The sequence below is a fragment of the Mycobacterium sp. NGS49 genome, assembly GCF_059812565.1.
Genome location: NZ_JCALCX010000024.1, coordinates 56805 through 98660 on the forward strand (window position 1 = coordinate 56805; position 41856 = coordinate 98660).

At 65.9% G+C, this 41856-nt stretch carries 36 protein-coding genes (1 of these 36 cut by a window edge); 21 read left to right on the top strand and 15 right to left on the bottom strand.

The window, feature by feature from the left end; genetic code table 11:
* The 4 genes in view from AC5Y7D_RS22630 to AC5Y7D_RS22645 are tightly spaced (at most 34 nt apart) and all read left to right on the top strand, a layout consistent with a single transcriptional unit that may run on beyond the window.
* A protein-coding gene (locus AC5Y7D_RS22630; protein WP_499927888.1) for an MFS transporter crosses the window boundary here: on the top strand, positions 1-754 show its 3' portion. The gene continues 644 nt to the left of window position 1, outside the view; 754 of the gene's 1398 nt are visible here — the last part of the coding sequence; its start codon lies off the left edge, out of view; its stop codon occupies positions 752-754.
* Positions 755-788: 34 nt separating this feature from the next.
* A complete protein-coding gene (locus tag AC5Y7D_RS22635) occupies positions 789-1934 on the top strand; it encodes a uroporphyrinogen-III synthase (protein ID WP_499927890.1) in 1146 nt (381 codons plus the stop codon).
* On the top strand, positions 1931-2665 hold the full coding sequence (locus AC5Y7D_RS22640; protein ID WP_499927892.1) for a sirohydrochlorin chelatase: 735 nt from the start codon (positions 1931-1933) through the stop codon (positions 2663-2665). The genes AC5Y7D_RS22635 and AC5Y7D_RS22640 overlap by 4 nt, the downstream gene beginning before the upstream one ends.
* Before the next feature lie 31 nt (positions 2666-2696).
* Entirely contained in the window at positions 2697-3146 is a 450-nt protein-coding gene (locus tag AC5Y7D_RS22645; RefSeq protein ID WP_055580704.1) for a TetR/AcrR family transcriptional regulator, read from the top strand.
* Here AC5Y7D_RS22645 and nirD read toward each other — a convergent pair.
* Both nirD and nirB read right to left on the bottom strand, forming a co-directional pair.
* Positions 3143-3511 (bottom strand): nitrite reductase small subunit NirD, encoded by a 369-nt coding sequence (nirD, locus tag AC5Y7D_RS22650; RefSeq protein ID WP_499927894.1) that lies wholly within the window; start codon positions 3509-3511, stop codon positions 3143-3145. The genes AC5Y7D_RS22645 and nirD overlap by 4 nt on opposite strands.
* 14 nt (positions 3512-3525) lie before the next feature.
* Positions 3526-6087: a nitrite reductase large subunit NirB gene (gene nirB, locus AC5Y7D_RS22655; RefSeq protein WP_499927896.1), complete on the bottom strand. Its 2562-nt coding sequence runs from the start codon at positions 6085-6087 to the stop codon at positions 3526-3528.
* A gap of 215 nt (positions 6088-6302) precedes the next feature.
* Between nirB and AC5Y7D_RS22660 the strand changes: the two genes are divergently transcribed.
* Positions 6303-6752 carry an Hsp20/alpha crystallin family protein gene (locus AC5Y7D_RS22660; RefSeq protein WP_499927898.1) on the top strand — a complete coding sequence of 150 codons (450 nt, stop codon included), beginning with the start codon at positions 6303-6305 and terminating at the stop codon, positions 6750-6752.
* Positions 6753-6814: 62 nt separating this feature from the next.
* On the opposite strand, the gene AC5Y7D_RS22665 is transcribed toward AC5Y7D_RS22660, so the two are convergent.
* Entirely contained in the window at positions 6815-7570 is a 756-nt protein-coding gene (locus AC5Y7D_RS22665) for an isocitrate lyase/PEP mutase family protein (RefSeq protein ID WP_499927900.1), read from the bottom strand.
* A 114-nt stretch (positions 7571-7684) separates the two neighbouring features.
* Here AC5Y7D_RS22665 and AC5Y7D_RS22670 point away from each other — a divergent pair, with 114 nt between their 5' ends.
* The 5 genes from AC5Y7D_RS22670 to AC5Y7D_RS22690 all read left to right on the top strand — a co-directional run bounded on the left by AC5Y7D_RS22670 (position 7685) and on the right by AC5Y7D_RS22690 (position 11811).
* A complete protein-coding gene (locus AC5Y7D_RS22670; protein WP_499927902.1) occupies positions 7685-7981 on the top strand; it encodes an Rv0250c family protein in 297 nt (98 codons plus the stop codon).
* Between the two features lie 93 nt (positions 7982-8074).
* The gene (gene sdhC / locus AC5Y7D_RS22675; protein ID WP_499927903.1) at positions 8075-8902 is read left to right on the top strand and encodes a succinate dehydrogenase subunit SdhC; all 828 of its coding nucleotides are present in this window, start codon (positions 8075-8077) and stop codon (positions 8900-8902) included.
* A 53-nt stretch (positions 8903-8955) separates the two neighbouring features.
* The gene (locus AC5Y7D_RS22680) at positions 8956-10881 is read left to right on the top strand and encodes a fumarate reductase/succinate dehydrogenase flavoprotein subunit (RefSeq protein WP_499927905.1); all 1926 of its coding nucleotides are present in this window, start codon (positions 8956-8958) and stop codon (positions 10879-10881) included.
* A complete protein-coding gene (locus AC5Y7D_RS22685; protein ID WP_499927907.1) occupies positions 10881-11627 on the top strand; it encodes a succinate dehydrogenase/fumarate reductase iron-sulfur subunit in 747 nt (248 codons plus the stop codon). The genes AC5Y7D_RS22680 and AC5Y7D_RS22685 overlap by 1 nt, the downstream gene beginning before the upstream one ends.
* Positions 11628-11655: 28 nt before the next feature.
* The gene (locus AC5Y7D_RS22690; RefSeq protein WP_499927909.1) at positions 11656-11811 is read left to right on the top strand and encodes a hypothetical protein; all 156 of its coding nucleotides are present in this window, start codon (positions 11656-11658) and stop codon (positions 11809-11811) included.
* A gap of 6 nt (positions 11812-11817) precedes the next feature.
* On the opposite strand, the gene AC5Y7D_RS22695 is transcribed toward AC5Y7D_RS22690, so the two are convergent.
* Both AC5Y7D_RS22695 and AC5Y7D_RS22700 read right to left on the bottom strand, forming a co-directional pair.
* Positions 11818-12306, bottom strand: a complete 489-nt coding sequence (locus AC5Y7D_RS22695) for a flavin reductase family protein (RefSeq protein ID WP_499927911.1) — start codon at positions 12304-12306, stop codon at positions 11818-11820.
* Positions 12307-12311: 5 nt separating this feature from the next.
* Complete coding sequence (locus tag AC5Y7D_RS22700) at positions 12312-13349, bottom strand: isopenicillin N synthase family dioxygenase (protein WP_499927913.1); 1038 nt, start codon at positions 13347-13349, stop codon at positions 12312-12314.
* Between the two features lie 204 nt (positions 13350-13553).
* Between AC5Y7D_RS22700 and AC5Y7D_RS22705 the strand changes: the two genes are divergently transcribed.
* Complete coding sequence (locus AC5Y7D_RS22705) at positions 13554-15389, top strand: acyl-CoA dehydrogenase (RefSeq protein ID WP_499927914.1); 1836 nt, start codon at positions 13554-13556, stop codon at positions 15387-15389.
* A gap of 430 nt (positions 15390-15819) precedes the next feature.
* Here AC5Y7D_RS22705 and AC5Y7D_RS22710 read toward each other — a convergent pair whose 3' ends face one another.
* Entirely contained in the window at positions 15820-17136 is a 1317-nt protein-coding gene (locus AC5Y7D_RS22710) for an acetyl-CoA C-acetyltransferase (protein ID WP_499927916.1), read from the bottom strand.
* Between the two features lie 127 nt (positions 17137-17263).
* Here AC5Y7D_RS22710 and AC5Y7D_RS22715 point away from each other — a divergent pair, with 127 nt between their 5' ends.
* Both AC5Y7D_RS22715 and AC5Y7D_RS22720 read left to right on the top strand, forming a co-directional pair.
* A complete protein-coding gene (locus AC5Y7D_RS22715; RefSeq protein ID WP_499927918.1) occupies positions 17264-18640 on the top strand; it encodes a 3-oxoacyl-ACP reductase in 1377 nt (458 codons plus the stop codon).
* A gap of 2 nt (positions 18641-18642) precedes the next feature.
* Positions 18643-19497 (top strand): MaoC/PaaZ C-terminal domain-containing protein, encoded by an 855-nt coding sequence (locus tag AC5Y7D_RS22720; protein ID WP_499927920.1) that lies wholly within the window; start codon positions 18643-18645, stop codon positions 19495-19497.
* 5 nt (positions 19498-19502) lie between these two features.
* Here AC5Y7D_RS22720 and AC5Y7D_RS22725 read toward each other — a convergent pair whose 3' ends face one another.
* The 3 genes from AC5Y7D_RS22725 to AC5Y7D_RS22735 all read right to left on the bottom strand — a co-directional run bounded on the left by AC5Y7D_RS22725 (position 19503) and on the right by AC5Y7D_RS22735 (position 22601).
* The gene (locus tag AC5Y7D_RS22725) at positions 19503-20789 is read right to left on the bottom strand and encodes a chloride channel protein (protein ID WP_499927921.1); all 1287 of its coding nucleotides are present in this window, start codon (positions 20787-20789) and stop codon (positions 19503-19505) included.
* On the bottom strand, positions 20761-21387 hold the full coding sequence (locus AC5Y7D_RS22730) for a TetR/AcrR family transcriptional regulator (RefSeq protein ID WP_499927923.1): 627 nt from the start codon (positions 21385-21387) through the stop codon (positions 20761-20763). The genes AC5Y7D_RS22725 and AC5Y7D_RS22730 overlap by 29 nt, the downstream gene beginning before the upstream one ends.
* Positions 21388-21452: 65 nt before the next feature.
* Entirely contained in the window at positions 21453-22601 is a 1149-nt protein-coding gene (locus AC5Y7D_RS22735; RefSeq protein WP_499927925.1) for a glycoside hydrolase family 3 N-terminal domain-containing protein, read from the bottom strand.
* Between the two features lie 96 nt (positions 22602-22697).
* On the opposite strand from AC5Y7D_RS22735, the gene AC5Y7D_RS22740 reads away from it, so the two are divergent.
* The 3 genes from AC5Y7D_RS22740 (at position 22698) to AC5Y7D_RS22750 (ending at position 27445) form a co-directional block, all read left to right on the top strand.
* A complete protein-coding gene (locus tag AC5Y7D_RS22740; protein ID WP_499927927.1) occupies positions 22698-22919 on the top strand; it encodes a DUF2613 family protein in 222 nt (73 codons plus the stop codon).
* A gap of 142 nt (positions 22920-23061) precedes the next feature.
* Complete coding sequence (locus AC5Y7D_RS22745; RefSeq protein ID WP_067239410.1) at positions 23062-23235, top strand: DUF2613 domain-containing protein; 174 nt, start codon at positions 23062-23064, stop codon at positions 23233-23235.
* A gap of 16 nt (positions 23236-23251) precedes the next feature.
* Positions 23252-27445, top strand: coding sequence for an alpha-(1->3)-arabinofuranosyltransferase (locus tag AC5Y7D_RS22750; RefSeq protein WP_499927929.1), 4194 nt, complete (start codon positions 23252-23254; stop codon positions 27443-27445).
* Here the strand turns inward: AC5Y7D_RS22750 and AC5Y7D_RS22755 are convergent.
* Positions 27413-27886, bottom strand: coding sequence for a carbonic anhydrase (locus AC5Y7D_RS22755; RefSeq protein WP_499927930.1), 474 nt, complete (start codon positions 27884-27886; stop codon positions 27413-27415). The two genes, AC5Y7D_RS22750 and AC5Y7D_RS22755, sit on opposite strands and share 33 nt — an antisense overlap.
* Positions 27887-28112: 226 nt before the next feature.
* Between AC5Y7D_RS22755 and AC5Y7D_RS22760 the strand changes: the two genes are divergently transcribed.
* Positions 28113-29555, top strand: a complete 1443-nt coding sequence (locus tag AC5Y7D_RS22760; protein ID WP_499927932.1) for a lipase maturation factor family protein — start codon at positions 28113-28115, stop codon at positions 29553-29555.
* On the opposite strand, the gene AC5Y7D_RS22765 is transcribed toward AC5Y7D_RS22760, so the two are convergent.
* From AC5Y7D_RS22765 to AC5Y7D_RS22775, 3 genes are all read right to left on the bottom strand, one after another.
* Positions 29552-30793 (bottom strand): PE-PPE domain-containing protein, encoded by a 1242-nt coding sequence (locus AC5Y7D_RS22765; protein ID WP_499927933.1) that lies wholly within the window; start codon positions 30791-30793, stop codon positions 29552-29554. The genes AC5Y7D_RS22760 and AC5Y7D_RS22765 overlap by 4 nt on opposite strands.
* Before the next feature lie 228 nt (positions 30794-31021).
* Complete coding sequence (locus AC5Y7D_RS22770; protein ID WP_499927934.1) at positions 31022-32371, bottom strand: HNH endonuclease signature motif containing protein; 1350 nt, start codon at positions 32369-32371, stop codon at positions 31022-31024.
* Between the two features lie 172 nt (positions 32372-32543).
* On the bottom strand, positions 32544-34190 hold the full coding sequence (locus AC5Y7D_RS22775; protein WP_499927935.1) for an acetolactate synthase large subunit: 1647 nt from the start codon (positions 34188-34190) through the stop codon (positions 32544-32546).
* Between the two features lie 77 nt (positions 34191-34267).
* Here AC5Y7D_RS22775 and AC5Y7D_RS22780 point away from each other — a divergent pair, with 77 nt between their 5' ends.
* The gene (locus AC5Y7D_RS22780) at positions 34268-35686 is read left to right on the top strand and encodes an NADP-dependent succinic semialdehyde dehydrogenase (protein WP_499927936.1); all 1419 of its coding nucleotides are present in this window, start codon (positions 34268-34270) and stop codon (positions 35684-35686) included.
* Between the two features lie 20 nt (positions 35687-35706).
* Here AC5Y7D_RS22780 and AC5Y7D_RS22785 read toward each other — a convergent pair whose 3' ends face one another.
* On the bottom strand, positions 35707-36405 hold the full coding sequence (locus AC5Y7D_RS22785; RefSeq protein ID WP_499927938.1) for a TetR/AcrR family transcriptional regulator: 699 nt from the start codon (positions 36403-36405) through the stop codon (positions 35707-35709).
* Between the two features lie 81 nt (positions 36406-36486).
* Positions 36487-37251, bottom strand: coding sequence for a PE family protein (locus AC5Y7D_RS22790; RefSeq protein WP_499927940.1), 765 nt, complete (start codon positions 37249-37251; stop codon positions 36487-36489).
* A 202-nt stretch (positions 37252-37453) separates the two neighbouring features.
* Here AC5Y7D_RS22790 and AC5Y7D_RS22795 point away from each other — a divergent pair, with 202 nt between their 5' ends.
* The 3 genes from AC5Y7D_RS22795 to AC5Y7D_RS22805 all read left to right on the top strand — a co-directional run.
* The gene (locus AC5Y7D_RS22795; protein ID WP_499927942.1) at positions 37454-38695 is read left to right on the top strand and encodes an aromatic ring-hydroxylating oxygenase subunit alpha; all 1242 of its coding nucleotides are present in this window, start codon (positions 37454-37456) and stop codon (positions 38693-38695) included.
* Between the two features lie 563 nt (positions 38696-39258).
* A complete protein-coding gene (locus tag AC5Y7D_RS22800; RefSeq protein ID WP_499927953.1) occupies positions 39259-39834 on the top strand; it encodes a chorismate--pyruvate lyase family protein in 576 nt (191 codons plus the stop codon).
* 127 nt (positions 39835-39961) lie between these two features.
* Positions 39962-41856 (top strand): AMP-binding protein (locus tag AC5Y7D_RS22805; RefSeq protein WP_499927944.1); only part of this gene is annotated, 1895 nt, incomplete at its 3' end.

The window sequence follows — 41856 nt, forward strand, 5'->3', positions numbered from 1 at the left end:
GCACGGCATCGCGCCGAACACCCTGCGCTCGGTCTTGTCGGTCCGGCACACGTGGGTGATCTCACTGCTTTACATCTGCACCTTCGGCTCCTGGATCGGGTTCGCCTTCGCGTTCGGCCAAGTGCTACAGGTGAACTTCCAGGAGCACGGTGAAACGGTCAGGCACGCCGCGCTGCATGCCGCACAGATCGCGTTCGTCGGACCACTGTTGGGCTCGCTGGCCCGGATATACGGCGGGCGCCTGTCCGACCGCGTCGGCGGAAGCCGGGTCACCCTCGGCGTGCTCGGCGGCATGGTTCTGGCCGCCGGACTGCTCGTCGCCATCAGTACCCACGACGACATCGCACCGGACACCGGCCACCTCACACTGATCGGCTACGTGTTCTGCTTCATGGTTCTGTTCATCCTCGCCGGCATGGGCAATGGGTCGGTGTTCAAGCTGATCCCGTCCGTCTTCGAGGCACGCAGCCGCTCGATGGTCGGCAGCGAAGCCGAGCGGCGCCACTGGGCGCTCGCCATGTCAGGTTCGCTGATCGGATTCTGCGCGGCGGCAGGTGCATTGGGTGGGGTCGGGATCAACCTGGCCCTGCGCGAGTCCTATCTGCACAGCGGCACCGAAACCTCGGCATACTGGATCTTCCTCGCTTCGTATGTCGTTGCCGCGTGGCTCACCTGGGTGATGTACGTGCGGCGCCCCGGCACGCCTGTGATAAAGAACGCAGGCGAGGGCAATGCTGCAGCAATTGTTAGGTAACGCTTCGGAAATGTGCCTGGCATACAACAGACATATGGCCCAGTCAACGTCTGCGCCACTCACTGGCTACCGAATCGCAGTCACCTCCTCCCGTCGCGCCGAGGAGCTGTGTGCACTGCTGAATCGTCATGGGGCGGAGGTCTTTGCCGCTCCCGCGATCAGCATGATCGCACTGCCCGATGACGACGAACTGCACAGCAACACCGAAGCACTGATCGCCACTCCTCCGGATATTCTGGTGGCCCACACAGGTATCGGCTTCCGCGGCTGGGTGGCCGCGGCCGAAGGGTGGGGCCTGGCGACTGAACTGATCGAATCCTTGTCGTCGGCACGGGTTATTTCGCGCGGTCCGAAGGCCACCGGGGCCTTGCGTGCCGCCGGTCTGCGCGAGGAGTGGTCCCCGGAATCCGAATCTTCGCACGAGGTCTTGGAATACCTGCTCGAGGCCGGCGTCGCCGGTAAGCGCATCGCCGTTCAGCTGCACGGTGCGGCCGACGGCTGGGATCCCTTCCCGGAGTTCCTCGGCGGTCTGCGCGCTGCGGGGGCCCAGGTTATTCCACTGCGGGTATACCGTTGGAAGCCAGTGCCATTGGATGGCGAGTTCGACCAGCTGGTCACCGGCATCGCCCGACGGCAGTTCGACGCCGTGACCTTCACTTCCGCCCCCGCTGCGGTGGCGGTACTGGAGCGCAGCCGCGACCTGGGCATCGAGGACCCGGTGCTGGCGGCCTTCCGCAGCAGCGTGCACGCGATGTGCGTGGGCCCGGTGACATCGCGACCACTGATCCGCCAAGGTGTCCCCACCTCGTCTCCGGAGCGAATGCGGTTGGGGGCGTTGGCTCGCCATATCGCCGAGGAGTTGCCGTTGTTGGGTTCGTGCAGCGTGTACGCCGCGGGGCACCTCGTCGACATCAGGGGAACCTGCGTTCTGGTCGACGGGTCGGTCAAGACGGTGTCGGGCTCCGGCATGGCGATCCTGCGAGCACTCGCGCACCGACCCGGTGATGTGGTCGGACGCGCGGAGTTGCTGCGCCTGCTGCCCGGCAATGGTGGTGACACCCATGCGGTGGACACCGCCGTGCTTCGTCTGCGAACGGCACTGGGCGACAAGAACATCGTGGCAACCGTGGTCAAGCGTGGTTACCGCCTGGCTCTGGACGGCGAGCACGACGCCGCATGAGTCTGGTCCTGACCGCCCATGGCACCCGCCGGCCGGCCGGCGTCGAGATGATCGGCGACCTCGCTTGCCGGGCGGGTGAACTGCTCGGCCGCACCGTTCTGGTGGCGTTCGTCGACGTGCTGGGACCCACGCCCGGCGAGGTGCTGTCGAACCTGTCCGGGCGGGAACCCGCGATCGTGGTGCCGGCGTTCCTCTCGCGCGGTTATCACGTCCGGGCCGATCTGCCCGCACACGTCGAGGCCAGCGGCCATCCAAACGTCATCGTCACCCCGGCCCTGGGACCGGGGCCCGAAATCGCCCGAATCATCTACCAGAACCTGCTGGAAACCGGCTGGCATCCCGGCGATTCGGTGATACTGGCCGCGGCCGGCACCTCAGATCGCCGGGCCCGCAACGATTTGAACCACGCCCGGAAGCTGCTGTCGGCGCTGACCGGTTCCGCGGTGCAACTCGGTTTCGCCGCCACCGGCAGCCCGACCGTTCGCGACGCCGTGGCCGACGCCCGTCGCCGGGGTGCGCGCCGCGTCGTGGTGGCCTCCTACCTGCTGGCGGACGGCCTGTTCCAGGAGCGCCTGGAACGCTGCGGTGCCGACCTCGTGACGCGGCCGCTGGGCACCCATCCCGGTCTGGCGCGGCTGGTGGCCGAGCGGTTCCGCGATGCCGCCGTCACCTGCGGTGCAACGATCAAAGGGGTTTGCCGACAACGGCACGCCGACACCGGCGTGGCTTGATCTTTGGTGACATCCGGGTAATCCTGGCTTCATGGCCCGTAACGAAGAGCCCTCGCGCGGACTCCTCGACGATGTGGCGAAGATGCTCCGTTTGCCTTTCCGGACACCGGAGTTCATCGACCGTATCTTCACCGGTAGCGTGAACCAGGTAGGACGGCGCACGCTCTACATGCTGATCACCACGTGGGATGCCGCCGGCGGCGGACCTTTTGCCGCGAGTGCGATCGCTTCCACCGGTCTGTCCAAAACCGCAGAAATCGTTCAGTCCATGCTGATCGGGCCGGTGTTCAATCCGCTGCTCAAGATGCTGGGCGCCGACAAGATCGCCGTCCGGGCGTCGTTGTGCGCCTCCCAACTCGTCGGGCTGGGCATCATGCGCTACGGTGTGCGCTCCGAACCGCTGCATTCGATGACAGTCGAGCAGCTGGTGGACGCCATCGGTCCGACGATGCAGCGCTATCTCGTCGGCAAAATTGACTAGGCCGCCATCCGGGCGGCGAACCGCCCGACCTCGATGCGGCCATCGGCGGTAACCCGCGCCGGGTAGGTGGGAACGCAGACCTGCGGGTCGTCCAGGCAGGAGCCGTCATCGAGCGCGAAAGCTTGCTTGTGGATCGGCGATTGGACAACGCGGCGGCCGGCGCGGTCGCCGACGATCCCGCGGGACAGCACCGCGGCACCCGAGAACGGGTCGATGTTGCCGATCGCACAAACCGATCCGTCGTCGAGCCGGAACAGCGCCGCCTGGGAGCCGTCGTCGAGCAGCACGCCCACGCCCCGGCCCGGAATCAGCTGGTCGAACGCGCAGGCGGTGGTCCACACCTGGATGTCGTTGACGAGTGTCATGATTCATTCCCTCCCTATGAACGAACTCGTGGGATACCAATGGGCACAGGGACTTTCCGCCCGGAACTTTCGGTGAACGTCACCGTGGGGTCGACCGCGTCGGGGGCGTTGACGAAGGAGACGAACCGCGACAGCTTGTCCGGATCCTCCAGTACGCCCTTCCATTCGCACTGGTAGTTCGCCACGTGGCGCTCGATGGCGGCCTCGAATTCCTCGGCCAGGCCCAGCGAGTCCTCGCACACGACTGCGCGTACGTGGTCCAGTCCAAGCGCTTCGACCCACGGCGCGGTGCGCTGCAACCGATCCGCGGTGCGGATGTAGTACATCAAGAACCGGTCGATGTAGCGGACCAGTGTGTCGGTGTCCAGATCGCCGGCCAACAACTGGGCGTGCTTGGGAGTCATGCCGCCGTTGCCGCCGACGTAGAGGTTCCAACCCTGCTCGGTCGCGATGACCCCGACATCCTTGCCGCGCGCCTCGGCGCACTCCCGCGCGCAGCCCGAGACACCCAGCTTGATCTTGTGCGGTGCCCGCAGCCCGCGGTAGCGCAGTTCCAGGTCGATGGCCAGCTGGACCGAATCCTGCTGCCCGTAGCGGCACCAGTCACTGCCCACGCAACTCTTCACGGTGCGCAGCGCCTTGCCGTAGGCATGGCCCGACTCCATCCCCGCGTCCACCAGCCGCTTCCAGATGGCCGGCAACTGGTCGACCCGGGCTCCGAACATGTCGATCCGCTGCCCGCCGGTGATCTTGGTGTAGAGCCCGAAATCCTGAGCTATCTGGCCGATGAGGATGAGGTGCTCGGGCTTGATGTCGCCGCCGGGCACCCGCGGCACCACCGAGTAGCTGCCGTTGCGTTGGATGTTCGCCAGGAAGTGGTCGTTGGAATCCTGCAGCGAGGCCTGCTCGCCTTCCAGGATGTGGTCGGACCCGGTGGACGCCAGGATGGACGCGACGACGGGTTTGCAGATGTCACAACCTTTTCCACGGCCGAAGCGTTCCAGCAGGCCGGAAAAGGTACGGATCTCGGTGGCCGAGATGAGCTGGAAAAGCTCCGCGCGCGACTGGCTGAAGTGCTCACACAACGCCTTGGACTGTTCGACACCCTCCGCTTCCAGCAGCTGCTTGAGCAGCGGGACGCACGATCCACACGACGTACCGGCCGCGGTGCACGCCTTGAGGGCCGCAACATCGGCGCAGCCATCGCTGATCGCACACTTCAGGTCGCCTTTGGTGACGTTGTTGCAGGAGCAGATCTGGGCCGAGTCCGGCAGCGCCCCGATGCCCAGGGCGCCGGTGCCGCCGGACGATCCGGCCGGTGCGATGAGCGCCAGCGGATCGCCAGGCAATTCAGCACCGACCATCGGCCGCAACACGCCGTAGGCCGAGGCGTCTCCCACCAGGACACCGCCGAGCAGCGTCTTGGCGTCGTCGGAGAGCACCAACTTCGCATAGGTCCGGTTGACGGCATCGTTGATGGCCACCTCGAGGCAGTTCTCGGTGTTGCCCATCGCGTCGCCGAAGCTGGCGACGTCCACGCCGAGCAACTTGAGCTTGGTGGAGAGATCGGCTACGGGGAACTCCGCCACGCCGTCGACCAGACGGTCGGCCACCACTTCGGCGCTGGTGTAACCCGGTCCGACGAGACCGTAACACCGCCCTTCGATCGCAGCGACCTCGCCGATCGCGAAAATATCAGAATCGCTTGTGCGGCAGGCTAAGTCGGTGAGGACACCACCACGCGGCGCGATGTCCAGCCCGGCCACCCGGGCCAGCTCGTCGCGCGGCCGGATGCCGGCGGCGAAGACCACCAGGCCGGCATCGATCGTGTGGCCGTCGGAGAGGGTGACCTTCAGCGACTCTGAACCGTCCGGGTTGGCAACGGACACAATCGATTCGGTGCCGGTCCCGACGTGGATGTCAATACCGAGGTCGCCGATCATGCGGGCCAGCAGCGCACCACCCGCCTCGTCTATCTGCGCAGCCATCAGTCGCGGCATCATCTCGACGACGTGGGTCGGTAGTCCGAACTGGCGCAACGCGTTGGCGGCCTCCAGGCCCAGCAGGCCGCCGCCGATCACCACGCCGGCCTCGCCACGACCGCGTGCGACCGCAAGCCCGGCGCCGGCCCGGATGGCGTCGAGGTCGTCCAGGGTCCGGTAGACGTGGCATGACGACAGGTCATGGCCGGTGACCGGCGGAACGAAGGCATAAGACCCGGTGGCCAGTACCAGCGCGTCGTAACCGTGGCGCTCACCGGCGGCGGTGAGCACTGTCTTTGTTGCGCGGTCGATTTCGGTGACGCGGGTGCTCAGCAGCAACTGCACCCGCGGGTCGCCGGCGTAATCGTTACCCGGCAGCGCCAGCAGGCTGCGGTCCCAGCTCTCGGTGTAAGAGGTCAGGCCGACGCGGTCGTAGGCGGCATCGGCCTCCTCAGCCAGCACGGTGATACGCCAGACGCCGGAGCTGTCGCGGGCGCGCAGCGCCTCGACGAACCGGTGCCCCACCATGCCATGGCCGACCACGACGACGCGCCGGACCTCAGCGCGCGCGGGAGTACTTCCGGCAGAGGGCATGTCACGAGACTACGAAGCCGATGTTGCCGCAAACGACCCGAATTGTGAAGCATGCATCACGCCCGGCTCACAGCTGGCAATCGCCTGTGTGACGGTGTTCTCTCACGGCGAACACGCAGGTGGAACTTTAGCGTGGGCGACTCATGTTCTACCGGGTAGCCGACCACCACAGCGTCGGACACAGCTAACTCACAACGAAGAGTAAGGAGTCACCCATGAGCAACCTTGCCTTGTGGTCGCGTCCGGCGTGGGACACCGACCGGTGGCTGCGGGACTTTTTCGGTCCGGCATCGGCCGACTGGGCCGGAGGCCCGTCGAGGCCTGCGACCAGTGGTTTCAACCCCGCAGCCGAGATTGTCAAGGACGGCGACGACGCGGTAGTCCGGGTGGAGCTACCGGGTATTGACGTCGAGAAGGACGTCAGCGTCGAGGTCGACAAGGGCCGACTGGTCATCCACGGCGAACACCGCGACGAACACGCCGAAGAGGAGAACGGGCGCACCCTGCGGGAGATCCGCTACGGGTCGTTCCGCCGGTCGTTTCAACTGCCGGCGCATGTTACCGGCGAAGCCATCTCCGCGTCGTACGACGCGGGTGTGCTGACCGTGCGGGTCAGCGGCGCCTACGCCGGAGCGCAGCCGCAGCGCATCGCAATCACCAAGTAGAACAACGAGAACGCGCCGATGCGGTGGGGCGTGAGCCCCCCCGCATCGGCCTGTTCGCAAGGTCAGCGCCAGCGGGCGAGCAGCTCGTTGGCCCGCGCCGACAAAGCGCTCTGCAGGAACGGCCCGAAACTGATCCGGGCGACACCGAGCGAGGCGAAGGAACTGGCGTCGTCCCGATCCGGCATCGCGATCGCATTCACCGGTAACGGTAGCTCAGTTGTCAAGCGCCGCAGCGTTTCCGGATCGTGCCTGGCCACGGGGTACAGCACATCGGCGCCCGCATCGGCCGCTTCGGTCAGCCGGGCCACTGCCAGGTCGACGAGCTCGGACGCGGGCGCCTGCTTGCGCAGGAACACATCGGTACGCGCGTTGATCACCATGTGCACACCTGCCGTATCGGCGGCCGCCCGCAACGCGCCCACCAATTCCGCATGCTCGGCGGCGGACCGCAGCCGCCCACCCTCGGAGTGCACGGTGTCTTCGACGTTGAGTCCGACCGCCCCCGCCTCCAGCAGGCCGTCGATCAGGTGCGCCGCGGGCAGCCCGTAGCCCGATTCGATGTCGACCGAGACCGGCAGGTCGACCGAGGCAGTGATCTGGGCGACCCGGGCAAGCACGTCATCGAACGACATGCCTTCGCTGTCGGGTTTGCCGATCGAATCGGCCAGCGGATGGCTGCCCACCGTCAGGGCCGCGAACCCGGCCCCGGCGGCCAGCCGGGCCGACCACGCGTCCCACACCGTCGGCAGGATGACCGGGTTGCCTGGCTGGTGCAGCTCCAGCAACGCCCGGGCCCGGTTGACTAACTGATGGGGCATGGCAGAAGTCGCTTTCTGGTGGCGGGACACAACTTGTCCGGCGTCCGGCTCCGACAGCGGATACTATCGACTGGCGTACTGTGATCCGTGACACTTCAGCCCAGGGAGCATCGATTGTCCACCGCCAGTGAACTCACCGAACTGCACGACCTGATGCGGGGCTTGCGGCGGTGCGTGACCTCGCTGAAATCGCGGTACGGAGATAATCCCGCGACGCGTCGCATCGTCATCGACGCCGACCGAATCCTCAGTGACGTCGAGTTACTCGACAATGACGTCGCCGAATTGGACCTGGGCCGCGCGACTGTCTACCAGTCCAACGAGAAGATCGCCATCCCGGACACCCAGTACGACACCGACTTCTGGCGCGACGTCGACGACGAGGGTGTCGGAGGTCACAGCAGGTATTGACGGCCGACCGGCTCAGGCGCCCGACTGAGGAGCGGGCGCTGATTCTGTGTACCCTTCGAGCTACAGCCCGTTCGAAGAGGAACAACACATCAGATGAGCGCACCAACGGCGAGCCGTTCTGAGTCCGGCGTCTTTTCAGCTACCCGCGCCCGGATTGGGCAGAAAACCCTCCGCACCGACAGGTGGTGGCTGCAGCCCCTGAGGATCAACCTGGGCTTCGCTGCATTCGTCATCTACGCGACAGCGCGGGCGTTCCAGCAGGAATACTTCTTCGTCCCGAAGTATCACTACCTGACGCCGTTCTACTCACCGTGCGTCAGCAAGGCCTGCGGTGAGGCCAGCGAATTCTGGCCGCAGATCCTGCCGGACGTTTGGTGGCTGCCCTACGCGGCGCTGACGCTGCCGTTCCTGCTGCTGTTCCGGCTGACCTGCTACTACTACCGCGGCGCCTACTACCGCACGGTGTGGCAGTCGCCCACCGCCTGCGCAGTGGCCGAGCCCCGCGTCCATTACACCGGCGAGACCAAGCTCCCGTTGATCATCCAGAACACCCACCGGTACTTCTTCTACGCCGCCGGCATCATCTCGGTGATCAACACCTGGGACGCCATCGCCGCCTTCCACTCCGATGACGGCCCCGGCGGATTCGGGTTCGGTCTAGGAAACCTGGTCCTGCTCGGCAACGTCGTCATGCTGTGGATCTACACGCTGTCCTGCCACTCCTGCCGGCACGTGACCGGTGGCCGGCTCAAGCACTTCTCCAAACACCCTGTGCGGTACTGGATCTGGACCCAGGTCAGCAAGATCAACGAGCGGCACAAGATGTTCGCCTGGATCACGCTGGGCACCCTGATGCTGACCGACTTCTACATCCTGCTGGTGTCCAGCGGCACCATCTCGGACCTGAGATTCATTGGCTGATCAGCCCCTTCAGCCGCATTGCGAACGAAATTCCATAATTTGAGCGAGGTTTCATGGTTGAGGTCGAAAGGCACGCCTACGACGTAGTCGTAATCGGTGCCGGCGGCGCAGGGTTACGCGCGGTAATCGAAGCGCGCGAGCGGGGCCTTAAGGTCGCCGTGGTGACCAAATCGCTGTTCGGGAAGGCCCATACAGTGATGGCCGAGGGCGGCTGCGCGGCATCCATGGGTAACGCCAACCCGAAAGACAACTGGCAGACCCACTTTGGCGACACCATGCGGGGCGGAAAGTTCCTCAACAACTGGCGGATGGCCGAGTTGCACGCCAAAGAGGCACCGGACCGCGTTTGGGAGCTGGAGACCTACGGCGCACTGTTCGACCGCACCAAGGACGGCCGGATCAGCCAGCGCAACTTCGGTGGGCACACCTATCCGCGGCTCGCGCACGTCGGTGACCGCACCGGCCTGGAGCTGATCCGCACCATGCAGCAGAAGATCGTCTCGCTGCAGCAGGAGGATTTCGCCGAGTTCGGCGACTACGACGCCCGGATCCGGGTGTTCGCCGAGTGCACCGTCACCGAGCTGCTCAAGGACGGTGACGCAATCGCCGGGGCGTTCGGCTACTGGCGTGAGAGCGGAAACTTCGTGCTGTTCGAGGCGCCCGCGGTGGTGATGGCCACCGGTGGCATCGGCAAGTCATTCAAGGTGACCTCGAACTCCTGGGAGTACACCGGCGACGGCCACGCCCTGGCGCTGCGCGCCGGCGCGACGCTGATCAACATGGAGTTCGTCCAGTTCCACCCGACGGGCATGGTCTGGCCGCCCAGTGTGAAGGGGATCCTGGTCACCGAGGGTGTCCGTGGGGACGGCGGAGTATTGAAAAATTCCGAGGGCACCCGGTTCATGTTCGGCTACATCCCGCCGGTGTTCAAAGGCCAGTACGCCGAGGACGAGCAAGAGGCCGACCAGTGGCTCAAGGACAACGACTCGGCCCGCCGCACCCCGGACCTGCTGCCCCGTGATGAGGTGGCGCGGGCGATCAACTCCGAGGTCAAGGCCGGCCGCGGCACCCCGCACGGTGGGGTTTACCTGGACATCGCGTCCCGGCTGACCCCGGCCGAGATCAAGCGCCGGTTGCCGTCGATGTACCACCAGTTCATGGAATTGGCCGAGGTCGACATCACCAAAGAGCCGATGGAGGTCGGGCCCACCTGTCACTACGTGATGGGCGGCATCGAGGTCGACGCCGACACCGGCGCGGCCAAGGTTCCCGGACTGTTCGCCGCGGGTGAATGCTCCGGCGGCATGCACGGCTCCAACCGGTTGGGCGGCAACTCGCTGTCCGACCTGCTGGTATTCGGCCGGCGCGCCGGACTGGGGGCCGCTGACTACGTGCGTGCCCTGAGCAGCCGTCCGGCGGTGTCGGAACAAGCCCTCGAGGACGCCGCGAATTTCGCCCTCAAGCCGTTTGCGGGGCCAACCGACGGCTCGGCGCCGGAGAATCCGTACGCACTGCAGATGGACCTGCAGCACGTGATGAACGACCTCGTCGGCATCATCCGCAAAGAGGACGAGATCACCCGCGCGCTGAAGCTGCTCAAGGAGCTGTGGTCGCGCTACCAGAACGTCCAGGTCGAAGGGGGACGCCAGTACAACCCGGGCTGGAACCTGGCAATCGACCTGCGCAACATGTTGATGGTCAGCGAGTGTGTGGCCAAGGCGGCGCTGGAGCGCACCGAAAGCCGTGGCGGTCATACTCGAGACGACCACCCCAGCATGGATTCCACCTGGCGCAACACCTTGCTGGTGTGCAAAGAGGCCTCCCAGGATGAGGCCGAGGCCACCGGCGACCACGTCACCATCACCCGCCAGGAGCAGATCCCGATGCGGCCCGACTTGCTGGAGCTCTTCAAGATCTCTGAGCTGGAGAAGTACTACACCAGCGACGAGCTGGCCGAGCACCCGGAACGGAGAGCGTAATGGCGTACAACGCAAGCATGCTGGTCTGGCGCGGTGACGAAAGCGGCGGTGCGCTCGAAGAATTCACCGTTGAGGTCAACGAGGGTGAAGTGGTGCTGGACGTCATTCACCGGCTGCAGCAGACGCAGACGCCGGACCTGGCGGTGCGCTGGAACTGCAAGGCCGGCAAGTGCGGATCCTGCTCGGCGGAGATCAACGGCCGACCCCGGCTGATGTGCATGACCCGGATGTCGACGTTCGAGGAGAACGAAGTCGTCACTGTCACCCCGATCCGGACGTTCCCGGTGATCCGCGACCTGGTGACCGATGTCTCGTTCAACTACGAGAAGGCCCGCGAGATCCCGTCGTTCACACCGCCCAAGGAGTTGCAGCCGGGTGAGTACCGGATGTCCCAAATCGACGTGCAGCGGTCCCAGGAGTTCCGCAAGTGCATCGAATGCTTCCTGTGCCAGAACGTCTGCCACGTCATCCGCGACCACGAGGAGAACAAGGAGGCATTCGCCGGGCCGCGCTTCCTGATGCGGATCGCCGAGCTCGACATGCACCCGCTGGACACGGTGGACCGGCAGAAGCAGGCTCAGGAAGAGCACGGGCTGGGCTACTGCAATATCACCAAGTGCTGCACCGAGGTCTGCCCCGAGCACATCAAGATCACCGACAACGCGCTGATCCCGATGAAAGAGCGGGTCGCCGACCGCAAGTACGACCCCGTCGTCTGGCTGGGTAACAAGCTGTTCAGGCGTTAATCGCCGCCGCACCGGGTATCCGGAGGACATGCGAGGAACGACCAGCGACAACGAGATTCGAACGGCGATTCGGGAGCTGTCCGTCCGCGCCGAGCTGGCGCATACAGAGGGACGGCACGACGACGCGCGCGAGATCGAACAGCGGATCGACGGCTACCGGAAAGAACTGAGCGAGCGACCCTAGCCCGGGTCAGCCGCCGAGGCGGCGAAAGACGCTGCGGTGGAAGACGATCGGAGCCACCTCGGGGTCCACTGTGACTTCGCTGACCCGCAGCACGACGATCGTGTGGTCGCCGGCCGGGATCAACTGCTCGATCGCACTTTCCAGCCACAGCGCGGTGCCCTTGATGAATACGGCTCCGGACTCCCGGGATTCCGTCTCCAACCCGGCGAACCTGTCGCCCGTCTTGGCGGCCAGGGTGCGGGCTGCCGCATCGTGCGACTCGCCGAGCACGCTGATCCCCAGCATCGGCGCGCCCTTGAGCTTGGGCCAGGTCGTGGACGTGTTCTGCACGCAGAACGACACCAGCGGCGGTTCCAGGGACACCGGGACAAAGGTACTGGCCGCGAGGCCTTCTCGTTTCCCGTCCACATGGGCCGCGATGGCGACGACCCCGGTGGGGAAATGACCGAAGGCCTCACGCAGAGACAGCGGTGTCAAGTTCTTGTTGGAGTTCACCGAACCTATTCGCTCCTCGAGCCGAGAACGGGATTCTCGCTTTCGACCCTACCCGGCGAGTATCCGTACGCGGCAGCCACATCCGGGTGTGCGCGCACCCTGCTCTTCCAGGCATTGCGGCCGTAGACGGAATAGATCGGGTCCGATGGATCAGGCGCCGGCCGCGCGCGTTCGGCCAACTCGGCAGGCAACGACAGCACCGGTAGCGCTGCATCCAGCGCCGGGTTGAAGAAGTAGGGCACCGAGATCCGTTCGGCGCTGCCGCCGGTCAGATCCACCCGGTGCTCGGTGGCGCGCAGGTAGCCGCCGGTCACGATCTCGAGCAACTCACCGATATTGACGACGAAAGCCCCGTCCACCGGCGGGACGTCCACCCAGCGATCCCATCCCGGAGACCTTCGTACCTGAAGGCCGCGGCTTTTCGGCTCGGCCAGCAGCAGGGTCAGCGCCCCAGAGTCCTTGTGTGCACCGACCCCCTGCGCAGATGCGGCCCGTGCCGGGTAGCGAATGATCTTGATCAGCGTCGCAGGCCGGTCGGCGAAGGGCGCGTCGAACACGTCCGGCGCGCTACCGAGGGCGGCCGCCCAGTGTCGCAGCAGTGTGCGCGACACCCGGGACAACGCGGCATCCCACTCGGCGACGATGCCCGGCAGATCGGGCATGGCCGCAGGCCACTGGTTGGGACCCTGCAGCCACAGATAGTCGGGCCGGCCGGGCCCACCGATAGACGGACGCTCGGGGCCGATGTCGAGCTGCTCGCGCCAATCGACTTCGCCACGAGTCAACTCACCACCCAACCGGGTGTAGCCGCGGAAGTGCGGGCTGCGCACCATCGCGATCGCGTCTTTGTCCTCTTGCGGCAGCGCAAAGAGCCGACGCGCCGCGTCAAGCACCCTGGCCGCCAGGACGGCGGGCACGCCGTGGCCGACCAAATAGAAGAAGCCCACCTCGTGGGCGGCCCGCCGCAGACCGGAGCGCAGCTCCTCGGAATCGGCGTTCAGATCCACTACCGGAAGCGCCGTGACGCTCGCCACATCCATCATTGCGTCCCATCATTGCCGCAGGTGAGGGCGCGTTCCAGGGCTGGACTCAGCCAGTTCCCAACCGGTTGGTTAGTTAGTCAGTGAAATGTTCCTCACATCGACTTGCGTCGAACAACACCGCCGCGATATTTTAACTCTGTTACTGGTGGGTAACTTAGACCTAGTACCCAACCACAGGTGGCATTCTCAACGAGGAGGACCGTAGTGAGCCACTACAAGAGCAATGTTCGTGACCAGGAATTCAACCTGTTCGAGGTGCTGGGTGTCGACAAGGCGCTAGGCCAAGGCGAGTTCAGCGACCTCGACGCCGACACTGGCCGCGAGATCCTCGCCGAGGTGGCGCGGCTCTCCGAAGGACCCGTCGCCGAGTCATTCATCGAAGGCGACCGCAACCCGCCGGTCTTCGACCCGAAGACGCACACGGTGACGCTGCCGGAGTCGTTCAAGAAGTCCGTCAACGCCGTGATCGACGCCGGTTGGGACAAGGCCGGCCTCGACGAGGTACTCGGCGGCATGCCGATGCCCAAGGCCCTGATGTGGGCGATCAACGAGCACATTCTCGGCTCGAACCCGGCGGTGTGGATGTATGCCGGCGGTGCCGGATTCGCCCAGATCCTCTACCACCTCGGCACCGAGGAGCAGCGGAAGTGGGCAGTGCTGGCCGCCGAGCGCCGCTGGGGCTCGACCATGGTCCTCACCGAACCGGACGCCGGCTCGGACGTGGGTGCCGGCCGCACCAAGGCCGTTCAGCAGGAAGACGGCACCTGGCACATCGACGGTGTCAAGCGCTTCATCACCTCGGGTGATTCCGACGACCTGTTCGAGAACATCTTCCACCTGGTGTTGGCCCGCCCGGAGGGCGCCGGACCCGGAACCAAGGGTTTGTCGCTGTTCTTCGTACCCAAGTTCCTGTTCGACCCCGAGACCGGGGAGCCGGGCGAGCGCAACGGCGTCTACGTCACCAACGTCGAGCACAAGATGGGCTTGAAGGTTTCGGCCACCTGTGAGTTGTCGCTGGGGCAGCACGACAAGCCGGCCGTCGGCTGGCTGGTCGGCGAGGTCCACGACGGCATTGCGCAGATGTTCGAGGTCATCGAGCAGGCCCGCATGATGGTGGGTACCAAGGCGATCGCCACCCTGTCCACCGGTTACCTCAACGCGCTGGAGTACGCGAAGTCACGCGTCCAGGGTGCCGACCTGACCCAGATGACCGACAAGACCGCGCCACGGGTCACCATCACGCACCACCCCGACGTGCGCAGGTCGCTGATGACCCAGAAGGCGTACGCCGAGGGTCTGCGGGCGCTGTACCTCTACACCGCCACCTTCCAGGACGCACCGGTCGCCGAAGCGGTGCACGGTGTGAACCCGGAGTTGGCCGCCAAGATCAACGACCTGTTGCTTCCGATCGTCAAGGGTGTCGGCTCCGAGCAGGCCTACGCCAAACTCACCGAGAGCCTGCAGACCTTCGGTGGATCCGGCTTCCTGCAGGACTACCCGATCGAGCAGTACATCCGGGACGCCAAGATCGACTCCCTGTACGAGGGCACCACCGCTATCCAGGCACAGGACTTCTTCTTCCGCAAGATCGTGCGCGACAAGGGCGTGGCCCTGGCGCACGTCTCCGGCGAGATCCAGAAGTTTGTCGACAGCGAGTCCGGCAACGGACGCCTCAAGGCCGAGCGTGTGCTGCTCGCCAAGGCGCTGACCGACGTACAGGCCATGGCCGCCTCGCTGACCGGCTACCTGATGGCCGCTCAGGAGGACGTCACCAGCCTCTACAAGGTGGGCCTGGGTTCGGTCCGATTCCTGATGAGCGTCGGCGACCTGGTGATCGGCTGGTTGCTGCAGCGTCAGGCCGCCGTGGCGATCGAGGCCCTGGACGCCGGTGCCACCGGCGCCGAGCGGTCCTTCTACGAAGGCAAGCTCGCGGTCGCGTCGTTCTTCGCGAAGAACTTCCTGCCGCTGTTGACCAGCACCCGCGAGGTGATCGAGACCCTGGACAACGACATCATGGAGCTCGACGAGGCTGCATTCTGAGGCCGCTGTACTGAGTGCTGAAGCAGAATCCCCCCGGTTCCACGGAACGGGGGGATTCTGCTTTTCTCGAGCGCGTCGGGCCGCATCGCGCGTCGGGCCGCATCGGGGATCAAAAAGACCGCCGCTGGATCCCCTCATTCCAGCGGCGGCCCTTTCCGTTCGCCCGTCCGCGTTGACCGGCGCTCGATCCAAGGATTGCCCCGCGTTGCCGTCGGGGTCGGGGGGTCAGACCACAACACGGGGCTATCCGGCCCGACTTATACCCATCCGCTCGGAGAACTAATCGCGCAGCCGGAAATTTCAGCGGACAAGTTTGCGCCCAGGCGCCCGCGCCGCCGATCGATGGGCACCGCGGCGCAGCATCCGACCTGCATACCGGCAGTTTGGTGGTTTCCGTCGAGTCGAGGGCGATAACGGTCGTACGCGCCGGTTACGCCTCGAGAATGGCGGCCACGCCGAGGCCGCCGGCGGCGCATATAGAGATCAGCGCGCGCACCGGGCCCTTGGTCTCGGCCTTCTTCTCGGCCAGTTGCTTGGCGGCTTGCGCCAGGATCCGTCCGCCGGTGGCGGCGAAGGGATGCCCGGCGGCCAGCGACGAGCCGTTGACATTGAGCTTGGACCGGTCGATCGAGCCCAACGCGGCGTCGAGCCCCAACCGCTCCTTGCAGTACTCCTCGGACTCCCAGGCCTGCAGGTGCGCCAGGACCACCGAAGCGAACGCCTCGTGGATCTCGTAGAAATCAAAATCTTGCAGTCCCAGTCCGTTTCTCGCCAACAACCGGGGCACCGCGTAGGTGGGAGCCATGAGCAGACCGTCGTGGCCGTTCACGTAGTCGACGGCCGCCGTCTCGGCGTCAACGAAGTAGGCGAGCGGAGACAGCGAGTGATCGGCCGCCCACTGCTCGGAGGCCAGCAACGCCACGGAGGCGCCGTCGGTCAATGGCGTCGAATTCCCCGCCGTCATCGTCGCGTCGCCCGCCTTCACCCCGAAAACCGGACGCAGGTTTGCCAGCTTCTCCACGCTGGCCTCCGGACGCAGATTGTCGTCGCGGTACAGCCCGAGGAACGGCGTTACCAGGTCGTCGAAGAAGCCTCGGTCGTAGGCGGCGGCCATGTTGCGGTGGCTCGCCACGGCCAGCTCGTCCTGGTCGACGCGCTTGATGCCGAGTTGCTTGGCGGTGATGGCGGCGTGCTCGCCCATCGACAGGCCGGTGCGGGGTTCGCTGTTGGCCGGTATCGCGATGCCGAGGTTGGCCGGCAACGTGCCCACCAGCTTCAAGCGCTGCGCGGTGGACTTGGCGCGACGCACCTTCAGCAGGGTGCGGCGCAGGTCGTCACCAAGGGCGATCGGAGCGTCGGAGGTGGTGTCGACCCCGCCGGCCGCGGCCACCTCGTAGCGGCCGGCGGCGATGCCGTCGGCCGCGGCGATCGCGGCTTGCAGACCGGTTCCACAGGCCTGCTGTACGTCGAACGCCGGTGTGTGCGGCGACAACTCCGAACCGAGCACGCATTCGCGCATCAGGTTGAAGTCGCGGCTGTGCTTGAGCACCGCGCCGCCGATCACCGCCCCCAGACGCTCACCGCGCAGGTTGAACCGGTCGACCAGCCCGCCCAGCGCGGCGGTGAACATGTCCTGGTTGGAGGCCTCGGCGTAGGCCCGGTCGGATCGACCGAAGGGGATGCGGTTGCCGCCGAGCACGGCGACGCGTCGCTTTGTCGCGTTGGTCTGATCACTGGCTGGGGCCACTGTTGTTCTCCGTCGATCGCCGGTAGTCCGTGGGTTAGTTTTGGGGTATCAGCCCATCGCACGCAATACTAACCACTGTTCTTACTCGCAAGTAAGTTCGTCCCCCCTGACACGGAAGGCAAGCTCAGTGGCACCCAAGGCCTCGCCCGATCTGTTCTCCCAGGTGGTCAACTCCGGCCCCGGGTCGTTCCTGGCCAAGCAGCTTGGCGTACCGCAGCCCGAGACGTTGCGCCGGTACCGTCCAGGTGACCCACCGTTGGCCGGTTCACTGCTGATCGGCGGACCGCAGGACCAGCCGGGCCGGGTCACCGAACCGCTGCGCGCGGCGCTGGAAAAGGACTACGACCTGGTGGGCAACAACCTGGGCGGGCGCTGGGCCGACTCCTTCGGCGGTCTGGTGTTCGACGCCACCGGCATCACCGAGCCGTCCGGGCTGAAGGCCCTGCACGACTTCTTCACGCCGGTCGTGCGCAACCTGGGTCCGTCGGCGCGCGTCGTGGTGGTGGGAACGACACCGGAGGCGATCGAGAACCCGCACGAGCGCATCGCGCAGCGCGCACTGGAGGGCTTCACCCGCTCGGTGGGCAAGGAACTGCGGCGGGGCGCCACCTCGGCACTGGTGTATCTGGCACCGGACGCCAAGCCCGCCGCCACCGGGCTGGAATCCACCATGCGGTTCATCCTGTCGGCCAAGTCGGCCTACGTCGACGGCCAGGTCTTGTATGTCGGCGCGGCTGACTCCACACCGCCGGCCGACTGGGACAAGCCGTTGCAGGGCAAGGTAGCCATCGTGACCGGCGCCGCCCGTGGCATCGGCGCCACCATCGCCGAGGTCTTCGCGCGGGACGGCGCCGGCGTGGTGGCCATCGACGTCGAGTCCGCCGCCGAAGCTCTGGCCGAAACCGCCGCCAAGGTGGGCGGGACGCCGTTGTGGCTGGACGTCACCTCCGACGACGCGGTGGAGAAGATCACCGAGCACCTGCGCGACCACCACGGCGGCAAGGCCGACATCCTGGTCAACAACGCCGGCATCACCCGGGACAAACTGCTGGCCAACATGGACGACGCCCGCTGGGACGCCGTCATCGCCGTCAATCTGCTTGCCCCGCTGCGTCTTACCGAGGGCCTGGTGGCCGATGGCACGCTCGGCGAGGGTGGCCGGGTGATCGGGCTGTCGTCGATCGCCGGCATCGCAGGCAACCGCGGGCAGACGAATTACGGCACCACGAAAGCGGGCATGATCGGCATCACACAGGCGCTGGCTCCGCAACTCGCCGAGAAGGGCATCACGATCAACGCTGTGGCGCCGGGCTTCATCGAGACCGAGATGACCGCCGCGATCCCGCTGGCCACCCGCGAGGTCGCTCGCCGGATGAACTCCCTGCTGCAGGGCGGTCAGCCCGTCGACGTCGCGGAGACGATCGCCTATTTCGCCAGTCCGGCTTCCAATGCCGTGACGGGCAACGTGATTCGGGTGTGCGGCCAGGCCATGATCGGGGCCTGACAGTGAACCAACCCAGTGGCCTGCGCAACATGCTGCGCGCAGTGGCCGGAGCGCTACCCGTGCTGTCCCGCTCCGACACGCTGCCCAACCGCACGGTGACGGTCGAGGAACTGCCTATCGACTCGGCCAATGTGGCCGCCTACGCGGCGGTCACCGGGCTGCGCTACGGCAACACTGTGCCGCTGACCTATCCGTTCGCATTGGTTTTCCCGTCGGTGATGTCGTTGGTGACCGGCTTCGACTTTCCTTTCGCCGCAATGGGTTCGGTGCATACCGAGAACCGGATCACCCGGTATCGGCCAATCGCGGTGACCGACACGGTGGGCGTGCGCGTGCACGCCGAGAACTTGCGCGAGCACCGCAAGGGCCTGTTGGTCGACCTGGTGAGCGATGTCAGCGTCGGCAACGACCCGGCATGGCACCAGGTGACCACCTTCCTGCACCAGCAACGCACCAGCCTGTCCGACGAGCCAAAGCCGCCGCCGCAGAAGCAACCCAAGCTGGCGCCGCCGTCGGCCGTGCTGCGGGTCACCCCGGCGCAGATCCGGCGCTACGCCGCGGTCGGTGGTGACCACAATCCGATTCACACGAATTCGGTGGCGGCCAAACTGTTCGGCTTCCCCACCGTCATTGCGCACGGAATGTTCAGCGCAGCAGCGGTTTTGGCGAATATCGAGGCTCGTTTCCCGGATGCCGTCCAGTATTCGGTGCGGTTCGGCAAGCCAATGCTGCTGCCGGCCACCGCCGGTGTGTACATCGACGAACGCCACAGCGATGGCCGAGGCGGCTGGGAGTTGTCGCTGCGCAACATCGCCAAGGGCTACCCGTACCTCACGGGTTCGGTGCAACCGCTTTAGGCGGATCAACCGGCCCGATGGTCCAGGTGACGGCGATGGTGCCCGGCCACCAGCCGGTCGAGCGTGTGCGCCCCCACCGCGGTGACGGCGAAGACCAGCAGCATCCAGATCGGCGGCCGGGCCAACTCCCAGACGAAGATCGCCGCCCAGATCGGTGAACCCTGCGTCACCGCCAGCACGCCGGCCGCGGCGCCCAGCGAGATCACCGCACCGTGCAGGTGTGTTCCGGCCACCTGATTCAGGGTCAGTACCAGCAGCGTCCCGGCCGCCGCGCCGGTCGCCAAGGAGGGCGTGAGCAGGCCGCCGGCTCCCCCGGCACGCAGAAACAATGCGGTCAGCAGCGGTTTCAGCGCCAAGATGGCCGCAGCCGACGCCAGGGTCATGCCGGAGGCCAGGCTCACGGTCAGCACGCTCTTGCCGTTGCCGGGCAGCTCGGGCCACCAATGCGAACAGATCCCGGTCACCAGCCCGGCGGCCGCCAGCGCGGGAATCAGCACCCGGGATCGGACGAGTTCGGCCGGTCGTGCCGCCGCGATGATCTTGTTGAACACCCAGCCGACGGCGAAGGCAACCGGCGCCAGCGCCAGTCCGTGCGCACTGAGTAGGTACGCCGATTCCGCGTTGGGCCAATCTAATTCGGGATGATCATGGGTGATCGCCGAGCCGACCGCGACGGCCAGGCTCGAGGTGATCAACGCGGCGCCCACTGCGCGCAACCGCCAGGTGTTCAGCAGAATTCGCAGCGTGAAGAGCGCGCCGGCCAGCGGCACCGCGTACACCGCGCCGAGCCCGGCCCCGGCGGCACAGGCCAGCAGGATCTCCCGGTCGGATGGAGCCAGTCGCGTCCACGCGGTGCCGGCATCGCCCAGTACGGCAGCGAACTGGCGGGGCGCACCTTCTCGTCCCAGCGAGGCGCCCGAGCCCACCAACACCACCTGGAGCACCGCATCGACGGTCCACGTCAACCGCGGCACCCGCTCCTGCCGTGCGATGGTGCCCGCCAGCGGTGGCACCTCGGTGCGCCGCCGCAGGATCCACCACCCCAGGCCGGCCGATGCGGCGCCCAGCATCGGGCCCACCGCCCGCCGGACCGGACTGCTGGCGGTGATCCCGTCGAGCAGCGAGCCGAATGTGTAGTGATAGGTGAGATGTTCGACGGATCGCAGCACCACCGTGGTGGCCAACCCGGCGAGGCCGGCCAGCAGTCCGACGATGACCACCGCACAGAAGAATTCGAGGTCCGGGCGGCGCCGCACGTGGCGCCTAGCCCGTCGCGGCGCTGGAACCGACATCGCGATCGGGTGGCGCCCCCCGCAGGCCTCCCCAGAACAGGTCGATCATCATCTCGGCGGCCGCATCGACGTCGATGTCACCGGTGCTGAGTCGGCTGGCCACCGCCTCACCGGCGCCCACCAAAGCCACCGCCATGATCTCGATTTCGGCGTCGGACCGCGGGCTGCGGGTGCCGGCCCGCACCAAACCGGCCACCAATTCGATGATCTGCTCGCGGCCTTCACGCACCCTGTGGGCGAACGCCTGGGAACTGGTGGCCTGGGTGTACATCACGATCCACGACGCGCGGTTCTCGTCGATGTAGCGTAAGAATGCACCAATAGTGTTGCGCAGCAGGTCTTTTGGGCTCTTGGTGAAGTCGATGTCAGCGCGGACAGCGTCGATGAACCTGCTCATCTCCCGGTTCAGGCAGGCGCCGAACAGGTCTTCCTTGGAGCCGTAGTACAGGTAGAGCATCGGCTTGGAGATCTCGGCCGCGGCGGCGATCGTGTCCATCGAGGTCTCGTGGTAGCCGTTGACCGAGAACATCTGCACAGCAGCGTCGAGCATCTGCTGCTCGCGGACAGCACGCGGTAACCGCTTGGTACCACCCGCCATTGTCGTGCGCCTCCCTAGCCGGTCGATCTGACTCTAGGGCAGGCGCACCGCCCGACGCACACCTGTCAGCGGCCACACTTCATTTTCGCCACCCGGCCCACCGACGCGTCGATCGCGGCCCGGTCGAGTTCGCCCGCGTTCAGCGCTTGTTCGAGCCGGTCCAGGACCGCGGGCACTTCCTTCGTGGTTACCCATAACGCGATGTCGGTGCCGGCCTTCAGCGACAGCAGCACCGCCTCGGTGACACCGAAACGGTCGGAGATCGCCGCCATGCTGGACAGATCGTCGGTGAAGATCGGCCCCTCGAAGGCGGGCCCGCCGTATCCGGTGCCAGTTCGCAGCAACTGCACCGCTTCTGGGCTCAAACTCGCAGGGTTGGCACCGGTAAGGCCTTGCACCTGCAGGTGTCCCAGCATGACCGCGACGGGCGCCTGGGTCACCAGCGTCCGGTACGGCACCAGGTCGACGGCCACCAGGTCGCTCAGCGGCGGCGTGGTGACTCCGCCGGTGTGCGAATCGCCGGAGCCGTGCCCGTGACCGGGGAAGTGCTTGAGCACCGGGACCAGCCCGGCCTCGCGCAAACCCCTAGCGTAAGCCCCGGCATAGGCGGTGACCGTGGCCGGATCGTCGCTGAAAGACCTGTCTCCGATGACGGTGTCCGCGGGCGCGTCGGTGACGTCGACCACCGGCGCCAGATCGACGGTGATACCGAGGTCCTTCATCTTGCGGCCCCGCTCCAGCGCCAAGGCATAGACCTGATCCACGGTCTGCGTCCCGGCCAGCTCCCGGGGCGAAGGCGACGACCCGATCAGCGCCTTCAGCCGCGACACTCGCCCGCCCTCCTCGTCAACGCTGACGGCCAGCGGCAATGGCCTGGGCGTGTTCTCCAGATCCTTCAGCGCGTTCGAAGTCAGCATCGACTTGTCCGTGTCGGTGTCGATCATGATGCCGCCGACGTGGTGATCGGTGACCACGGCCTTCGCATCGTCGGCGTTGCGCACACCCACCATCAGCAGCTGGGCCAGCTTGTCCCGGGGCGGCAACGACGCCGGGTCGCCGCACGCCGACGGGACCGGGGCGGCGGTAGGGCTCTGACCGGTTGGCGACACACTCGAAGTGGTCGACGAGGGCGCGCTGCGGTTGTCGCGGTGACTGCAGGCGGCGACCGCCAGCGAGGCGAGGGCGAGGACGGCCAGGGTGCGCGGAAAAGCCATCCGGACATGCTGTCACGGGCGTTTCACCCCCGGGCTCGGGGGGCAACCCCTGTTACGTTGACGAATCACCCCCGTCTAGCAGCGAGGACGAGCCGAATGCCCGGGTTCACGCTGGCGGCGGCGGCCAGCATCGCGGCTGGTTTGTCGCTCGGCGCCGCAGCGACGTTAGGCGTGACGCTCGCCATTTGCGGCGGCAGGGCGGCACCCGTGCACACCGCGCCGGCACCGGTGGTGATGTCGACGGTGGTGCAGTACGGCGATCGCTGCTCCGGCGGGACCGGCACGCCGTGCCCGGAGCAGCACTCCCTGAAGCCATAAGCGTCGTTTTGTTAGGTTGGCTCCCCCTCCCCCGGCCAATGCTCGACGCAAGTCTCGAGCGTCGTTCTGCTAGGTTGGCTCCCCCTCCCCCGGCCAATGCTCGACGCAAGTCTCGAGCGTCGTTCTGCTAGGTTGGCTGACTATGAACCGGATCATCGCGCCCGCCGCCGCGAGTGTGGTAGTCGGCCTGCTGCTCGGCGCAGCCGCGATCTTCGGGGTCACCTTGATGGTCCAGCAGGACACGAAGCCGCCACTGCCCGGGGGCGATCCGTCGTCATCGGTGCTCAACCGGGTCGAGTACGGCAACCGCAGCTAGCCGGCCGAAGGTCGCGTTGTCGGCCCTGTCGCGTCGCTGGCTGCCACTGGTCGGGGCCGTCTCGCTTGTCCTGGCGTTTGCCCAGGCACCCGGCCAGATCTCCCCCGACACCAAACTCGACCTCACCGCCAACCCGCTGCGCTTCCTGGCCCGGGCCACCAACCTGTGGAACAGCGAACTGCCCTTCGGCCAGTCGCAGAACCAGGCCTATGGCTACTTGTTCCCGCACGGCACCTTCTTCCTGATCGGTCACGGCCTCGGGATCCCCGGCTGGGTCACCCAGCGGCTGTGGTGGGCGTTGCTGCTGACCGTCGGCTTCTGGGGAATGCTGCGGGTTGCCGAGGCGCTCGGCATCGGCAACCCGGCGTCCCGCGTCCTCGGCGCGGTGGCGTTCGCGCTGTCGCCGCGGGTGCTGACCACGCTGGGCTCGATCTCCTCGGAAACCCTGCCGATGATGCTCGCCCCCTGGGTGCTGCTGCCGACGATTCTCGCGTTGCGGGGTGGCTGCCAACGGCCGGTTCGGGTGCTGGCCGGCCAGGCCGGCCTGGCCGTTGCCCTGATGGGTGCCGTCAACGCGATCGCGACGCTGGCCGCCTGCCTACCGGCGGCGATCTGGCTGGCGTGCCACCGTCCGAATCGACGGTGGTTGCGCTACGCCGGGTGGTTGCTGGCGGCTCTGGTGCCGGCGGTGCTGTGGTGGGCGGTCGCCCTGAGCCAGCTACGCGGGGTCAGCCCGCCGTTCCTCGACTTCATCGAATCCTCCGGGGTGACGACCCAGTGGTCGTCGCTGGTGGAGTTGCTGCGCGGTACCGACAGCTGGACACCGTTCGTGGCGCCCACCGCCACCGCGGGAGCCCCCCTGGTCACTGGGACGGTAGCGATTCTGGGCACGTGTTTGGTCGCGGGAGCCGGGCTGGCCGGTCTGGCCAGTGCCGCGATGCCGGCCCGCGGACGCCTGGTCACCATGCTGCTGATCGGGGTGGTGCTGCTGGCCGTCGGCTACAGCGGCGGGCTGGGATCGCCGGTGGCACATCAGGTGCAGACGTTTCTGGACGCGGGTGGGACTCCGCTGCGCAACGTGCACAAGCTTGGACCCGTCGTCCGGATTCCGCTGGCACTCGGCCTCGCGCAGCTGCTGGGCCGAATTCCGTTACCGGGCAGCGCGCCGAGAGCGGTGTGGCTGGCCGCCTTCGCGCATCCGGAGCGGGACCGCCGGGTCGCGGTGGGCATCGTCGCGCTCGCCGGACTCATGGTGAGCACATCGCTGGCATGGTCGGCGCGGCTGACTCCGCCCGGCACGTTCGACGCGATGCCCGGCTACTGGCAGGAGGCTGCCGACTGGCTGAGCGCGCACCGGGACGGGCGGGTACTGGTGGTGCCGGGCGCGCCGTTCGCCACCCAGGTATGGGGCACCAGCCACGACGAGCCGTTACAGGTGCTAGGCAGCAGCGCGTGGGGGGTGCGCGATTCGATTCCGCTGACACCACCGCAGACGATCCGTGCGCTGGATTCCGTCCAACGCCTTTTCGCGGCCGGACGGCCGTCCGCCGGGCTCGCTGATTCGCTTACCCGACAGGGCATTTCGTATGTGGTGCTGCGCAACGACCTGGATCCGGAATCATCGCGGTCGGCGCGTCCGATCCTGGTGCACCGCGCCATTGCCGGGTCGCCGGGACTGACGAAGGTCGCCGAGTTCGGGGCACCCGTCGGGCCGGGGCTGCTGGCCGGCTTCGTCAACGACAGCGGCCTGCGGCCACGGTATCCGGCCGTGCAGATCTACCGGGTCGGCACGGCCGCCGATCCCGGCGCACCCTACCTCGCCGACGTCGACCAGCTGCCGCTCGTCGACGGTGGACCCGAGGTGCTGCTGCGTCTCGACGAACGGCGACGGCTCCTGGGTCGGCCGGCGCTGGGCCCGGTACTGATGGGCGCAGACGCCCGGGCGGCCGGGCTACCCACGCCGGTGGTCACCGTGACCGACACCCCCCTGGCCCGGGAAACCGACTACGGCCGCGTCGACCTGCACTCTTCGGCGATCCGGGGACCCGACGACGCCCGGCACACTTTCAACCGGGTGCCCGACTACCCCGTTCCCGGCGCCGATACGGTCTACGGCGGCTGGACCGGCGGCCGCATCACCGCGTCCAGCTCGTCGTCGGATGCAACGGCCTTGCCCGACGTCGCGCCGGCCACCTCCCCCGCAGCGGCGATCGACGGCGACCCGGCGACCTCCTGGGTGTCCAACGCCCTGCAGGCGGCCGTCGGGCAATGGCTGCAGGTGGATTTCGACCATCCGGTGACCAACGCCGTCCTGACCCTGACGCCGAGCGCGTCAGCCGTCGGCGCGCAGGTCCGCCGCATCCTGGTCGAGACCGCGAACGGCAGCACCACCCTGAGGTTCGACGAGTCCGGTAAACCCCTGAGTGCCGCCCTTCCGGTCGGCGAGACGCCGTGGGTGCGGGTCACGGCGGCCGGCACCGACGACGGGTCTGCCGGGGTGCAGTTCGGGATCACCGACATCAGCGTCACCCAATACGACGCGTCGGGTTTCGCCCACCCCGTCCAGCTGCGGCACACCGTGTTCGTCCCCGGACCGGCCCCGGGTGCGACAGTCGCCGGCTGGGACCTGGGCGCCGAATTGCTGGGCCGGCCGGGTTGCGCGCCGGGTCCCGACAACGTGCGCTGCGCGGCGTCGATGGCACTGGCCCCCGAAGAACCGGTCAACCTCAGCCGCACCTTGACGGTGCCGGCCGCGACGTCGGTCACCCCGGCGCTGTGGGTGCGCCCACGACAGGGCCCCAAGCTGGCCGACCTGGTCGCCGAACCGAACACCACGCGGGCATCTGGCGATGCCGACCTGATCGAGGTCCTCGGCTCGGCGTACGCGGCCACCGATGGCGATCCGGCCACGGCCTGGACCGCGCCGCAGCGGGTGGTGCAGTACAAGACCCCCCCGACGCTGACCCTCAGGCTGCCGCGGCCCACCGAGGTGACCGGACTGCGGGTGGCGCCCAGCCGGTCGACGCTGCCCGCGCACCCAACGATGGTGGCCGTCGACCTGGGCGACGGACCGCAAGTGCAGTCCGTCGACCCGGGCAGCGACCTGCAGACGCTGACGCTGCACCCGCGGGTGACCGACACAGTTGCGGTGAGCCTGCTCGACTGGCAGGACGTCATCGACCGCAACGCCCTGGGCTTCGATCAGCTCAAGCCGCCCGGGCTGGCTGAGGTGCTGGTGCTGGACGCCGACCGCAAGCCGGTCGCGGCCGCCCAGGCCGGCGAGGTCGGCCGCACCCGGGAGATCGACGTCGATTGCGAGCACGGGCCGGTGATCGCGGTGGCGGGCCGGTTCCTGCACACCTCGGTCCGCACCACCGCGGGTGCTCTGCTGGACGGCGATCCGGTCGCGGCGCAGCCCTGTGAACCCGGTCCGATCACGTTGCCGGCCGGCCGGCAGGAGTTGTTGGTCAGTCCCGGTCCGGCGTTCGTGGTCGACGGCATCCAGTTGTCCGCGCTGCCTGAATCACCCAGTGCTCCGGTCGTTTCCGTCGACGTTGGAAGCTGGGGACCAGCCCGGCGGGAGGTGCGTACGCCGCGGTCGAGCAAAGTCCGAGTGCTGGTGATACCGGAGAGCATCAACCCCGGGTGGGTCGCCCGTACCAGCAGCGGGGCACGGCTGGTGCCGGTAGCGGTCAACGGTTGGCAGCAAGGTTGGTTGGTGCCCGCCGGGGATGGGGGCACGATCACCCTGACCTTCGCCGCCAACACCGTGTATCGCGCCGGCCTCGGTGTGGGGTTGAGCCTATTGCCCTTGCTGGCGGTTCTGGCATTTTGGCGGCGCGGTCGTGACGTTGATGACGGCCCGGCCGCGGTTCCCTGGCCATCCGGGCGCTGGGCCGGCGTGGCGGTCCTGGGAGCTGGGACGTTGATCGCGGGCGTACCGGGTGCTCTGGTGGTCGCGGCCCTGCACGGCATGCGTTACTTCGCGCCGCAGAGGTGGCGCGAAGGGCTCACCGCCGGACTCAGCGGTGGCGGCTTCGTCCTTGCCGGGACGGTGCTGTCGCGTCATCCTTGGCGCTCGGCCGACGGCTACGCGGGCCATTCTGCGGTGGTACAGCTGTTGGCACTGATTTCACTTGCCGCGGTGGCTATTTCAGCGGTGCAGCGGATCGGCCGATCAAACGCTGCGGGGCCCGATTTGCTCCACTGAGCCGTCAAGCGCCATCAACCACGTCTCGACGTCGATACCCGGATGGCGGCGCAGCGCCTCTTCGCGGAAAGTGCCAAGAATCCGCTCGTGCGTCGCCATCTCACGTTCCGGCGTTGAGATCGCATCAGGACCGTAGGCAATCTGCACCGCGCCACAGTCGCGATGGTTGATCACGAAGACCCCGTTTATCGAGTGGAGTTCGATCGACGCGGCGAGGTTGTCCCAGAACGTGTTGTGCCACGCCTCCCAGTGCTGGGAAACGGCTCCCGCTGCGGCACCGGCCAGCGCGAACTGGCTGTACCGATTTACCAGGCCACGTCCCAGCATGTATTCATTGGTGGGGTGCACGAGTCGAGGATCGATGCACATCAACAACATGGCGTCATAGTTCTGGGGCGGCATGTCGGGGGCCGCTGCGGCGCGCGGCGCGGCGGTGCTCACCGATCCGAAGGCTAATGCACCTGCTCCCAGGGCCAACATTCGGCGGCGGCCGAAAGCCCGGTCGAGGGATTCGCCCCAGTTTAGGAATTCACCATTGTGCAATTCTCAACTCACTTTCCAGCGCCGAGAAAGCGGACGGGACACGGCGCTGAGGAACCTTACCGCTTGGACCGGGGCGCGATATACGACATTGCACGGAGTCGGCATAATCCGAGGAGTTGTGACCATGAACTGGTTTTCGGCACCCGAATACTGGCTAAGCGCATCGGTGCTCGAGCGCGGCGTAGCGGCGATCTATTGTTTTGCGTTTGTCGCGGCGGCGCGGCAGTTCCGGCCGCTCATCGGTGAGCGCGGGATGTTGCCGGTGCCGGGATACCTGGCCGGGAAGTCGTTCTGGCGGGTTCCGAGCGTCTTTCACCTCCGCTACTCCGACCGGTTGTTCGCCGGTGTGTCATGGTTCGGTGCGGCTTTGTCGGCGGGGATGGTCGCCGGTCTGGACCTGGTCCCGTTGTGGGCGGCGATTTTGATGTGGCTGATCCTGTGGGTGCTGTACCTGTCGATCGTCAACGTGGGCCAGACCTGGTACAGGTTCGGTTGGGAGTCTCTGCTGCTCGAGACCGGATTCCTGATGATCTTTCTGGGCAACGGCCGGGTCGCGCCGCCGCTGCTCACGTTGTGGTTGGTGCGCTGGCTGCTGTTTCGCGTCGAGTTCGGCGCGGGATTGATCAAGATGCGCGGCGACGCTTGCTGGCGTGATCTCACCTGCCTCTACTACCACCACGAAACCCAGCCGATGCCGGGTCCGTTGAGTTGGTTCTTCCACCACCTGCCCAGGCCACTGCACCGGATCGAGGTGGCGGGCAACCACTTTGCGCAGCTGGTGGTGCCGTTCGGGTTGTTCGCCCCGCAGCCTGTCGCCAGTATCGCGGCCGGGATAATCATCGTCACCCAGCTGTGGCTGGTGGCTTCGGGCAATTTCGCCTGGCTCAATTGGCTGACGATTTTTCTCGCCTTCAGCGCACTCGACCAGGCTGCGATGGCGGCGTTGATGCAGATTCCCGGTCCGCCGGCCACGCCTGCGCCGAATGCCCCGCTGTGGTTCGTGGTGCCGGTGATCACGGTTGCCGTGGTGATGGTGGTGCTGAGCTACTGGCCGACGCGCAACATGCTGTCGCCCAGGCAACGCATGAACATGTCGTTCAACGCCTTTCATCTGTGCAACACCTATGGCGCGTTCGGCAGCATCAGCCGCATCCGGCAGGAGGTGGTGATCGAAGGCACCGACGACACATCGGTGGACGACCAGACGCGTTGGCGCGAGTACGAATTCAAGGGGAAACCCACCGGCTTGCGCCGGCTGCCGCGCCAGTTCGCGCCCTATCATCTGCGGCTGGACTGGCTGATGTGGTTCGCGGCCATCTCGCCGGGTTACGCGCTCGCGTGGCTGACGCCCTTTTTGCACCGGCTGCTGCGCAACGATCCGGCTACGTTGAAGCTACTGCGGCACAACCCATTCCCGGATGCTCCGCCACGTCACGTGCGCGCCCAACTCTACGCGTACCGCTTCACCACACCGGCCGAACTACGCCGCGACCGCGCCTGGTGGCACCGGACGCTGATCGGGAGCTATGTGCCGCCGATGTCGTTGCCTGATCTGCGGGCGCGCTAACTACCCAGAACCAGTGTTCCGTGTGAGAAGTACGGGCCGGCGTCAGGTGCCAGCGACGAATAGCCGCTGTTCACGATCGGCTGGAGGAACCCATTGAGGCTGTTGACGATTGGCTGCGGGACGCCGATCTGCTGCAACGGCAGCAACATGGGCAGGATCGGCGACGGGATCATGTACGTCGTTATCGTGCCGCCCAGTGGCGCGGTGACGCTGGACAACTGAACTGCGTCCGACATCGAAGCCACTGCTGTCGTGTTGTGGTAATAGGCCGTTCCGAACAGCGCGTTCACGACGGCGGGGAGATTCCACGGTCGATCGGGCGGGTTCGCCCAGCCGTCGTACTGCGAAAACACGACGCTGACGTCATACTGGGTGTTCGGCAAAGCCTGCACCGTGTACTCGACAAGCGGCAATGTCGTGCCGGTGGGCAGGTAGACCTGCGCCAAGCCCAGTTCCGGGCTTCCGAACAGGGCGAACTGCAGGGCGTGGGGCGGCGGTGCGGTGGCCGGGTTCGCGGCGAGGTACGCCAGTTCCCGGTTGACGGCGATCGTTCCCTCCGAAAGAGCGGCGATGTGCACGGGTGCGCCGCTGCCGTTGACGACCGCGTTGATGATCTGGTCATGGAGCGCTCGCTGACCCATGGCGACGGCGTCATTGACGCTGGGTGCGGCCAGACTGCCGCTCAGGATGCCCATACTGGCGGGATAGTTGACGACCTGAGCGAGGCTGCCCGGGAACCAGTTCTGCCCGATGGCGTGGTTGATCAAGTCGTAGCCCTGCAGGATCGACACCGAACTCGGGCCCGGGACGCTGCTGCCGTAGAACAATTGGCCCAAGCAGGGAAGCCGGGTAATGAAGTTCGGGAAATAGAGTGGCCCTGCGCCGGGGACCGTGATCCTGGCGCCAGCCGCTGCGTTCGGACCGGGAGCGCCGCCGGCCGCCAGGACTTGACGGGCGTTGGAGAGCTCGGCGGTCACATACGCGTTCGCGCCGGCCGTCAGCGCGAACACGAAGCGCTCGTGAAACTGCGCCGCTTGCGCGTTCGCGGCCTGAAATTCCCGCCCGTATGCGCCGAAGATCTCTGCCACAGCCGTCGACACCTCGTCTTCGGCGGCGGCAAGCAGCGATGCGGTGGAGCGGGCAGCTGCGGCGTTCGCCGCGTTGACCGAGGAACCCATCGCGGCCAGGTCTTCGACGGCAGTCGCCAGGAAGTCTGGCGCCGCAACGACATACGACACAGTCGCCTCCTACCGCGGGCGGCCAGGAACCGGGCAGTTGCGAGATTACTCGCAGCCAGCGCCCGATCTCCGAACATTCCGAAAATTGAGGGCGAGACCCCACGTGTCGCAAATGGCGTCCGTGGTCGCATTGCTATTCCTCGGCGTGACGCAAAGCCGGGTTTGCCATTCACCGGTGCCGGGCTGCTACAGCAGGCAACTCGTCGTATCTGAACAGCTTTGGTGAACCTAGGGTTCGTCGTCGTCGGGGGCGAGCAGTTTCTCCGGGTGGTGGAAGGTGTTGGTGCGGGGTTGGCCGTAGTCCTGGTGGGCTGGTGGGAGCCATTCGGTGTCGCCGTGGCTGTTTGTGCGGGTGGTCCAGCCTTTTTCGGCGAGGCGGTTATCGCATCCGCAGGCAAGGGTGAGATCGCGGATGTCGGTGACGTGGGTGTTCGTCCAGCCGGTGGTGTGGTGGGCCTGGCAGTGGTAGGCCGGGGTGACGCAGCCGGGTCGGGTGCAGCCCCCGTCCTTGGCCAGCAGCATCATTCGCTGTGCGAGGTTGGCGAACCGTTTGGTGTGGAACAGGGCCAGCGGCTTGGCGTGGTCGAAGATCGCCAAGTAGTGGTGGGCCTCGGCGGCCCAGCGGATCAGCTGGGACATCGGCACCCGGGTGCCGCCGCCGGTGCGGGCTCGGCCGGCCGCGCGCTCGAGGTCTTGCAGGGTGGTGGTGACGATGATGGAGACGGGTAGGCCGTTGTGGGTGCCCAGCGTGCCGGAGGCCAACAGGTTCTGGAGCCCGGTGGCCAGCGCGTCGTGCTGGCGTTGGGGTTGGCTGCGGGTGTCGCGCTTGCCGGCTTGGTCGGGCTCGGCCGCGGCATCGGGCTCGGCGGCGCCGCCGGCGCCGGGGGCGGCCAACTTCGCCCACGCCGCCTCGATCAGGGCGCGCAGTTCGGGGGTGATCAGGCCGCTGATGCGCGACATTCCTTCGAAATCCTGCTTGCCGAGGATCAGGGCACGTTTGCGGGCGCGTTCCTCCTCGGTGTAGTCCCCGTCGGGGTGCAGCAGGGCCATGACTTCGTGGGCGTATTTGGCGACCTGCTCGGGGCGGAAGTCGCAGGACTTTCCGGCCAGGTCTTTCTCGGCGGCCTCGCGGGTGCCCGGGTCCACGGTGGCGGGCAGATGCGCCATGAAGTTGCGGATCACTTTCACGTGCGCGTCGCCCACCAGACCTTTGCGTTGGGCGGCCGCAGTGGCGGTCAACAGAGGGGCCAACGGCTCACCGGTCAATGTGCAGCGCTCACCAAGGTCCTCAGCTTCGCCGATCCAGCGGTTGGCTTCGGCTTTGGTGATGCGCAGCCGGTCGGCTAGCGCCGCGGGCAGCTTGCCGCCGAGTTCTTCTTCACTGGCCCGGCCCGCGAGTTGGTTGATCAGCGCGTGGCGCACCGAACGGGATTGGCGCTCGCGGCGTTCCAGACGCTCCATTGCCCGCATCAGCTCCGGGGTGGTGAGTGCGTCAAAACTCAACGCGCACAGCCGTTCCTGCGCATCGTCGGACGCGTTAAAAACCTCAACGATCTCCTCACGCGTACCGGATGCCATGCCCGAATTCTACGAAGGGGCACCGACACTTAGGGTTGGTGGGACCCGGTCACGTGACGGGCGAAGTCGACTTCATCAGCCACTCGGCGCCCTGCAATCTCGCCGACCACAGCGACGGATTCACCCTGACCACAATCGATTAACCGCCGGAACCCGCGCCGGCCGCGGGTCGCTACAGCGTCTCGTCCAGCTCCCCCAGCCGGTCGGTGAGCCGCAGGTTCTCGGAGTAATCAACCGGGCACGCGATGATGGTCACCCCGTCGTCGTCCAGCGCGGCCCTTAGCGTGGGTAGCAGTTCGTCAGCGTTGGAGATCCGAAATCCCTTGGCGCCGAAACTTTCCGCGTACTTGACCACATCGGGGTTGCCGAACGACACGTAATGGTGCTCACCGAGTTCAAGGTCCATCTTCCACTCGATCAAACCGTATCCGCCGTCCTCCCAGATCAGCACCACGAGCGGAATCTTCTCCCGCACCGCGGTCTCGATCTCCTGGGAGTTCATCAGGAAAGCACCGTCGCCGACCACCGCGAGCACCTTCGCATCCGGCCGCGCCAGCTTCACCCCCAATGCCCCGGGTAGCGCGAATCCCATCGTGGACAGCCCGTTTGAGATCAGGCACGTGTTGCGCTCGTAGGTCGGATACAGCCGGGCCATCCACATCTTGGTGGCACCGGTGTCGACCAGCACCACGTCGTTGCGGCCCAGCGCCTCCCTGGTATCGGCGACCAGCCGCTGCGGCGCCAGCGGAAACCGCGAATCCTGTTTCCCCCGTGCGAATTCCTCGTCCAGCAGACCCGACCCGGGAACTCCGACATCGTCGAAGCGGTGTCCGTGCAGCGCATCGGCCAGCTGGTTCAGCGAGTCGGCGATGTCGCCGATGATGCCGACCTCCACCGGATAGTGCATGTCGACCTCGGCCGGGAAGCGGTGGATGTGAATGATCTTCTTGTCGCCCTGCGGGTTGATGCGGACGGGATCGAATTCCTGCAACTCGTAGCCGACCGCAATGACCACGTCAGCGTTGTCGAATCCGAAGTTGACGTAGTCGTGCCGCATGAAGCCCAGGGTTCCGATGCTGTTCGGGTGATCATCCGGCATGACACCTTTGCCATGAAAGCTGTTGGCCACCTTGATGCCGAGTTCGTCGGAGAAGCGGACCAGCGCCTCGGTCGCGGCGCTGCGGGCGGCGCCGTGCCCGGCGAGCACCACCGGCCGCTGCGCCGCGCGCAGGATGTCGACCGCTCGGGCCACCTGCCGGGCCGCCGGCGCATCGGCGCGGACCACGTTGCGCGGCAACGGCGTCAGCTCGGGATAGTCGGCAGCGTCTCCATCTAAGTGCTCGGGCACGGCGAGATACACCGCAGCCGGCCGTTCGGTCTCGGCCACCTTGAATGCCTTGCGGACCATTTCGGGTATGGCACGGGCGGTGGGTATGCCCGCCGACCAACGGGTGATGGGAGCGAACATCGACACCAGATCGACGTACTGGTGGGACTCCTTGTATTCGCGGTCCTGGCCGACCTGCGCCGAGATGGCCACCAGCGGGGTGCTGTTGGTGGTGGCGTCGGCGACGCCGAGCTGCATGTTGATCGCCCCGGGCCCCAACGTTGCCGACACCACCGCCGCGCGTCCGGTGACCCGCCCGTACATCTCCGCCATGAAGGCCGCCGCCTGTTCATGCCGGGTGAGTACGTAGCGGATGTCCGAGGCGGCTAACGCCTTGATCAACCGGATGTTCTCCTCGCCGGGAATGCCGAAGACCACGGCTACGCCCTCGTTTTCCAGGCACCTGACGATCAGCTCAGCCGCTGTGGACATCCGCCACCTCCCTCTTCCCTAGATAGTGGCAGGCTAGTGATCGGACGGTTTCATTCGACCCTGACAGGAGGGCCAGCGTGCCCATCGCCACCATCAACCCGGCCACCGGCGAAACAGTCAAAACCTTCACCCCTGCAACCGACGACGAAGTCGAGGCAGCGATCGCCCGCGCCTACGCGCGCTTCCAGGACTACCGGCGCAACACCACCTATGCCCAGCGCGCCGAGTGGGCAAACGCCACCGCCGACCTTCTGGAAGCGGAGGCGGACGAGACGGCGGCCATCATGACCCTGGAGATGGGCAAGACACTTGCCAGCGCCAAAGCCGAAGTACTGAAGTGCGCCAAGGGTTTTCGCTACTATGCCGACAACGCCGAAGCGCTGCTGGCCGATGAGCCGGCCGACGCCGGGACGGTCAACGCGGCCAGGGCGTACACCCGCTACCAGCCACTGGGCGTGGTGCTGGCCGTGATGCCGTGGAACTTCCCGCTGTGGCAGGCCGTGCGCTTCGCGGCACCGGCACTCATGGCCGGCAACGTCGGCCTGCTCAAGCATGCGTCGAACGTGCCGCAGTGCGCCCTTTACCTTTCCGATGTGATTGCCCGTGGCGGGTTCCCGGACGGGTGCTTCCAGACGCTGCTCGTATCCTCCGGCGCCGTCGAGCGAATCCTGCGCGATCCCCGCGTCGCCGCGGCCACGCTCACCGGGAGCGAACCGGCGGGGCAATCGGTGGGCGCCATCGCCGGGGACGAGATCAAGCCGACCGTTTTGGAACTTGGTGGCAGCGACCCGTTCATCGTGATGCCCTCTGCTGATCTGGACGCCGCGGTGAAGACAGCGGTCACCGGCCGGGTCCAGAACAACGGACAGTCCTGCATCGCCGCCAAACGTTTCATCGTCCACACCGACATCTATGACGAATTCCTCGACAAGTTCGTGGCGCGGATGCAAGCGCTTAAAGTCGGCGACCCCACCGACCCTGACACCGACGTCGGACCGCTGGCCACCGAGTCGGGTCGCGACGAGATCGCCCAGCAGGTGCAGGACGCGGCCGCGGCGGGCGCGGTGATCCGTTGCGGCGGTAAGCTTCCCGACCGACCGGGTTGGTTCTACCCGCCGACCGTCATCAGCGACATCACCAAGGACATGGCGCTCTACACCGAGGAGGTCTTCGGCCCCGTCGCCTCGGTGTACCGGACCGCTGACATCGACGAGGCGATCGAGATCGCCAACGCCACCACCTTCGGACTGGGATCCAACGCCTGGACCCAGGACGAGGACGAGCAGCAGCGCTTCATCGACGACATCGTGGCGGGGGCCGTCTTCATCAACGGAATGACGGTGTCGTACCCGGAGTTGCCGTTCGGCGGCGTCAAACGGTCAGGTTATGGCCGCGAGCTGGCGGGCCTGGGCATTCGCGAGTTCTGCAACGCCAAGACGGTCTGGATCGGCAAGAGCGACACCGCCGAAGCCGCCGGGGGCAAACGGGTGGAGTAACGCCATCTGGATGAGTCCGTTCATCCGGGTTGCGAAGACCGTCCAGTTGTCGTCGTGGGCAGGCCGGCCGCTCGCTGCGGCGCGCAGAAGGCGTCGGAGAGCACTGCGACGAGCCTGCGCACGGCCAGTGCCGGCTGCTCCGGCGTGGGCTCGTCCAGACCCAGGATCGGGTCCAGGCCGCGCATGTACGGCGCCAGTGCCAGGTGCGGGAAGATCATCAGCAGCAGCGACAGAAGCGCGTCGGTATCGGCGTCGGCACGCACGTCACCACGGCGCTGCGCCTCGGCCACCAGTGGCCGCAGCACCTCGAGGTAGTGCCGGTGGATGACGTTGCGCACGCTGACCCGGGCGTCGGTGTCGACCTCCAATGTCGCCGCGGCGTGCAGGGCGCGTTCCCGGGGATGTTCGGCGTAGTAGGCCACCCAGGCGTCGAGCAGGTCGGTGAGAAAATCGAAGAACGGCCGGGTCGGGTCCAGTTCGCGGATGATGCCCTCGACATAATTCCGCACCCTTTGACTGGCGACGTCGGCGATGTAGGCATACAGGTCACGCTTGTCCGCGAAGTACTGGAACAGGCTGCCCTTGGCGACGCCCGCGCGCCGGGCGATGACGTTGAGGCTGCCGCTGGAGAACCCGTGCGCCCCGAACTCGGCCTCCGCGGCCTCGATCACCGCGGCTCGGCGAGCCGGATCGACGCGGGCCCAGGTAACTGTCGGCATTGTCCTCCCTCACTCCGAATGACCACTGGTCATGCTACTGTGAGCCAGCTCACAGTCAAGCCCGGCGCTGCCGGCCCGGTCTCAGAGGCGCATCTCGTACGCGCCGTTGAGGGGCAGCACGAAATCTTTCCACACCGTGTCGTAGCGCGCCGGGTCGTTGGCCGGACGCCGGATCATGCGCAGCGCGAAGGCGGCCTGCTGTTCGGTGGTGGCGGCCTTGTCGTGCAGTTCGACGGCGTAACTGTTGAAGTCGCGCACCAGCAGCCCGAAGATCTCGTCGAGCAGCGCCTCGTCGACCCCGGACAGCGGCGCTTCCTCCAGGATCAGCTGCGCGTAGGGCACCAGCGCGAAGATCTGGCCCACACCGAAGGCGAAGTCGACGTCCTTCTGTTGCGCCGCATCCGGAGTGGCGCCGGCGAGCATCTCGGCCAGCACGTCGATCTGCTCCCGCAGCAGCGCCACGTTCGGCAAATGGCCGTAGCTGTCCAACGGCGCCCGCCAGTCGTGGAACCGGACCTTGCCCAACCCGCCGGTCGGCCCCTGGTTGAACAGGAACGTGTCGTCGGCCGCGTCGTCGCGCCGGCCAGACGCGTCTGCCGTCGCCATCAAGCCGCGCACCAACCGCTGTTGAAATCGCATCGCTCGGGCGCTCGCAGCCTGGTAGTCCCGGCCATACGTGCCGAACAGCGCTGCGATGGCGGTCGACACCTCGTCTGCAGCTGCGGCGCGCAACGACGTAACGCCTCGCGCCGCCGCCCCATTCGCCGCGCGGACCGCAGACCCCACCGCAGCCAGATCTCCGGCGGCAGCCGCCAAGAGGTCAGGCACCGCCACCACATATGGCACAGATGCCTGCTCGCTGCGACGTTCTCGCGATCCGCATGCACGATTCGGCTTTCGGGGAACCCACGCTCTCCGGCGATGAGTCAGGTTTGGAATTCACCGGGCGGGTGTGATCTTGAGCAGCTGCGCCGTTCTTGTCCGTCCTGGCTGCCGAAAAGGCCAACTTTTGCCATGCCAGCGACAGTTGGTCGATTATGCTGCACCTGTGAGCCGGACCACACTGGTCGCTGATGACGCGGAGATCGTTCGGCGCGTGCTCGCCCATATTGACGCTGGCACAACCGACGAGGGCAGCGGTTGGCGTGAGCCCGTGGACAACTACCTGAACCCCGACCGGTTCAATCAAGAACTCAAACTGCTGCGCACAACGCCGAGCGTGTTCGTCCCCTCTGGGGCCATTCCCAACCCGGGCGACCACATTCAGCGAGTGGCTTTCGGCGTGCCCTTGTTCGCGGTGCGTGGGCGCGACAAGCAGGCGCGGGTGTTTCGCAACGCGTGTCGGCATCGTGGTTTTGCACTGGTCCAAGACTCGGGATGTTCCCGCGCCCTGGTGTGCCGCTACCACGGCTGGACGTATCGCCTGGACGGCTCATTAGCAAATGTCCCGCACGCTGAGGCTTTTTCTGATCTGGACATATCGGCGCGCGGCCTGGTGGAGGTTCCGAGCTACGAAGCCGACGGGCTCATCGTGGTCGGTGCAGTAGAGCCTGATGGGGAGGACTCGCCACAGCACGCCGCCGATAAAGCGAAGGCGTGGCTGGCCCATGGAGCATCATGGCGGGACCAGTTGCTGCCGATCGACCGGCTGATGTCGGTCGAGACCGCTTCATTGCCGATCAATTGGAAGGTCATTGTCGAGCAGTTCTTGGAGGGGTATCACATCCGCTGGACTCATAAAGAGACTCTTCCGCACCTGTACGACAACCTCACCCTGGTCGATACCTTCGGCCCGAATTCTCGCGTGATGTTCCCCTATCGAGAATTTGAGCTGCTCCGTGACCGTCCGGAATCGACATGGGCGGGTCGCTTGCCAGCGACTTATGCCTACCACCTCTTCGCTAATGCGATCATCGGCTCTTTTCCGCAGTTGGTCCAGCTGATAGTGGTCAACCCGGTGGATGTCGCCCTAAGCGAAGTCACCTATTACACGATGACCCGAGCTGATGTCGCGCGCCGCACACTCCACGAAGCCGACGCGATGCTCGATCCCGAAGACCTGTTGAACTACATTGGCCGCGTCGTGGCGGAGGACAATGAAGTTTCCGCGGGCGTTCAGCGAGGATTTCGCGCCGGTGCGAACACATTTGTGGAGTTCGGCCGCAACGAGTGCGCTATTGGCCACTTTCACGCCAACCTCAGTGCCGGTCTAGCCGAGTTAAGCGGGCCACGGGTGCATGCTTCGGGTCAACGCGTGCCACGTGAAGAAGCGCCCTTTCCGATCTCGTAAACGCGGCCATAGCCGACCACGCAGAGTGTGATGCGGTAACTCCAGTAAGAATACTGTTCTAGAAACTGGCGTCGCTATCGCGCGGCGTCGTCGGCCGTCTCCGCAAGGGCAGCGGTGGATCGGCAATTGCAGCGCAAGTGAGTCTCGGTGGGTCCAGCCAAGCTGTCACATTCCTGTGTACTCTCGCCTCACTTTTCGAGCTCAGCGTGCGCAGTCATAGGCCGCATCGGCCAGCTGAGTTGTACATCGACATTCCCATACTGGCAACGCCAGAATCCTGCTACGATACCGCCACAGCCTCGCTGAAACGCAGACTCGTTCTGCGTCAGTTACATCCTGATGCCCCCACCCCGAGACCGCCCCGCACGTACTGGAAGACCCCAAAAAAATACTCGCCACAGCGTCAAAGATGTCCGTACGGACTGTCACCGCCACCACACGAAAGGGCCCGTTCGCTGCTCGCGCGAGGCTGAGCACATCAGATTCAACACAGAAAGGAACGAGAACTGCCTTCAAGGTTCCTTACTGACGAAGAAATCCGAAAGTTCAGCCGCGACTTACGGATACTTCTCGCAACTAATGGCACCCTCACTCGCATCTTGGGGGTACTGGCGAACGACGCGATCATCACGCAAGTCGTAGATCAGGACATTCACCCCGCCGCACCGGATGCAGGCCAACCGGAAGAGCTATTTGAAGGTCGGATACTTCGTCGCCGTGCTGTGTTGAAAGGCGCTTCTTGCGGCACGATATTCGTGGTTGCGGAGTCTTTCATTGCTATCGATCTAGTGCCCCCAAAATTGGCCGAGAATTTGATCGAGATGGATAGCCCAATCGGCGAATCAATCTTGGCCAACAGTATCGAAATATTCAAGGAGACTCCAAACGTGTGGATGGCTAAGCTCCCCGATTGGTTCGAACACGACGGAAATGTGAGCTCAGGCCGCGATGCCGTTGGGCGGCAGTATCGGGTAAGCATTCGCAGCAAGCCGGCAATTGTCATAACCGAATACTTCCCACAAAGCGTGTTCGATGACACCATCGCGACCACCGACCTGACAACCGACGGCCAACAGAAAGATCCCGGCATGTGTGATTGTGCGCGCAACGAACAAGCGCGACAGCATATGGTGGACTGATTGCACCGGGGTGATTGGAACGGTGAGTAATTCCCCAGTGCCGGCCGAGTGGCGGCCGCAGTTCTTAGATTGCCGCTTCCGGGAAACGCCGGTGTATGTGCTGTGGTGTGACGTCAGTAGCTGACCGATGCAGAGCGAGAACGTAGTAAGAAACCTGGCCGAGCGGTCAATCGAGGCCGGCCGGTTCGACTTGCCCGCGTTCTACGCTCCGAACCCGACGACCCATCGGCAAATCCATGACGAGGCAAAGCGGCTCGCGGCAGTGCTCGGTCACCGTGGAGTTTCCCGAGGGGATCGCGTTCTGTTATGTCTCCCGGATTCGTTGGATTTCGTTCAACTTTTGCTCGCGAGTTTGGCTCGCGGGATTTTGGTGTTCATCGCGAATCCCGAACTCCGCTCCGATGAACACGCATTTATCGAGAGCGATACCGACCCGGCGCTCGTCGTCACCTCCGACGCCCTGCGCTCGCGATTCCAGCGGTCGACGGTTGTTGGAGCAGCAGAACTGCTGGCAGATGCGGCTGGAGCCGAGCCGGCAGACTACGAGAACCTGAGCGGCGACACTCTCGCCTACGCTACGTACACCTCGGGCACTACGGGTTCACCCAAGGCCGCGATTCACCGGCATGCCGACATTTTGGCCTACGTCGACGCAATGTGTCGGACCGCGTTGCGGCTTGATCGTGAGGACATCGGGCTGAGTACCGCCCGAATGCATTTTGCCTACGGTTTAGGCAATTCCGTGTGGTTCCCGCTTGCGACGGGTAGCTCCGCAATCATCAACTCATCACCGTTCAGCCCGGAGTTAGTGGCTGAACTCTGTGAGAGGTTCAAGCCATCCGTGCTTTACGGTGTCCCGACTGCTTTTGCGAGAATCCTCGAAACCGTCGGGCCCGATCCGTTCCGGTCGCTCCGCTGCATCGTATCGGCCGGGGAGGCTCTCGAGCTCGGTCTGGCTCAACGTCTGATGGAATTCTTCAGCGGTATCCCGATTCTTGACGGGATCGGCTCTACTGAGGTCGGGCAGACATTTGTGTCGAACACCGTCGATGAATGGCGCTTGGGCACCGTCGGCAAAGTTCTTCCCCCTTATCAAATCCGCGTAGTGGGGCCTGACGGAGCGGAAGCCGAACGCGGAGTCGAGGGAAGCCTCTGGGTCCAGGGCCCCTCGATCGCAGTAAGTTATTGGAACCGACCCGACGACCCGCTAGCCATGAATGGGGGTTGGCTCGACACCGGTGATCTGGTGTCGATGGATCCTGACGGATGGGTCAACTATCGTTGCCGCGCCGACGATCTGGAAATTGTCGGCGGCATCAACATCAATCCCACCGAGGTCGAACGGGTCATTCTTGAGAACGAACGGGTGGCCGAGGCCGCGGTTGTCGGAGTCAAGGAACCGTCGGGCGCGTCGACGCTGCAGGCGTTTCTAGTCCCCGTCGCTGGTGCATCGCTCGATGATTCAGCCATTCTCGAGATACACCGGGTGCTGCGCAGCAAATTGTCCTGGTTCAAGGTCCCCCACCGATTCGCCGTTGCAGACCGACTCCCGCGTACTGCAACCGGGAAATTGAAGCGCAGAGATCTTCGCGCCGAAAGTCCCGCACCACCGATCTGGCAGGCAACATCCATAAAGCCGTCTATAGCTCCGTCGCCAAACCCGGAGACGGAGCCGGAAAAGCTTGACGGCAGCGGCGCGGGATCAGGTTTGCACGGACGGCTGAAAGCGTTGCAGCAGCAGCGCTATCAGTTGTTGGCGGACACTGTCGGTTTGCAGGTCGCCATGATGCTGGGCGAACCCAACGCTCGTTCGATCGATACGGAACTAGCCTTCTCTGAACTCGGTTTCAGCTCGCAAATGACGGTAGAACTTCGCAATCGGCTGGCAGCGGTGACCGGCCTGCAGCTGGCGGACACGGTGGGCTGGGACTACGGGTCTGTTTCCGAGTTGGCCACTTACTTGGACGCTGAGCTCTCTGGCCGGGCCACCCCACGGGAGCCGCTTCCCGCTCCGACGCGAGT

Coding starts and splice junctions, on each gene's coding strand:
- AC5Y7D_RS22725 (WP_499927921.1), bottom strand. CDS start 20,789: ATGTCGGTTCCAGCGCCGCGACGGGCTAGGCGCCACGTGCGGCGCCGC.
- AC5Y7D_RS22735 (WP_499927925.1), bottom strand. CDS start 22,601: ATGGCTTTTCCGCGCACCCTGGCCGTCCTCGCCCTCGCCTCGCTGGCG.
- AC5Y7D_RS22660 (WP_499927898.1), top strand. CDS start 6,303: ATGAGCAACCTTGCCTTGTGGTCGCGTCCGGCGTGGGACACCGACCGG.
- AC5Y7D_RS22770 (WP_499927934.1), bottom strand. CDS start 32,371: ATGGCATCCGGTACGCGTGAGGAGATCGTTGAGGTTTTTAACGCGTCC.
- AC5Y7D_RS22640 (WP_499927892.1), top strand. CDS start 1,931: ATGAGTCTGGTCCTGACCGCCCATGGCACCCGCCGGCCGGCCGGCGTC.
- AC5Y7D_RS22690 (WP_499927909.1), top strand. CDS start 11,656: ATGCGAGGAACGACCAGCGACAACGAGATTCGAACGGCGATTCGGGAG.
- AC5Y7D_RS22730 (WP_499927923.1), bottom strand. CDS start 21,387: ATGGCGGGTGGTACCAAGCGGTTACCGCGTGCTGTCCGCGAGCAGCAG.
- AC5Y7D_RS22745 (WP_067239410.1), top strand. CDS start 23,062: ATGAACCGGATCATCGCGCCCGCCGCCGCGAGTGTGGTAGTCGGCCTG.
- AC5Y7D_RS22635 (WP_499927890.1), top strand. CDS start 789: ATGGCCCAGTCAACGTCTGCGCCACTCACTGGCTACCGAATCGCAGTC.
- AC5Y7D_RS22680 (WP_499927905.1), top strand. CDS start 8,956: ATGGTTGAGGTCGAAAGGCACGCCTACGACGTAGTCGTAATCGGTGCC.
- AC5Y7D_RS22685 (WP_499927907.1), top strand. CDS start 10,881: ATGGCGTACAACGCAAGCATGCTGGTCTGGCGCGGTGACGAAAGCGGC.
- AC5Y7D_RS22775 (WP_499927935.1), bottom strand. CDS start 34,190: ATGTCCACAGCGGCTGAGCTGATCGTCAGGTGCCTGGAAAACGAGGGC.
- nirB (WP_499927896.1), bottom strand. CDS start 6,087: ATGCCCTCTGCCGGAAGTACTCCCGCGCGCGCTGAGGTCCGGCGCGTC.
- AC5Y7D_RS22760 (WP_499927932.1), top strand. CDS start 28,113: ATGAACTGGTTTTCGGCACCCGAATACTGGCTAAGCGCATCGGTGCTC.
- AC5Y7D_RS22665 (WP_499927900.1), bottom strand. CDS start 7,570: ATGCCCCATCAGTTAGTCAACCGGGCCCGGGCGTTGCTGGAGCTGCAC.
- AC5Y7D_RS22740 (WP_499927927.1), top strand. CDS start 22,698: ATGCCCGGGTTCACGCTGGCGGCGGCGGCCAGCATCGCGGCTGGTTTG.
- sdhC (WP_499927903.1), top strand. CDS start 8,075: ATGAGCGCACCAACGGCGAGCCGTTCTGAGTCCGGCGTCTTTTCAGCT.
- AC5Y7D_RS22700 (WP_499927913.1), bottom strand. CDS start 13,349: ATGATGGATGTGGCGAGCGTCACGGCGCTTCCGGTAGTGGATCTGAAC.
- AC5Y7D_RS22645 (WP_055580704.1), top strand. CDS start 2,697: ATGGCCCGTAACGAAGAGCCCTCGCGCGGACTCCTCGACGATGTGGCG.
- AC5Y7D_RS22785 (WP_499927938.1), bottom strand. CDS start 36,405: ATGCCGACAGTTACCTGGGCCCGCGTCGATCCGGCTCGCCGAGCCGCG.
- nirD (WP_499927894.1), bottom strand. CDS start 3,511: ATGACACTCGTCAACGACATCCAGGTGTGGACCACCGCCTGCGCGTTC.